This window comes from Lachnoanaerobaculum sp., from assembly GCF_057250505.1.
This window is the reverse complement of record NZ_DBHIEQ010000001.1, coordinates 102,217-156,802: the sequence shown is the minus strand read 5'-3', so window position 1 is coordinate 156,802 and position 54,586 is coordinate 102,217. Positions and strand designations below refer to the sequence as shown.

Annotated in this window: 59 protein-coding genes and 2 pseudogenes; 51 read left to right on the top strand and 10 right to left on the bottom strand. The window is 38.1% G+C overall.

What is annotated here, in order from left to right; genetic code table 11:
- Positions 1 to 157: 157 nt before the first annotated feature.
- From ACO6FI_RS00875 to ACO6FI_RS00865, 3 genes are all read right to left on the bottom strand, one after another.
- Positions 158 to 574 carry a hypothetical protein gene (locus ACO6FI_RS00875; RefSeq protein ID WP_485455689.1) on the bottom strand — a complete coding sequence of 139 codons (417 nt, stop codon included), beginning with the start codon at positions 572 to 574 and terminating at the stop codon, positions 158 to 160.
- Between the two features lie 29 nt (positions 575 to 603).
- Positions 604 to 1,152, bottom strand: coding sequence for a hypothetical protein (locus ACO6FI_RS00870; RefSeq protein ID WP_485455688.1), 549 nt, complete (start codon positions 1,150 to 1,152; stop codon positions 604 to 606).
- A 952-nt stretch (positions 1,153 to 2,104) separates the two neighbouring features.
- Entirely contained in the window at positions 2,105 to 2,716 is a 612-nt protein-coding gene (locus tag ACO6FI_RS00865; protein WP_485455687.1) for a hypothetical protein, read from the bottom strand.
- 321 nt (positions 2,717 to 3,037) lie between these two features.
- Between ACO6FI_RS00865 and ACO6FI_RS00860 the strand changes: the two genes are divergently transcribed.
- From ACO6FI_RS00860 to ACO6FI_RS00830, 7 genes are all read left to right on the top strand, one after another.
- Positions 3,038 to 3,571 (top strand): helix-turn-helix domain-containing protein, encoded by a 534-nt coding sequence (locus tag ACO6FI_RS00860; RefSeq protein ID WP_485455686.1) that lies wholly within the window; start codon positions 3,038 to 3,040, stop codon positions 3,569 to 3,571.
- An 18-nt stretch (positions 3,572 to 3,589) separates the two neighbouring features.
- Positions 3,590 to 4,666: a spermidine/putrescine ABC transporter ATP-binding protein gene (gene potA, locus ACO6FI_RS00855; RefSeq protein ID WP_060932341.1), complete on the top strand. Its 1,077-nt coding sequence runs from the start codon at positions 3,590 to 3,592 to the stop codon at positions 4,664 to 4,666.
- Positions 4,659 to 5,480, top strand: a complete 822-nt coding sequence (locus tag ACO6FI_RS00850) for an ABC transporter permease (protein WP_485455685.1) — start codon at positions 4,659 to 4,661, stop codon at positions 5,478 to 5,480. The genes potA and ACO6FI_RS00850 overlap by 8 nt, the downstream gene beginning before the upstream one ends.
- Complete coding sequence (locus ACO6FI_RS00845) at positions 5,477 to 6,268, top strand: ABC transporter permease (RefSeq protein ID WP_060932343.1); 792 nt, start codon at positions 5,477 to 5,479, stop codon at positions 6,266 to 6,268. Before ACO6FI_RS00850 ends, ACO6FI_RS00845 begins: the two co-directional genes overlap by 4 nt.
- Positions 6,269 to 6,280: 12 nt before the next feature.
- Positions 6,281 to 7,372, top strand: a complete 1,092-nt coding sequence (locus tag ACO6FI_RS00840) for an ABC transporter substrate-binding protein (RefSeq protein WP_485455684.1) — start codon at positions 6,281 to 6,283, stop codon at positions 7,370 to 7,372.
- Positions 7,373 to 7,471: 99 nt separating this feature from the next.
- On the top strand, positions 7,472 to 7,723 hold the full coding sequence (locus ACO6FI_RS00835) for a type II toxin-antitoxin system Phd/YefM family antitoxin (protein ID WP_314767475.1): 252 nt from the start codon (positions 7,472 to 7,474) through the stop codon (positions 7,721 to 7,723).
- Positions 7,713 to 8,036 carry a type II toxin-antitoxin system RelE/ParE family toxin gene (locus ACO6FI_RS00830; RefSeq protein WP_485455683.1) on the top strand — a complete coding sequence of 108 codons (324 nt, stop codon included), beginning with the start codon at positions 7,713 to 7,715 and terminating at the stop codon, positions 8,034 to 8,036. Before ACO6FI_RS00835 ends, ACO6FI_RS00830 begins: the two co-directional genes overlap by 11 nt.
- A 41-nt stretch (positions 8,037 to 8,077) precedes the next feature.
- Here ACO6FI_RS00830 and ACO6FI_RS00825 read toward each other — a convergent pair whose 3' ends face one another.
- Positions 8,078 to 9,175, bottom strand: a complete 1,098-nt coding sequence (locus ACO6FI_RS00825) for a YdcF family protein (protein WP_485455682.1) — start codon at positions 9,173 to 9,175, stop codon at positions 8,078 to 8,080.
- Between the two features lie 165 nt (positions 9,176 to 9,340).
- Between ACO6FI_RS00825 and ACO6FI_RS00820 the strand changes: the two genes are divergently transcribed.
- The 3 genes and pseudogenes from ACO6FI_RS00820 (at position 9,341) to ACO6FI_RS00810 (ending at position 10,324) form a co-directional block, all read left to right on the top strand.
- Positions 9,341 to 9,556 carry a hypothetical protein gene (locus ACO6FI_RS00820; RefSeq protein ID WP_485455681.1) on the top strand — a complete coding sequence of 72 codons (216 nt, stop codon included), beginning with the start codon at positions 9,341 to 9,343 and terminating at the stop codon, positions 9,554 to 9,556.
- 4 nt (positions 9,557 to 9,560) lie between these two features.
- A pseudogene (locus ACO6FI_RS00815) lies at positions 9,561 to 9,833 on the top strand (ORF6N domain-containing protein); the annotation flags it as partial.
- A 137-nt stretch (positions 9,834 to 9,970) separates the two neighbouring features.
- Positions 9,971 to 10,324 carry a DUF3796 domain-containing protein gene (locus ACO6FI_RS00810; RefSeq protein WP_124952458.1) on the top strand — a complete coding sequence of 118 codons (354 nt, stop codon included), beginning with the start codon at positions 9,971 to 9,973 and terminating at the stop codon, positions 10,322 to 10,324.
- 33 nt (positions 10,325 to 10,357) lie between these two features.
- On the opposite strand, the pseudogene ACO6FI_RS00805 reads toward ACO6FI_RS00810, so the two are convergent.
- Positions 10,358 to 10,897, bottom strand: a pseudogene (locus ACO6FI_RS00805) (ZIP family metal transporter); the annotation flags it as partial.
- Between the two features lie 129 nt (positions 10,898 to 11,026).
- Positions 11,027 to 11,767 (bottom strand): GNAT family N-acetyltransferase, encoded by a 741-nt coding sequence (locus tag ACO6FI_RS00800; RefSeq protein ID WP_485455680.1) that lies wholly within the window; start codon positions 11,765 to 11,767, stop codon positions 11,027 to 11,029.
- A 93-nt stretch (positions 11,768 to 11,860) separates the two neighbouring features.
- On the opposite strand from ACO6FI_RS00800, the gene pyrF reads away from it, so the two are divergent.
- From pyrF to ACO6FI_RS00670, 26 genes are all read left to right on the top strand, one after another.
- Positions 11,861 to 12,769, top strand: coding sequence for an orotidine-5'-phosphate decarboxylase (gene pyrF / locus ACO6FI_RS00795; protein ID WP_298054613.1), 909 nt, complete (start codon positions 11,861 to 11,863; stop codon positions 12,767 to 12,769).
- A 10-nt stretch (positions 12,770 to 12,779) separates the two neighbouring features.
- A complete protein-coding gene (locus tag ACO6FI_RS00790; RefSeq protein ID WP_485455679.1) occupies positions 12,780 to 13,544 on the top strand; it encodes a dihydroorotate dehydrogenase electron transfer subunit in 765 nt (254 codons plus the stop codon).
- A complete protein-coding gene (locus ACO6FI_RS00785; RefSeq protein ID WP_485455678.1) occupies positions 13,541 to 14,446 on the top strand; it encodes a dihydroorotate dehydrogenase in 906 nt (301 codons plus the stop codon). Before ACO6FI_RS00790 ends, ACO6FI_RS00785 begins: the two co-directional genes overlap by 4 nt.
- A 15-nt stretch (positions 14,447 to 14,461) precedes the next feature.
- Entirely contained in the window at positions 14,462 to 15,133 is a 672-nt protein-coding gene (gene pyrE, locus ACO6FI_RS00780; RefSeq protein WP_060930159.1) for an orotate phosphoribosyltransferase, read from the top strand.
- Positions 15,134 to 15,147: 14 nt separating this feature from the next.
- Positions 15,148 to 15,297, top strand: coding sequence for a hypothetical protein (locus ACO6FI_RS00775; RefSeq protein WP_009444628.1), 150 nt, complete (start codon positions 15,148 to 15,150; stop codon positions 15,295 to 15,297).
- A 1-nt stretch (position 15,298) separates the two neighbouring features.
- Entirely contained in the window at positions 15,299 to 15,751 is a 453-nt protein-coding gene (locus tag ACO6FI_RS00770) for a VanZ family protein (protein ID WP_274970791.1), read from the top strand.
- The gene (locus ACO6FI_RS00765) at positions 15,748 to 16,173 is read left to right on the top strand and encodes a hypothetical protein (protein WP_060930157.1); all 426 of its coding nucleotides are present in this window, start codon (positions 15,748 to 15,750) and stop codon (positions 16,171 to 16,173) included. Before ACO6FI_RS00770 ends, ACO6FI_RS00765 begins: the two co-directional genes overlap by 4 nt.
- Positions 16,137 to 18,194, top strand: a complete 2,058-nt coding sequence (locus ACO6FI_RS00760) for an aminopeptidase (protein WP_485455677.1) — start codon at positions 16,137 to 16,139, stop codon at positions 18,192 to 18,194. Before ACO6FI_RS00765 ends, ACO6FI_RS00760 begins: the two co-directional genes overlap by 37 nt.
- Positions 18,195 to 18,204: 10 nt before the next feature.
- Positions 18,205 to 18,714, top strand: a complete 510-nt coding sequence (purE, locus tag ACO6FI_RS00755; RefSeq protein ID WP_485455676.1) for a 5-(carboxyamino)imidazole ribonucleotide mutase — start codon at positions 18,205 to 18,207, stop codon at positions 18,712 to 18,714.
- Positions 18,715 to 18,769: 55 nt separating this feature from the next.
- Positions 18,770 to 19,795 carry a phosphoribosylformylglycinamidine cyclo-ligase gene (gene purM, locus ACO6FI_RS00750; protein WP_485455675.1) on the top strand — a complete coding sequence of 342 codons (1,026 nt, stop codon included), beginning with the start codon at positions 18,770 to 18,772 and terminating at the stop codon, positions 19,793 to 19,795.
- Between the two features lie 8 nt (positions 19,796 to 19,803).
- A complete protein-coding gene (gene purN / locus ACO6FI_RS00745) occupies positions 19,804 to 20,400 on the top strand; it encodes a phosphoribosylglycinamide formyltransferase (protein ID WP_485455674.1) in 597 nt (198 codons plus the stop codon).
- On the top strand, positions 20,397 to 21,671 hold the full coding sequence (gene purD, locus ACO6FI_RS00740; protein ID WP_485455673.1) for a phosphoribosylamine--glycine ligase: 1,275 nt from the start codon (positions 20,397 to 20,399) through the stop codon (positions 21,669 to 21,671). The genes purN and purD overlap by 4 nt, the downstream gene beginning before the upstream one ends.
- Before the next feature lie 118 nt (positions 21,672 to 21,789).
- Complete coding sequence (gene guaB, locus ACO6FI_RS00735; protein WP_485455672.1) at positions 21,790 to 23,244, top strand: IMP dehydrogenase; 1,455 nt, start codon at positions 21,790 to 21,792, stop codon at positions 23,242 to 23,244.
- Positions 23,245 to 23,247: 3 nt separating this feature from the next.
- On the top strand, positions 23,248 to 24,165 hold the full coding sequence (locus tag ACO6FI_RS00730) for a nucleotidyltransferase family protein (protein ID WP_485455671.1): 918 nt from the start codon (positions 23,248 to 23,250) through the stop codon (positions 24,163 to 24,165).
- A gap of 9 nt (positions 24,166 to 24,174) precedes the next feature.
- Positions 24,175 to 25,836 (top strand): putative manganese-dependent inorganic diphosphatase, encoded by a 1,662-nt coding sequence (locus tag ACO6FI_RS00725; RefSeq protein ID WP_485455670.1) that lies wholly within the window; start codon positions 24,175 to 24,177, stop codon positions 25,834 to 25,836.
- 7 nt (positions 25,837 to 25,843) lie between these two features.
- Complete coding sequence (locus tag ACO6FI_RS00720; RefSeq protein WP_485455669.1) at positions 25,844 to 26,605, top strand: shikimate kinase; 762 nt, start codon at positions 25,844 to 25,846, stop codon at positions 26,603 to 26,605.
- Positions 26,595 to 27,164, top strand: coding sequence for a flavin reductase family protein (locus tag ACO6FI_RS00715; protein WP_485455668.1), 570 nt, complete (start codon positions 26,595 to 26,597; stop codon positions 27,162 to 27,164). Before ACO6FI_RS00720 ends, ACO6FI_RS00715 begins: the two co-directional genes overlap by 11 nt.
- Positions 27,165 to 27,186: 22 nt before the next feature.
- On the top strand, positions 27,187 to 28,563 hold the full coding sequence (murC, locus tag ACO6FI_RS00710) for a UDP-N-acetylmuramate--L-alanine ligase (protein ID WP_485455667.1): 1,377 nt from the start codon (positions 27,187 to 27,189) through the stop codon (positions 28,561 to 28,563).
- 36 nt (positions 28,564 to 28,599) lie between these two features.
- Positions 28,600 to 29,814, top strand: a complete 1,215-nt coding sequence (locus ACO6FI_RS00705) for a DnaD domain protein (RefSeq protein WP_485455666.1) — start codon at positions 28,600 to 28,602, stop codon at positions 29,812 to 29,814.
- Positions 29,815 to 29,834: 20 nt separating this feature from the next.
- Positions 29,835 to 30,860 (top strand): ATP-binding protein, encoded by a 1,026-nt coding sequence (locus tag ACO6FI_RS00700; RefSeq protein WP_485455665.1) that lies wholly within the window; start codon positions 29,835 to 29,837, stop codon positions 30,858 to 30,860.
- A gap of 10 nt (positions 30,861 to 30,870) precedes the next feature.
- Positions 30,871 to 32,043 carry a ribose-phosphate pyrophosphokinase gene (locus ACO6FI_RS00695; RefSeq protein ID WP_485455664.1) on the top strand — a complete coding sequence of 391 codons (1,173 nt, stop codon included), beginning with the start codon at positions 30,871 to 30,873 and terminating at the stop codon, positions 32,041 to 32,043.
- Positions 32,044 to 32,061: 18 nt separating this feature from the next.
- On the top strand, positions 32,062 to 32,775 hold the full coding sequence (locus ACO6FI_RS00690) for a LytR/AlgR family response regulator transcription factor (protein ID WP_485455663.1): 714 nt from the start codon (positions 32,062 to 32,064) through the stop codon (positions 32,773 to 32,775).
- 4 nt (positions 32,776 to 32,779) lie between these two features.
- Positions 32,780 to 33,802, top strand: coding sequence for a hypothetical protein (locus ACO6FI_RS00685; RefSeq protein ID WP_485455662.1), 1,023 nt, complete (start codon positions 32,780 to 32,782; stop codon positions 33,800 to 33,802).
- Positions 33,780 to 33,935 (top strand): hypothetical protein, encoded by a 156-nt coding sequence (locus tag ACO6FI_RS00680; RefSeq protein WP_167345161.1) that lies wholly within the window; start codon positions 33,780 to 33,782, stop codon positions 33,933 to 33,935. The genes ACO6FI_RS00685 and ACO6FI_RS00680 overlap by 23 nt, the downstream gene beginning before the upstream one ends.
- A gap of 6 nt (positions 33,936 to 33,941) precedes the next feature.
- Complete coding sequence (proS, locus tag ACO6FI_RS00675) at positions 33,942 to 35,381, top strand: proline--tRNA ligase (protein ID WP_485455661.1); 1,440 nt, start codon at positions 33,942 to 33,944, stop codon at positions 35,379 to 35,381.
- Between the two features lie 2 nt (positions 35,382 to 35,383).
- Positions 35,384 to 36,592 carry a CCA tRNA nucleotidyltransferase gene (locus ACO6FI_RS00670; RefSeq protein ID WP_485455660.1) on the top strand — a complete coding sequence of 403 codons (1,209 nt, stop codon included), beginning with the start codon at positions 35,384 to 35,386 and terminating at the stop codon, positions 36,590 to 36,592.
- Positions 36,593 to 36,618: 26 nt separating this feature from the next.
- Here ACO6FI_RS00670 and ACO6FI_RS00665 read toward each other — a convergent pair whose 3' ends face one another.
- Entirely contained in the window at positions 36,619 to 37,566 is a 948-nt protein-coding gene (locus ACO6FI_RS00665) for a putative ABC transporter permease (protein WP_485455659.1), read from the bottom strand.
- Between the two features lie 190 nt (positions 37,567 to 37,756).
- Between ACO6FI_RS00665 and ACO6FI_RS00660 the strand changes: the two genes are divergently transcribed.
- From ACO6FI_RS00660 to ACO6FI_RS00650, 3 genes are read left to right on the top strand one after another with little or no spacing between them, the layout of a single operon-like run.
- Positions 37,757 to 38,719 carry a glycosyltransferase gene (locus ACO6FI_RS00660; protein WP_485455658.1) on the top strand — a complete coding sequence of 321 codons (963 nt, stop codon included), beginning with the start codon at positions 37,757 to 37,759 and terminating at the stop codon, positions 38,717 to 38,719.
- An 11-nt stretch (positions 38,720 to 38,730) separates the two neighbouring features.
- Positions 38,731 to 39,720, top strand: coding sequence for an aromatic acid exporter family protein (locus ACO6FI_RS00655; RefSeq protein ID WP_485455657.1), 990 nt, complete (start codon positions 38,731 to 38,733; stop codon positions 39,718 to 39,720).
- An 8-nt stretch (positions 39,721 to 39,728) separates the two neighbouring features.
- Complete coding sequence (locus ACO6FI_RS00650; protein WP_485455656.1) at positions 39,729 to 40,334, top strand: ribonuclease H1 domain-containing protein; 606 nt, start codon at positions 39,729 to 39,731, stop codon at positions 40,332 to 40,334.
- 23 nt (positions 40,335 to 40,357) lie between these two features.
- Here the strand turns inward: ACO6FI_RS00650 and ACO6FI_RS00645 are convergent, their stop codons facing one another.
- Positions 40,358 to 40,666 (bottom strand): YerC/YecD family TrpR-related protein, encoded by a 309-nt coding sequence (locus tag ACO6FI_RS00645; RefSeq protein WP_485455655.1) that lies wholly within the window; start codon positions 40,664 to 40,666, stop codon positions 40,358 to 40,360.
- Positions 40,667 to 40,824: 158 nt separating this feature from the next.
- On the opposite strand from ACO6FI_RS00645, the gene ACO6FI_RS00640 reads away from it, so the two are divergent.
- The 4 genes from ACO6FI_RS00640 to ACO6FI_RS00625 are packed head-to-tail and all read left to right on the top strand — an operon-like array spanning position 40,825 to position 44,549.
- Positions 40,825 to 41,793 carry an ABC transporter ATP-binding protein gene (locus ACO6FI_RS00640; RefSeq protein ID WP_485455654.1) on the top strand — a complete coding sequence of 323 codons (969 nt, stop codon included), beginning with the start codon at positions 40,825 to 40,827 and terminating at the stop codon, positions 41,791 to 41,793.
- A complete protein-coding gene (locus ACO6FI_RS00635) occupies positions 41,783 to 42,637 on the top strand; it encodes an ABC transporter permease (protein WP_485455653.1) in 855 nt (284 codons plus the stop codon). The genes ACO6FI_RS00640 and ACO6FI_RS00635 overlap by 11 nt, the downstream gene beginning before the upstream one ends.
- On the top strand, positions 42,634 to 43,401 hold the full coding sequence (locus tag ACO6FI_RS00630; protein ID WP_485455652.1) for an ABC transporter permease: 768 nt from the start codon (positions 42,634 to 42,636) through the stop codon (positions 43,399 to 43,401). Before ACO6FI_RS00635 ends, ACO6FI_RS00630 begins: the two co-directional genes overlap by 4 nt.
- 32 nt (positions 43,402 to 43,433) lie before the next feature.
- Positions 43,434 to 44,549, top strand: a complete 1,116-nt coding sequence (locus tag ACO6FI_RS00625; RefSeq protein ID WP_485455651.1) for a polyamine ABC transporter substrate-binding protein — start codon at positions 43,434 to 43,436, stop codon at positions 44,547 to 44,549.
- A 51-nt stretch (positions 44,550 to 44,600) separates the two neighbouring features.
- Here ACO6FI_RS00625 and ACO6FI_RS00620 read toward each other — a convergent pair whose 3' ends face one another.
- Both ACO6FI_RS00620 and ACO6FI_RS00615 read right to left on the bottom strand, forming a co-directional pair.
- Positions 44,601 to 46,058 carry a sodium:solute symporter family protein gene (locus ACO6FI_RS00620; RefSeq protein WP_485455650.1) on the bottom strand — a complete coding sequence of 486 codons (1,458 nt, stop codon included), beginning with the start codon at positions 46,056 to 46,058 and terminating at the stop codon, positions 44,601 to 44,603.
- Between the two features lie 133 nt (positions 46,059 to 46,191).
- On the bottom strand, positions 46,192 to 47,676 hold the full coding sequence (locus ACO6FI_RS00615) for a L,D-transpeptidase family protein (protein WP_485455649.1): 1,485 nt from the start codon (positions 47,674 to 47,676) through the stop codon (positions 46,192 to 46,194).
- A 224-nt stretch (positions 47,677 to 47,900) separates the two neighbouring features.
- On the opposite strand from ACO6FI_RS00615, the gene selD reads away from it, so the two are divergent.
- The 8 genes from selD to ACO6FI_RS00575 all read left to right on the top strand — a co-directional run.
- On the top strand, positions 47,901 to 48,923 hold the full coding sequence (gene selD / locus ACO6FI_RS00610) for a selenide, water dikinase SelD (protein WP_485455648.1): 1,023 nt from the start codon (positions 47,901 to 47,903) through the stop codon (positions 48,921 to 48,923).
- Positions 48,924 to 48,935: 12 nt separating this feature from the next.
- Positions 48,936 to 49,550, top strand: coding sequence for a sulfurtransferase-like selenium metabolism protein YedF (gene yedF, locus ACO6FI_RS00605; RefSeq protein ID WP_485455647.1), 615 nt, complete (start codon positions 48,936 to 48,938; stop codon positions 49,548 to 49,550).
- On the top strand, positions 49,550 to 50,716 hold the full coding sequence (locus tag ACO6FI_RS00600) for an aminotransferase class V-fold PLP-dependent enzyme (protein ID WP_485455646.1): 1,167 nt from the start codon (positions 49,550 to 49,552) through the stop codon (positions 50,714 to 50,716). The genes yedF and ACO6FI_RS00600 overlap by 1 nt, the downstream gene beginning before the upstream one ends.
- Before the next feature lie 15 nt (positions 50,717 to 50,731).
- A complete protein-coding gene (locus tag ACO6FI_RS00595) occupies positions 50,732 to 50,968 on the top strand; it encodes a putative Se/S carrier protein (RefSeq protein ID WP_485455645.1) in 237 nt (78 codons plus the stop codon).
- Positions 50,969 to 51,307: 339 nt separating this feature from the next.
- Positions 51,308 to 52,696, top strand: coding sequence for a uracil-xanthine permease family protein (locus tag ACO6FI_RS00590; RefSeq protein ID WP_485455644.1), 1,389 nt, complete (start codon positions 51,308 to 51,310; stop codon positions 52,694 to 52,696).
- Entirely contained in the window at positions 52,697 to 53,410 is a 714-nt protein-coding gene (gene yqeC, locus ACO6FI_RS00585) for a selenium cofactor biosynthesis protein YqeC (protein ID WP_485455643.1), read from the top strand.
- 1 nt (position 53,411) lies between these two features.
- Positions 53,412 to 54,212 (top strand): selenium-dependent molybdenum cofactor biosynthesis protein YqeB, encoded by an 801-nt coding sequence (yqeB, locus tag ACO6FI_RS00580; protein ID WP_485455642.1) that lies wholly within the window; start codon positions 53,412 to 53,414, stop codon positions 54,210 to 54,212.
- On the top strand, positions 54,212 to 54,586 hold a 375-nt coding region (locus ACO6FI_RS00575), incomplete at its 3' end, for an NTP transferase domain-containing protein (protein WP_485455641.1). The genes yqeB and ACO6FI_RS00575, both read left to right, overlap by 1 nt.

Sequence of the window (54,586 nt, the reverse complement as noted above, 5' to 3'; positions counted from 1 at the left end):
CTATTTCCTTTTCTTCATATAAAAATAGTTTCAATACCTCAACAGGTAAATTTTTATCTTGCAGGTCATCAATTAGCAAGAAATTAACTGTTTTTTCAGCGGTACTATTTGATAAATCATTATTCATATATACACATATCTTTCTTACGATAGCAAATTAGTGAAATTCTACATTATGACGATTCAAGATATCTACAGTCAAATCAAACTTTTCTTTATTATAAACATAATTTTCTCTGGCATAGTGTTCAATGAATATTTCGTCCTTAATAAATAGTGAGAAAAACGGCAACAAATTTTCTTCTTTATCTTCTTCTGTAGTTTGAATAAAACTTTTTAGACTCATAATTTTATTTAAATCGAGCATATCTGTAGTCCCGCTAAGTCTGATTAAGAATTGCTGTATCTCAATTACTCTAAATCCCAAATCAATTGCCAGATTTATAGCATCAATTTCATCATTCCAGCAATTCAGTTCTACCTCTCTTTCTTCATCTAAAAACAGCTTCAATACCTCAATTAGCCAATCGTTGTCCTGCCAGTCATCAAGCTCAAAACTATAGTATTTTAGCAATAGTTTAATCTCCTCTATAAAATTGTCTATTATAAAGCTACAGGAGCAAGATATAACAATATAGTGGTAATTACAGCTGCAACACTTCCCCATACAGCAGAATTAACTATTTTATTTGTATTGTTAGACGTTGAACCTGCTATATTTTTTGCAAAATTTGCTATTGCTTTTGCAGCCTCTTCGAAGTTTAAAAAACATTGATCTATAACAACGGTCTTAGATACAGCATCATATACACGTATGCAATCTTGTCCAGCTAATCTATATTTAACTATATGTAAATTTACTACATCTCGAGTTTTTTTAGTGGTTCTTTTATAAACATGTAAATTTATATGATTAACATTCCCCCAACTGCCAACTGGTCCATTATGAATATTTGTTACTTTGACATACATATCACCTACTTTTACAGGTCCAAATGCTAATCCAGCATTATAAAAAGAACTACCTTGTGTATATCCAGAGAATATACTTGGATTATATATACCTGCAAAACTATCTATTGAAATAATATTTGTAAACATTAATAGTGTTAATATGATTGCCAATATCTTTTTAAATTTTAAATTTAACATAATATACCCCTTTGCTAATATAATTGATATTATCATTTCGCCTATCTAAATATCACTTTCTACCATATCTCAATTCTTCTAAATCTGTGGATTTTATTTCATAGAAACCCTCCTTTACATTAATAATCAATACAAAAACACGTCCAACTAAGTATATTCTATATATACTATATATATTTGATTTTGTCAATATCTGACTTGTATTCCCAAAGATAATAGTGTAAATAAATGATAAATTAATAAATAAATTAATAAATAAATTACGAATAATTCCTTTTTATGGTAGATTTAATAGGTGTTCCCGTCTTCCGTCGAAGTACTATGAAAATTCCGACGTTTTAAATTTTGCTCAAACCATTTAATTTCACACAATTCTTTTAAATCCTTTATTTTAAAGGCTTTTCTTACTAAGAAGAAATATAAATAAATATCCTAGTTTTCTCCATGAAAAACAAAAGAAATTTGAAGGGGAAATACAGAAGAAAACAGTATAAGAAAAAATGCAAAACCAAAAATTCAGTCAATGGGATTTTATGCCCAAAATAGACAGTACTATAGAAAACAAAATATCCTGACAAAGTAATAGAGCAAAAACGCCTTGCATTTGTCAGGATATTTTTATTTAGTTCTGCGGGAAGTAGAAATGCTTATTTCCCAACAGCTCCCCTTTTAAATTCCAATATATTTATAAATACATAATCTATGAAGTTTTTGAAATTTTGTAATAATCCAAAGCTATCAACAATGCATCAAGGATTGATAAAATACTTAGGATGATTTGTACCGATATATATGTTCTCATTCCCTCAAATTCACTAAAGCCTTCGGTATTTAAGGAATAAATAAAATCGGAGATTTTACTTCCGTTAAGTATACATATAATCAGTAATATCAGTATAATAGTTTTTACAGATATACCTGCTATGAGTCTAAAGTTATCGTTCATAATATATTAATAGGAATTTTTCCAAACAGCGAATAAATTTTCAGGCTTTTGTGCAGTTCCTTTTCCAATTAGAACCCAATTCTGTCTACCAATAGGTCTGCGTGAACCAGAGTAAATATTAAAATTAACAACTTTATATTCAGGAACGAGAACAAGATAACCTCTACTAGTAGCAATTTGACTGGCTGAACCAGTAGTTTGATATGTTGTTGAAACATTAAAGCCAACACCAGCAGAAATTATATCGGTACCAACAGATGCACTGCAATTAAAAGATGCAGAAAGACTTTTTGAGTAAGCAACAGTAGCAGTCATTCCTTTGTTTACAATAGGACTTTTTGCAAGTACTTTTGAGTAATCAATACGCCTAGTGGTTGAAGTAACTACTATTTTTTTAGGAACAGAGAAAAAAGTAGCACCATTTGTGGTAGCTGGAACGAATGCATCAGTCGGGTAAAGAGGAAGTATGTCAATCACATCTTCATCTAATGAATTACTTGATTTGTAGATACTAATCGGTGACTCAGTTGAAATGTTATACTCTTCTGATGCAAAAACAGTAATACTACTCAGTAGTAGAGTAAGTAATGTAATAACACCAATAACATATTTCTTCATTTGCTCTCCTTTCTTTACTAAATATATTAGAATTTGTTGTACTAACTATACCATATAAATGTTAAGGGAGCAAGTAAAAAAAAGAAAGAAAGCATATTCATAAATCATATGTGTTGATAGTTATATTATAATTATAAATTTTATATTTTTTGGTGAAATTATATAAAAGTTTAAATAAAATAATTAGCATATATGTGTTATAGCATTATTTAATTAAAAATAAATTGCTTGACAGTTGTTTAAGATAATGTATAATACTCTTTGTTTAATAACACTAAACTTTTTGATTAGAAATAGTGTGCAACACAAAGAAAGGTTTTTATGGATATCGGTTCAAAACTGAAAAGACTCAGAGTGCTTGCAGGACTTACACAAGAAGAGCTTGCCGACAGGGCGGAATTGTCAAAGGGATTTATTTCACAGCTTGAGAATAATATCACATCTCCGTCCATAGCAACTCTTCTTGATATTTTGCAATGCCTCGGAGTACAGATAAAGGATTTTTTTGAGGAAGAGACCGAAACGCAGGTGGTTTTTACGGAAGAAGATTACTTTATCAAAGAGGATAAAGAACTAAACAATACAGTCAAATGGATAATACCGAATGCACAAAAGAATATGATGGAACCTATACTACAGATTATAGAACCGGGAGGGCTTACATATCCTGACAATCCTCATGACGGTGAGGAGTTCGGATATATTCTTTCGGGCAGTGTGGAGATACATAGGGGAAATGATATGTATGTAGCAAAAAAAGGTGAGTCTTTTTATTTTACATCGGATAAAAAGCATTATATCAGCTCAAAGCGTGGTGCAAAGCTTATATGGGTCAGCACACCGCCTAATTTTTAGAATATTTTTGGAGGAAGTATGGGTACATCCCTTATTGATTTGGAACATATCTCAAAGAGTTTTGACGGAGAGATTGTTTTAGATGATTTGAATTTATCAATTAAAGAAAACTCATTTGTAACTTTACTGGGGCCGTCGGGCTGCGGTAAAACCACCACCCTTAGGATAATAGGTGGATTTGAACAGGCTGACAGCGGCAGAGTAATATTTGACGGCAAAGATATATCGAATATTCCGCCCAATAAGAGAAACTTAAATACAGTATTTCAGAAGTACGCATTATTTCCTCATATGAGTATTGCAGAAAATATAGCATTCGGACTGAAGATAAAGAATAAGCCGAAAGCATATATTGATGACAAGATAAAGTATGCACTGAAACTGGTAAACCTTGCCGGCTTTGAGAAAAGAAGTATAAATTCACTCTCAGGAGGACAGCAACAAAGAATAGCTATAGCAAGAGCCATAGTAAATGAACCGAAGGTACTCTTACTGGATGAGCCGCTGGGGGCCTTGGATCTTAAGCTGCGTCAGGATATGCAGTACGAGCTTATCAGACTGAAAAATGAGCTTGGCATCACATTTATCTATGTCACACATGATCAGGAAGAAGCACTTACAATGTCCGATACCATCGTGGTTATGAATCAGGGTTATATTCAGCAGATGGGTACACCTGAGCAGATATATAACGAGCCTGAAAATGCGTTTGTAGCGGATTTTATAGGTGAGTCAAATATAATCGGTGGAACTATGCTTCAGGACAGGCTTGTAGAGATCTTCGGTGCAAAGTTTGCCTGTGTGGATGAGGGCTTCGGAAACAATAAGCCTGTGGATGTGGTTATAAGACCTGAGGATATCGACCTTGTAGAGCCTGAGAAGGGAACCTTGGTAGGCAGAGTTACTCATTTGATATTTAAGGGAGTGCATTATGAGATGGAAGTTACCACGCCGAACGGCTATGAGTGGCTGGTACATTCTACAGATATGTTCCCGGTAGGTAAGGAAGTCGGCATCAGCGTGGACCCTTTTGATATACAGATAATGAATAAGCCTGAGTCTGAGGATGAGGAGGCTGTGGGAGTAAATGAATAAAAACTTCAGAAAAGTGTTGGCATTCCCGTATATTCTGTGGATGATCGGTTTTACAATAATACCTCTCTCACTTATCTTTATATACGGACTGACCGATAAAAGCGGAAGCTTTACACTGTCAAATGTGCTCTCTATATTTGCAAAAGACCACTTTAAGGCACTTTTACTTTCAATTGCACTTTCGGTTATCAGCACTGTGATATGTCTCGTAATGGCATTTCCTTTGGCACTTACACTAAAGGGTAAGAAGCTGAATAAGGGAAGCCTTATAGTATTTATATTTATTTTGCCTATGTGGATGAACTTTTTGCTTAGAACTTTGGCATGGCTTTCACTTCTTGAGAAGAACGGAATTATAAATACAATTTTACATTTCCTGCATTTGCCGGGACTTAATATCATCAATACACCTGCCGCCATTGTGCTTGGTATGGTGTATAATTATCTGCCTTTTATGGTACTGCCGATATACAATGTACTTGAAAAGATTGACGACAATACCATAAATGCTGCCAGAGACCTCGGTGCAAATACAATGCAGACAATTACAAAGGTTATAATACCTCTCAGTATTCCGGGTATTGTCAGCGGTATCACAATGGTATTTGTACCTGCACTTACTACATTTGTTATCAGCAATATCCTTGGAGGAAGCAAGGTGCTTTTGATAGGAAATGTAATAGAGCAGGAGTTTACAAAGGGCAGCAACTGGAATCTGGGTTCCGGACTTTCACTGGTTATGATGATTTTTATACTTATCAGTATGGCGTTTATTGCCAAGTATGATAAAGACGGGGAGGGCATGAGCGTTTGATTTTTTCAAAGATTAGAAGAGTACTTGGTGATATTTACCTTGTATTCGTATTGATATTTTTGTATGCCCCGATAGCTACTTTGGTGATTTTAAGCTTCAACACTTCAAAGTCAAGGAACAGATGGGGCGGATTTACACTTGATTGGTACTCTGAACTTTTTAAGAGTGCCACAATTATGTCTGCTTTCAGAAATACACTTGTAATAGCATTTTTATCGGCACTTATTGCGACAATTATAGGTACTGTAGCCGCTATCGGTATCAACAATATGAGAAAAGTACCTAAAACAGTGGTAATGGCGGTCAACAATATTCCTATGTTGAATGCGGATATTGTAACAGGTATTTCTTTGATGCTCGGATTTATCGCATTCGGCATCAGTCTCGGCTTTAAGACGATTCTTATAAGTCATATAACTTTTAATATTCCGTATGTATTGCTTTCTGTAATGCCGAAACTTAAGCAGACAGAGAGAGTTACATATGAGGCGGCTCTTGACCTTGGAGCTACGCCGCTTGTGGCATTCTTTAAAGTGGTGTTCCCGGATATATTCCCCGGAGTAATCTCGGGATTTTTACTTGCTTTTACAATGTCGCTTGATGATTTTATAATAACACATTTTACAAAGGGTGCAGGTATAAACACTATATCCACTCTGGTATATTCAGAGGTTAGAAGGGGTATAAAGCCGAGTCTTTATGCACTCTCTACCATCATATTCGGTACTGTTTTGATTTTACTTATAGTATCAAATATTGCACAAAATAAAATAAATAAAAGAAGATAAGAGGAAATAAGCGTGAAAAAGAAATTTGTGAGTACAATGACATTGATGAGCCTGCTGTCTGTGGCGGTGTTGTCAGGATGCGGCAAAGGTGATGCCGGTGCCAAGGCAGGCAGTGCAGGAGAATTATATGTATATAACTGGGGTGAGTATATTGACGAGAGTGTTGTAGAAGAGTTTGAAAAAGAAACCGGCATCAAGGTTGTCTATGATATGTTTGAGACCAATGAGGAGATGTATCCTGTAGTTGAAGCCGGTGGAGTTGTCTATGATGTGGTATGTCCTTCAGACTATATGATTGAAAAGATGATAAAGAATGATATGCTAGCAGAAATTGATTTTAACAATGTTCCGAATGTAAAGAATATCGATCCTAAATATATGGAGATGTCAAAGGCTTTCGACCCTGAGAATAAGTACTCGGTACCGTATACATGGGGAACTGTGGGTATACTTTATAACACTTCCATGGTAAAGGACGATATAACAAGCTGGGGAGACCTTTGGAATCCCAAGTATCAGGGAAATATCCTTATGCAGGACTCTGTAAGAGACGCTTTTATGGTGGGTGAGAAGCTGCTCGGATATTCTATGAACACTACAGACAAGTCGGAACTTGAGAAGGTAAAGGATAAACTTATAGAACAAAAGCCTCTTGTTCAGGCTTATGTTGTGGATCAGGTTAGAGATAAGATGATCGGCGGTGAGGCTGCTATAGGAGTTATCTATTCAGGTGAGATGCTCTATGTTCAAAATGAGGTTGCAAAGGCCGGCGGAGACTTTGAACTTAAGTATGTGATACCGAAAGAGGGTACCAATGTATGGATTGATTCATGGGTGATTCCGAAGAATGCAAAGAATAAGGAAAATGCCGAAAAGTGGATAGACTTCTTAAACAGACCTGAGATTGCAAAGAAGAACTTTGAATATATAACATATCCTACACCTAACAAGGCTGCATATGATTTACTTGATAAGGATTTGCAGGACAATACGGCGCTCTTCCCGACAGATGATATGCTTAAAAACAGTGAGGTTTATAAGTATCTTGGAGATGATGGCGACAATCTTTATAATGAGCTTTGGAAAGAAGTGAAGGGTAACTAAAAAAAGTACTGCCGTGGACTTAGTCCGTGGCAGTTTTTTATTGTGTTTACTTATGATTAAATTTAGTATATAATTTAGTCATAATTTGGAGGTGAGATTATGCAGATTGTACCTATGAGAGATTTGAAAGATACTGTGCAGATTGAGAAGAAATGTCAAAACGGTCCGGTTTTTGTGACTAAAAACGGTTATGGAAAGCTGGTAGTTATGAATATGGAATACTATGAGTCTAAGATTGCTAAAATTGCAGAGGCTGATTTTATCAATGAAGGTATTGTAGACTTTGCGGATGGGAAAGTCAGTGAAGGAAAAGAAGTAATAAAAGAGCTGAAGGACAAATATGGAATATAATAATTTTTCATATTATCTTACCAATCGTGCACAAATTGATTTAAATAATATAGTTGAATATATTGATAGAGAGTTATGTAACAAGGATGCTGCAATATCATTTATTCAGCATTTTGAAAAAGAAATGGACAATTTATGTAAATTTCCAAACATAGGTTCAAGATTAAACAATATATATTTGAAGAGAAATGATATATGTAAGGTAACGGTTAAAAATTATATAGTGTATTATTTTGTTGAAAAAAGAAAGAACATGATAGTAGTAGTAAGAATAGGACATTCTTTGCAAAATCAAGATAACTTGTTAAAATGATAGAAAGACATCCCACAGGCTTTTTTGTCTGTGGGATGTTTTTATATGTGTAAAAAATCTTTTAGATTTATTGCACCTGTTTTATTCAGATAATCAAAGAGGGTAAGAAGCAACATTGCTATGGTATAGAATAATACTACAAGCAGGTGGAATTTACGGCTTATTGAAAGATATCCTATATATTCTCTTATAAGTGCATTGAGTGTAAAGTACCACTTTGTCTTTGAGCCGTAGCCTATGCAAGGTATGTTAAGCTTTTTTGCAAATACCAAGGCACGGAATACATGATATGAGGTGGTGACAAGAGCAAGATTAGGATTTTCATTGTCAATAAGCTTTGAAGAAAAGAGGAGGTTTTCATATGTGTTTTTTGACTTATCCTCTATTATAATCTTTTCCTCGGATACTCCCTTTTGCTTAGCATAATCCGCCATAGCAACTCCTTCGGGAATATCTTCGCCGGGTCCCATTCCACCTGACAATATAAGCTTGGCATTCGGATTATACTTTAAAAGTTCTATGCCCCTATCTATTCTGCTTGCAAGAAGCGGTGTTACCCTTGTTCCCTTAATACCTGCACCAAGCACTATAATATAGTCAAGATTTTTGGCTTTACCTATATGAATCAGATTTAAAATAGCTGAAACACAGTACATTGCCATCAAAAACAACAGATATATAAATATAAAGCTGAATATTTTATATATGATATCGGCAAAGAGCAGAAGAGGCTTTTCATAAATATTTGATAAAGATACCGGCATAATCAAAGGCCATACAAATATATAAATAACAAGTGATATTGAAAATGCCAATGACAGTATATTTTTTAATCTGATACCCTCCTTTCTCAGTATAAGGATTCCTTGTACAAAATAGGTAATGATAAGTACAAACGGAAACAGGGCAATTGCTACAATGAATATTATTCCGCTAATCATTACTAAAGGATATAAAAAGCGACTTTTTTGCAAAATTTCCGAGTAATAAAAAAGTGTAAACAGTCCGGTAGCACCTATAGTAATCAAGTAGATTAAAAACAGTACGCCAGTTACCATTCCGCGGGGTTCCTTTTTCATATGAGTAATAAATACAATACTCATAAGTATAAAAGGGATAAAAGCTATAAGTTGAATCATAAAATCTCCAATCTATTCCAATATGGAATGTCTGATTATTATAGTCTATCTTTCAATTATTTTAAAGTAAGATACTTTTAATATATAAAGCCGTGTTTTTATTTTCGGTCTGTGATACAATATAGTTGTTACCATATGTTGTTTGCCGGGAATAAAGGAGGTAGTATGAAGTTTATAAAAAGGCATAAAAGGTTTCTTATAAATACACTTATCTATATCATTTCTTTTGTTGTAATTGTTATTCCCATGAATATGTGGATATATAAGGGATTAAACCTTTATAGTCTGGGAAAAAGTGCAGTTTATGTTTTTGGAATATGGTTTGGCATATCTGCAATAATTGCCGCTATAAATTATTATGAAAATAGGGATAATAAATGAAGGCGAAGATTTTATATTTCAACTGACAACTCAAGAAGTTGAGGAACTTTCAAGGTGCAAAAATTTCACCTTGAACAGAGGCACCGGACGAGGGAGTAATATTAAGTACAATCCTTGTGCCTTTACTGAACAGGGGATTTATATGCTTATGACTGTATTAAAGGGTGACCTTGCAGTAAGGCAAAGTAGAGCTTTAGTTTGTACTTTTAAACAAATAAAAGACTATATCGTAGAAAACCAAGAAATGTATAACAAGCTAACATGCGTAAAATTGACAAGTTCATTTATCTGAACATATAAAGCTTATATTAAATGCTCGGAAATGTAGTTTGTTATGTGGAACAATTTAGATGGGAATATTTTGGTACTATATTAAAGATTAGAAAATATGTAATTTAATGAGGGAGAACTTTGATGGAAAATTTGGAGAATAAAAAAATATACAGATTTAAAAAATTCTTAGGATTCTTGGGATTGTTAGGTTTTTTAGGATTTTTAGGATTTGTATTTGATAATGTAGTATTTTTTCATTTTTTTTGCTTTTATGGTTTTTTTTCATATTTTTTTGTGAATGATACGCAGAGTATTAAGAATAAAGATGACAAAAGACATACTTTATACAGAGGTATTTTGGTCGCTATATTTATAACCAATGTAGTTATAACTAACAGTGGATATATCCATGATAAATACTCGGCTATGACTATTTTAATCAACGTAGCTTTTGCCATAGCCGTCATAGTGGATACTATTATTGGAAAAAGTTGAATGTAGTTGAAGTTGAGTCAGTGTTTATTGTATTTAGCTTAGCGCCACATCCAGTGCCATCATCACTGTAAATCCGAAGGCAAATAATATAACTCCTATATTTGAATGTTCCCCTTCACTCATTTCAGGAATAAGTTCCTCCACTACAACATACATCATAGCGCCTGCCGCAAAACTTAGGAGATAGGGCATAATAGGAATAAAGAATGCGGATGCACCAAGCATTATAAATGCCGCTATAGGCTCTACCGCACCTGAGAGTATGCCGTAGAATAATGCTTTCATCTTACTCTGTCCTTCAGCATGAAGGGGCATGGAGATGATGGCGCCTTCAGGAAAGTTTTGAATGGCGATACCGAGAGAAAGTGCAAGTGCGGCTCCTGCGGATATACCTATCGTTCCGTTTAAAAATCCCGCATATACAATACCTACAGCCATACCCTCAGGTATATTGTGAAGATTCACGGCAAGCAACATCATAGCGGTTCTTGCAAGTTTACTCTTTCGCCCTTCAGCCTTTGCAGCATACATATGCAGATGCGGAATAATGTGGTCAAGCAAGAGTAAAATTAAAATTCTTATCAGTATATATCTTATGTAGTTATGTTGTGCTAACTACATTTTCTATAATAGCATTTATAAAAACAATTTGCAATACAAATAAATAGAAAAAAATTAAATTGCACAAAATACTTTAATCTGTTAATCGATAATCTTTTTATAGTAGCTTATCTCGCTTGTGATAATAAAACCGAGTTCTTTATATATCTTATACGCCGTAGCGTTTTCAAGCAGCAGCTGTAAATGTATTTTTGTTTTTCCAAGACTCTTTAAATAATAAAGTATTGCAGTCATAGACAGTTTACCAAGCCCTTTGTTTCTATATTCTTCATATATATTAAAGCTGTGAAAATATATATCGTCGGTGTTGAATGTAAAGGTATAAAAGCAAAACGATCCTATTTCAATATCTGATTGAAATATATAGTAAATATCATCTTCTTTAATTATATCAATATCAAAAACAGGTTCGGCATTGTATGAAGAGAGGTCAAGTTCCATCATGGTTTCGGTACATTCATATGTAAGTGACAGACTTTTGGCTGTTTTTACGGCAGGAGAGTAATTTCTTTCGCAGATAAATGAGATATCACACTCTCTTTCAAGGTCATTACAAAGATATGTATAAGCGGCCTTAAAATATCCCTTACATCTGTTTGACATATCTGTATATGCTATGGCTTCATATGTATCAATATCTATCTCAAAGAGTGCAATTACAGACATTAACTCTTCATTTTCAAAACAGAGATAGTAAGTACATCTGTCGTCACTAAAGTCAAAGTAGAGCGGAAGATGTTTGACCTTATCCTGTGATTTAACTATATTATTTATCTTTTCTATATAAGATTGTGTAAGTTCCTTTGTTTTTATTATATTCATCTCAAACTCCAAGTGCATTTATTGAAATAATGCGTGTTTATGTGTTATACTTTCATAAATACATTATGCCCGAAAGGGCCTTTAGGAGAAAATATGATTGCAAAACTTATTGAAAAAATCAAGCAAACAAATGCCCCTATATGTGTCGGGTTGGACCCGCTTATTTCACATATACCTGATTATATATTAGATGAGAAAATAAAGAAATACGGAAAAAGCACAAAGGCTGTGGCTGAGGCTTTTTATGACTTTAATATGGCTATAATAGATAAGACATATGACCTTATTCCGGCAGTGAAGCCGCAGATAGCCATGTATGAGGAGTTCGGTATAGACGGAATGATTGCATATAAGAATACAGTCGAGTATGCAAAGAGTAAGGGTCTGATTGTAATAGGTGATGCAAAAAGAGGTGATATAGGTTCAACCTCTCTTGCCTATGCCAAGGCTCATATCGGAGTAAGTGAGATTTTGGGTGAGAAGGTGTCCGGATTTGATACTGATTTTGTTACGGTAAATCCGTACCTTGGAACAGACGGAGTAAAGCCTTTTATAGATGTGTGTAACAGCGAGGACAAGGGTATCTTTGTACTTGTAAAGACATCCAATCCTTCAAGCGGAGAGTTTCAGGACAGGTTGATAGATACTACACCTCTTTATGAGCTTGTTGCAAACAAGACTTGTGAGTGGGGTGCTATGAGTATGGACGGAGAGTACTCAAATGTAGGTGCGGTTGTAGGTGCAACATATCCGAAAATGAGTGCAATACTCAGAGAAAAGATGCCTCATACATTCTTCCTTGTACCGGGATACGGTGCTCAGGGAGGAACCGCAGAGGATCTAAAGCCTTGCTTCAATAAAGACGGACTTGGTGCAATAGTAAACTCTTCAAGAGGAATCATAGCCGCATACAAGCAGGAAAAGTATTCTTCACTTGACTTTGCGGACGCATCAAGAGCGGCTGTAAAAGACATGATAGCAGATATAAACAGAGTATTATAAAGAGAGTAAGATGACAAAGATAATGGACAATGGGAAAGTGATTTCCCAAGATGAATTAAGTAAGGATATTTTTTCCGTTTGGATAAAGACAGATATAGCAAAGGACACTCTTCCGGGACAGTTTGTAAATGTCTATACGAAAAATCCTTCCAAGCTTTTGCCGAGACCTATAAGTATATGTGAGGTCGCTAAGGATTCTATAAGGCTTGTATACAGAGTGACAGGTGAGGATACCGGTACAAAAGAGTTTTCAAAGCTTAAAGCGGGAGATGATATAAAGGTTTTGGGACCGCTTGGAAACGGCTTTCCTACAGATTCAAAGTCAAGCATACTTATAGGCGGAGGTATAGGAATACCGCCTATGCTTGAGCTTGCAAAGAATCTTGAAGGTGAGAAGATAATAGTACTCGGTTTCAGAGACAGTGATACATTCCTTGCAGATGAACTTAAGCAATACGGCAAGGTCTTTATCGCTTCTGAAGACGGAAGTATAGGTACAAAGGGAAATGTTCTTGATGCAATAAGAGAGAACAATATAAAGGCCGACAGAATACTTGCCTGCGGACCTACTCCGATGCTTAGAGCCATAAAAAAATATGCATCTGAAAATAATACGGAGTGCTTTTTGTCATTGGAAGAGAAGATGGCATGTGGTATAGGTGCCTGTCTGGCTTGCACCTGTAAGTCAAGTGAGGTAGATTCTCACTCCAATGTGAAGAATAAAAGAGTCTGCACCGAAGGGCCTGTTTTCAATGCTTTAGAGGTGGAATTATGATAAGTACAAAAGTAAATATTGCAGGTGTGGAGTTTAAAAACCCTGTAACGGTTGCCAGCGGTACCTTCGGACATGGTGAAGAATTTGCAGACCTCGTGGATATAAACAAGCTCGGTGCCATCACCACAAAGGGCGTAGCCAATATACCTTGGGAGGGCAATCCTACACCAAGGATTGCGGAAGTCTATGGCGGAATGTTAAATGCTATCGGACTTCAAAACCCCGGAGTGGATACCTTTATAGAAAGAGATTTGAAATTCCTTAAGCAAAAGGATACGAAGATAATTGTAAATGTTTGCGGCAGAAGTATTGAAGACTATATAGAGACTGTGGAAAGACTCTCAGATGAGTCTGTAGATATGCTTGAAATCAATATTTCCTGTCCGAATGTATCACATGGCGGTATCGCTTTCGGTACAAATGTAGACAGTGTAAGAGATATTACAAGTCAGATAAAGGCACATTCAAAAAAGCCTGTTATAATGAAGCTTTCACCGAATGTTACGGATATTACAGAGATTGCAAAGGCGGCTGAGGATGCAGGAGCGGATGCGCTTTCTCTTATAAACACTATCACAGGAATGAAGATTGATATAAATAAAAGATGTTTTGCCATTGCCAATAAAACAGGAGGTATGTCAGGGCCTGCGATAAAGCCTGTTGCGCTGAGAATGGTATATCAGGTGGCAAATGCGGTGAAAGTGCCTGTTATAGGTATGGGAGGAATAGCTACGGCTGAGGATGCCATAGAGTTTTTGCTTGCAGGTGCAACTATGGTAAGCGTCGGAACGGCAAATTTTTTCAACCCGAATGCAGGTATAGATATTGCAAAAGGTATAGAAAAATATCTTGAAAAAAATAACTTCAGTGATGTAAATGAGATTATAGGTCTTGTAAAGTAAAGAAACGGAGTAGAGATGGAAAATTATAAAAAAGAATTTATTGACTTTATGATAGAGTGTGAAGTACTTAAGTTTGGAGACTTTGTTACAAAGAGCGGAAGAAAGACACCTTTCTTTGTAAATACAGGGTTTTACAGAACGGGTTCACAGCTTAGCAGACTTGGAAAATACTATGCAAAGGCTATAAGAGGTGCTTTCGGAGACGACTTTGATGTTTTATTCGGACCTGCATACAAGGGCATTCCCCTCAGTGTTGCAACATCTATGGCACTCAGTGACGAGGGTGTGGATGTAAAGTATTGTTCAAACAGAAAAGAAGTAAAGGACCATGGAGACACAGGTATTCTGCTCGGTTCTCCTATAAAGGATAAAGACAGAGTGGTCATAATAGAGGATGTTACCACTGCCGGAACTTCTATCGAGGAAACTCTACCTATAATAAAGGCACAGGGAGATGTGAACGTACTCGGACTTGTAGTAAGTGTTGACAGATGTGAAAGAGGCAAGGGTGAGAAGTCCGCACTTGTAGAGATAAGTGAGAAGTACGGACTGAAGACTACAGCCATTGTTACAATGAATGAGGTGGTTGAGTATCTATATAACAGAGAGATAAACGGCAAGGTAATCATTGACGATAAGTTAAAGGCGGCTATTGACGACTACTATAAGATTTACGGTGTAAAGTAAAGACAGGTGAAAAAATGGAAAAGACATACAAACTTATGAAATTTTGTGGCGGAGCGGGTATTGCAATCGGAGTGGTAATGATAGTTGTAGGTGTTGCTACAGGTGTGATGTCCATTGTGAACGGGGCAAGGCTGCTTGTCGGAAAGAATCATATAGAGTTTTGATATGAATAAACTTAAAGCTAAGTTTAGATTTTTGGGTCAGGTGTTATTCACATTGTATATTTTAATTCTATGCTATTTCCTCTTCTTTGCCGAGGGCTTCGGAAGAGGAATGGCGGTGGAAACCCATGGATATAACACCGTACCGTTTCTTGAAATCAAAAGATATATAAATAATTTTTATAAACTTGGTATGATATCGGTGCTGAATTTAGGCGGCAATATACTTGCTTTTATGCCTTTCGGATTTTTCAGGCCGATAATCGGCAAAAGAAAATGCGGTTTCTTTAAAACATTGATAGAAGGCTGTTTACTCTCATGTGCTGTTGAGGTGATACAGCTTTTGACCAATGTTGGCAGCTTTGATGTGGACGATATTATTTTAAATACATTGGGAGTATTTTTGGGATATATCGCGTTTGTGCTGTGTAAGATTATCATATGGAGACGTGAATGAGATTTTTTAAAAGAAAAAGAATAGGAACGCCTTTTAGAAGAGAAGAAAATATCTTAGACTCCGACAGATTTTTGGCGGCTGAGGATAAGGTAAAGTTTGCTACAAGCAGAAGTGATATGGTCGACTATATGAGAAGACCTTTTGCAAAGGATGCGAAGTTCGCACTGTTTATGGATTTGGTTGCGGTAGTGCTTTTGGTATTTGCAATCAGGAAAGTGGTGGAAAATCAGGGGGCACCGAGTACACAGGTGTCGGCCTTTGCACTTTGCTCGTTTTTATTTGCAGGAGCGGGATTTTATTATTCTATGAAATCTTTTAAAGACGGAGTGGCCAGAAAATCACTTTCGGTGATTACAACATTGATTGGAGGAGTTTTATTTTTACTATGGTTTTTGATATTTATTCTTGGGATAAGAGGGTAATAGTTGAGAGAATAAATCTTGCAATGGACAGGATATCTTTGATAAGAGCGGAAGAGGATACCAAGTTTAAGGACTTTTTTGCCGAGCTTGCATCATTTTTGGAAAAAGTGAATGATATCAGGCAAAAAAAAGAAAACGGTGAGTTTGAAGCTTTAAGCTTGGAAGAACTTACATATATGCAGGATGAGCTTTTCTATGACTTGAGAGAGGATATTTATGCAGGCTCTGTATACAATCCGGATGTATTGGAGAAGTTGTTTGATAAGGACTTTGTTTCTCCTTTATTAAGTTTGGGCTTTGAGGTGAGAGCCGCACTTGTCAGTGTGTATGAGGGAGACCTTGAAGGGTTTGTAAATATACTTGAGCTGTTCTTACAAGTCTACGGCATAGCTATGGAAGGTGGAAGTGCAAAAGAGATTGCGGATGCTATATATTGGTACGCTTCAGATTATCTGGATGTAACTGCAAGAAAGAGAATTATTGAAAGTTTTACCACTTCTAACAGGTTCTTTTATAATATCATAATGAATGACGATCTGTCGGATCTTAGATATCTTTTCAAATTCGGAGAATACATAGGCTCAAATGAGATAAATACAGCAAAATATTTGAATTCGCTTGATAATGAGACTGTCAGACTGTGTGCAAAGACTTTTGTGGACGGCTATAGAGACGGTTTTTTTGCAATGCAAAAAGATATATCAAAGAGAAGTGTTGTATCACTGATTTACAATATCGGATTTGAAAGAATAGTAAAAGAGGCCGTTATTTTCTTTGAGGATATGGGCTTTGAAGTGGTGTTACAAAGAAAGCCGTACAGACTTGCGGATATATCACCTGTAAAGAACAGGGGAATATGTAGTGGCGGAGTAAACAGACAGTTTGAGTATGACCACAAGTTTGATATGAATATCTTTACAAAGAAGGCTTACCTTGACAGAAAGCTTGAAGTTAGCAGGCAGACCTTTGAAGAAATAAAGGAAAATATGTCAAAGTACGGCGGTCCGGCTTTGATGGAATCCTTCGGCGAGATGGAGTTTTTGCCTGTAAAGAAAAAATGTGCCAATGCATTCGGTGAAAAGCAGAACAATCTGATGACAAATTACAGAAATGAAATGATGCTTTTACAGGATGAGTATATTGATACTTCAGGTACGGCATTTTGTATAATAGCATGGCCGCTGCCAAGTATTGCAGAAGATGAGAAGATTTATTCAAATATTTTTGATGATATTATAAGAATCAATACATTGGATGCTACAAAGTATAAAGATGCACAGCAAAAGATAATTGATGCGCTGGATAAAGCGGATACGGTAAGTATAGTAGGCGGTGAGGGCAATAAGACATCTATTACCGTAAAGCTGCATGAGCTTAAAGATGCGACTAAGGAGACCAATTTTGAAAACTGCGGGGCGGATGTAAATATTCCGGTGGGTGAAGTGTTCACATCACCTGTGCTTAAGGGTACCAAGGGTACACTTTTTGTAAAGGATGTATTTCTTTCAGGTTATCATCTTAAGAATCTTTGTATAAAAGTCAAGGACGGAATGATTGAGGACTATACCTGTGAAAACTTTGAAAGTGAAGAAGACAACAAAAGAATAATTGATGATGCCGTTCTGAAAGGACATAAGAGTCTTCCTATGGGTGAATTTGCTATAGGTACCAATGTGATTGCCTACAATGTGGCAAAAAAATATGACATATTTGAGAAAATGCCTATTTTGATAGCAGAAAAGATGGGTCCGCATTTTGCTTTCGGTGATACCTGCTATTCACATGAGGAGGACAATATCACATACAATCCTGACGGCAAGGCGATAACGGCAAGAGATAACGAATGTTCCATAATAAGAAAGACCGATATCAAAAAGGCATACTTTAACTGCCACACCGATATAACAATCCCTCTTGCAGAGCTGGGAGATATATATACCAACGAGCCTGACGGTTCTCACACATATATTATAAGAGACGGAAAGTTTGTGCTTGAGGGTAGTGAAATATTGAATGAATAAAGGAGAAACTATGAGCAAAGTAGCAATAGTGATGGGCAGCGATTCCGATTTGTCGACAATGAGAGCGGCAGGAGATTTCCTTACAAAGATGGGGATAGAGTATGAGTACAATATAATATCCGCACACCGTGAGCCCGATATATTCTTTAAATGGGCAAGAGAGCTTAGAAACAGAGGTATCAAGGTGGTGATTGCAGGAGCCGGTAAGGCGGCACATCTTCCGGGAATGTGCGCGGCACTTACACCGCTTCCTGTAATAGGAGTGCCTATAAAGACATCGGACCTTGGCGGAGTGGACTCACTTTACTCAATAGTGCAGATGCCGGGAGGTATACCGGTGGCAACCGTGGCAATCAACGGAGCGAAAAATGCGGGAATACTTGCAACAAAGATGCTTGCTCTTAATGATAGTGAGTTTTTTGATAAGCTTGAAAGATTCAGTGATGAGATGGCAAAAGAAGTTGAGGCTAAGGACGGTAAGTTAAAGAGTGTGGGAGTAGATGCTTTTTTGAAGGGCTAAACTTCATATAGCAGTTGTCTCTTTGTAAGTTTTTGTTTTGTATATTGGAGGTAATATGGATTACAAGAGTGCCGGTGTGGATATCGAAGCAGGTTATAAGGCTGTAGAGTTGATGAAGGAGCATGTAAAGTCGACGATGAGAGCCGAGGTCCTTGGAGGGCTTGGAGGTTTCTCAGGTGCATTTTCACTTAGTAAGATTAAGAATATGGAAGAACCTGTTCTTCTTTCAGGAACCGACGGGGTAGGTACCAAGCTTAAGCTGGCTTTTCTTATGGACAAGCATGACACTATAGGTATTGACTGTGTGGCTATGTGTGTGAATGATGTGGCCTGTGCAGGCGGTGAGCCTCTATTCTTCCTTGACTATATAGCCTGCGGTAAGAATGAACCGCAAAAGATAGCCACCATTGTAAAAGGAGTGGCAGACGGATGTGTACAGTCAGGTGCCGCATTGATCGGCGGAGAGACTGCCGAAATGCCGGGATTTTATCCTATGGATGAATATGACCTTGCAGGTTTTTGCGTAGGATTGGCCGACAAATGTGACCTTATAGACGGCAAAGATTTGAGGGAAGGCGATGTACTTATCGGTATTGCCTCAAGCGGAGTACATTCAAACGGCTTTTCATTGGTAAGAAAGGTCTTTGATATGACAAAGGAATCACTTGATACCTACTACAAGGAACTTGATAAGACTTTGGGAGAGGCACTTTTGGCTCCTACAAAAATATATGTGAAGGCATTAAAGAGTGTAAGAGAATCGGGTGTAAAGATAAAGGCCTGCTCACATATCACAGGCGGCGGATTCTATGAGAATATTCCAAGAATGTTGACGGAAGAAAAAAGAGCGGTAGTAAAAAAAGATTCTTATGAAGTGCCGGCCATATTCAAGCTTATGGCAAAAAGGGGAAATATAAGTGAAGAGATGATGTATAACACCTTCAATATGGGCCTTGGTATGGTAATAGCGGTAGATAAAGACGACGTTGAAAAAACTTTAAAAGCAATAGATAAGGCGGGAGAGAAAGCCTTTGAAATAGGATATATTGATAGAGGAACAAAGGGTGTAGAGCTTATATAGGAGAGTCTATGTTTGATATCGTATGTTTAGTTTCAGGTGGCGGCACCAATCTTGCCGCAATCATAAAGGCAATAGAAGACGGCAGTATAAAAAATGTAAGAATAAAGTCGGTTATCTCAAACAATGCCGATGCCTATGCGCTTGAAAGAGCAAAAAATGCAGGGATAGAGAGTAAATGTATATCGCCGAAGAACTTTAAAAACAGAGATGATTTTAATAAGGCACTGCTTGATGAACTCAAGAGTCTGAATCCCGACCTTATAGTACTGGCAGGATTTTTGGTAAATATCTCAAAGGATATAGTGGACGCATTTGAAAATAAGATAATCAATATTCATCCTTCACTGATACCGAGTTTTTGCGGTAAGGGCTATTACGGACTTAAGGTACATGAGGCGGCATTACAAAGGGGTGTCAAGGTAACAGGCGCCACAGTGCATTTTGTAGATGCCGGAATAGACACGGGTAAGATAATAATTCAAAAGGCTGTAAATGTATTGCCGGGTGATGATGCAAAGACCTTACAAAGACGAGTGATGGAAGAGGCGGAATGGATTATTTTACCGAAAGCTGTTGAAATGATTGCAAATGGAGAAGTTTTATGAAGATATTGGTTGTAGGCGGAGGCGGCAGAGAGCATGCCATTGTAAAGAAATTGGCACAGAGTAAGAAAAATCCCAAAATCTGTGTAGCACCGGGAAATGCAGGCACGGAAGAAATTGCAACAAATGTCGCAATATCCGTTATGGACTTTGACAAACTTGCCGACTTTGCAAAGAAAGAAAAGATTGATTTGACTGTAATAGGTATGGACGATCCGCTTGTAGGCGGTATAGTCGACAGGTTTGAAGCTGAGGGACTTAGGGTATTCGGTCCTAGAAAGAATGCCGCCATATTGGAGGGTTCAAAGGCGTTTTCAAAGGACCTTATGAAAAAGTACGGCATACCTACAGCGGCATATGAAAACTATTGCGATCCGCAAAAAGCAATTAAATATTTGGAAACGGCAAATTATCCTATAGTCTTAAAGGCTGACGGACTTGCTCTCGGAAAGGGAGTACTGATTTGTAAAACTTTTGAAGAAGCAAAATCGGGTATCGAAGAGCTTATGATTGATAAGAGTTTCGGCGATGCCGGAAATACTATAGTTATAGAAGAGTTCTTGGAGGGCAGAGAGGTGAGTGTACTCTCATTTGTAGACGGTACTCACTATGCCCTTATGACTTCGGCACAGGACCACAAGAGAGCAAAGGACGGCGACGAGGGACTCAATACAGGCGGAATGGGAACCTTCAGCCCAAGTCCTTTCTATACCGAGGACATAGACAGATACTGTAAGGAACATATCTATCAAAAGACAGTGGATGCTATGAGAGCCGAGGGCAGAGAGTTTAAAGGAATTATCTTCTACGGACTGATGCTTACAAAGAGCGGTGTAAAGGTGCTTGAGTACAATGCCAGATTCGGTGACCCTGAGACTCAGGTAGTGCTTCCTAGGATGGAAAACGACATTATAGATGTATTTGAGGCATGTATTGACGGATGTCTGGATAAGATTGATCTTAAGTTTGAGAATAATGCGGCAGTCTGTGTAGTACTTGCAAGTGACGGTTATCCGCTTGAGTATGAAAAGGGTAAGAAAATAAAAGGACTTGAAAACTTTGAAGGAAAAACGGATATATTTGCATTTCATGCAGGTACAAAAAAAGTAAACGGCGATGTACTTACAAACGGAGGCAGAGTTCTAGGTATCACGGCAAAGGCACCTACTTTAAAAGAGGCAAGAGATAAGGCCTATGAGGCAACAAAGTTGATAGGCTTTGAGAACAAATATATGAGAAATGATATCGGAATGAGTATAGACTCTAAAGATTGACAGTATAGTTTGTATTTGTTAGACTAGTGAGAAAAATAATTATTGTTTATTAGTACCTTCGGTTTTTAAAATATCACTGAAGACCGGTACTATTGTATCCGAAAAAGGAGAAAAAGCAGTGGCAAGAATCATAGGGGAAGGCATCACATTTGATGATGTATTATTGCAACCGGCATATTCGGAGGTTATAGGAAATCAGATCGATATTTCTACATATTTAACAAAGAATATTAAATTAAATATTCCTTTGATGAGTGCAGGAATGGATACAGTTACAGAACATAGAATGGCAATAGCCATGGCCAGACAGGGCGGTATCGGAATAATCCATAAAAATATGAGTATTGAGGAACAGGCAGGCGAGGTGGATAAAGTAAAGCGTTCGGAAAACGGCGTTATTACAGACCCTTTCTATCTCTCACCTGAGCATACTCTTTTAGATGCCAATGAACTTATGGCCAGATACAGAATTTCAGGAGTTCCGATAACTAAAGGGAAGAAATTGGTAGGTATCATTACCAACAGAGACCTAAAGTTTGAGGAAGATTATACAAAGAAGATATCGGAGTGTATGACTAAAGATCATTTGGTTACGGCACTTGAGGGCACTACTTTGGAGGAAGCCAAGAAAATATTGGCAAAGGCCAGAGTGGAAAAGCTCCCGATAGTTGATAAAGACGGCAACCTTAAGGGACTTATTACAATAAAGGATATTGAAAAGCAGATAAAGTATCCGAATTCCGCAAAGGATTCGCAAGGCCGACTGCTTTGCGGTGCGGCACTTGGAATCACCGCAAATGTGCTTGAGCGGTGTGATGCGCTTGTAGCGGCAAAGGTGGATGTTGTGGTACTTGATTCGGCACACGGACATTCAAAGAATGTAATAGATTGTATAAAGAAAATCAAAGAAAAATATCCTGCTCTTCAGGTCATAGCGGGAAATGTTGCTACAGGTGAAGCTACAAAGGCGCTTATAGAGGCAGGTGCAGATTGTGTCAAGGTCGGTATAGGACCGGGTTCAATATGTACCACCAGAGTTGTGGCAGGTATTGGTGTGCCGCAGATAAGTGCGATAATGAGCTGCTACACCGTAGCCAAGGAATACGGTGTTCCTATTATTGCAGACGGCGGAATCAAGTTTTCGGGAGATATTACAAAGGCACTTGCAGCAGGCGGAAATGTATGTATGATGGGTTCACTGTTTGCAGGATGTGATGAGTCTCCGGGAGATTTTGAACTTTACCAGGGCAGAAAGTATAAGGTTTATCGCGGTATGGGCTCACTTGCAGCTATGGAAAAGGGCAGCAAGGACAGATATTTCCAAACAGATGCAAAGAAGCTTGTGCCTGAGGGTGTAGAAGGCAGAGTTGCATATAAAGGTCTTGTAGAAGATACCGTATTCCAGCTTCTGGGCGGTCTTCGTTCAGGTATGGGCTACTGCGGTGCAAAGGATATCGTTACATTACAAGAGAGTGCACAGTTTATAAAGATAAGTGCGGCATCTTTAAGAGAGAGTCACCCGCATGATATACATATAACAAAAGAGGCACCTAACTATTCATCAGAGGAGTAAAACATGGACGCAACATTAGTGGTTATGGCGGCAGGTATCGGTTCAAGATTCGGCGGCGGAATAAAGCAGCTGGCACCTGTAGGACCGGGCGGTGAGATTATAATGGACTATTCGATATATGACGCAAAAGAAGCGGGATTTAACAAGGTAGTTTTCATTATACGCCATGACCTTGAAAAAGATTTTAAAGAGATTATCGGAGACAGAATAAAAAAATATATAGATGTGGACTACGCTTTTCAAGAGCTTGACGACTTGCCGGAAGGATTCACCTGTCCGAAAGACAGGACTAAGCCGTGGGGTACAGGACAGGCACTTTTGTCTGTAAAGGGACTTGTAAACGAGCCTTTTATAGTAATAAATGCGGATGATTACTACGGTAAAGAGGGCTTTAAGGTAGTGTATGACTATATGAAGAATCATATGAAGGAAAATAGTGAGAAACTTGACCTTTGTATGGCCGGCTTTGTTTTAAAGAACACACTCTCGGACAACGGAGGAGTTACAAGAGGAGTTTGTAAGGCGGATGCGGACAACAAGCTTGTAGATGTGACCGAGACCTTTGATATAGAGTTAAAGGACGGAGTTTTGAGTGCTGTGGATGAAAACAAGCAAAAAAGAGATATAGATTTGGACGATATTGTTTCAATGAATATGTGGGGGCTTACACCGAAATTCTTGAATATTCTTGAGGAAGGCTTTCCGAAGTTTTTAAAGAATATGACAAATGAGTTAAAAAGCGAATACCTCTTACCTTCAGTGATAGATGAGGCAATCAAATCCGGAAAGGCAAGTGTAGAGGTGTTGAAGAGCCACGATAAGTGGTTCGGAGTAACCTATAAAGAAGATAAGGAGCTTGTTGTAAATTCAATAAGAGCCTTAGTGGATAAGGGAGTATACCCTGAAAAAATATTTAGTTAAGAGGAAATTATGTCAAAGCTTAGAACATTGATAGTGGGTCATAAAAACCCGGACACAGATTCAATTTGTGCGGCTATAAGTTATGCCGATCTAAAGTCAAAAACTGAAGAGGGGGAATTTTCACCAAGGCGTGCCGGAGAAATCAATGAGGAAACCAAATTTGTATTGAATTATTTCAAGGTTAAACCGCCTAAGCTTACTGAAAGTGTCAAGACCCAGATAAAGGATATCGATATAAAGCATATAAGGGGTGTTGATAAGAATATTTCATTTAAAAAGGCATGGTCACTTATGCAGGAACTTGATGTTGTGACCTTGCCTACAGTAAATGAAGACGGCGGTCTTGAGGGAATAATATCTGTAAGTGATATTGCAAACTCATATATGAATATCTATGACAGCAGAATACTTGCAAAAGCAAATACCAGATATTCAAATATTATCGAGACTTTGGAAGGTACTTTGGTGGTAGGAGATGAAGAAGCATACTTTAATGAAGGTAAGGTGGTAGTTGCCGCAGCAAATCCCGATATGATGGAGTTTTATATCGAAAAGGACGACCTTGTAATACTGGGCAACAGATATGAGATGCAGCTTTGTGCTATTGAGATGGGTGCTGCCTGTATAATAGTATGTGAGGGTGCAGGTGCTTCAAAGACTATTCAAAAGATTGCAAAAGACCACGGTACCACAGTTATTACAACAGCATATGACAGTTTTACCGTTGCAAGACTTATCAATCAGTCCATGCCGATAAACTACTTTATGAAGACTGAAAATCTTATTACATTTGAAAATGAGGATTATCTGGATGATGTAAGGGATGTGATGGCAAATGTAAGACACAGAGACTTCCCTGTTCTTGACAAGCACGGCAAGTATCTGGGTATGTTCTCAAGAAGAAACTTACTTGGTGCCAAGGGTAAGAGAGTTATAATGGTTGACCACAATGAAAGAAGTCAGGCGGTGGACGGAATCGAGCATGCAAATGTACTTGAGATTATCGATCACCACAGACTGGGCACCATAGAGACTATAGGACCTGTTTATTTCAGAAATCAGCCGCTTGGATGTACATCTACAATTATCTATCAGATGTATCAGGAAAAGGGAGTGGAGATACCGCCGAATATAGCGGGACTTATGTGCTCCGCAATCATTTCGGATACTTTGCTTTTCAGATCGCCTACCTGTACTGCAGTTGACAAGGCGGCAGGACTTGCACTTGCAAAGATTGCAGGTATAGATATAGAAAAGTATGCAAATCAGATGTTTGCATCTGCAAGCAACTTAAAGGGAAAGACCGACGAACAGATATTCCATCAGGACTATAAGACATTTGCACTTGGAAAGAGTACTATAGGAATAGGTCAGATAAGCTCACTCAATGAAGAAGAGTTAAGTGAGATAGAAAGCAGACTGATGCCTTTCCTTATAAAGCTTCACGAAAACAGCGAAGAAGATATGATGTTCTTTATGTTGACAAATATATTGGAGCAGTCTACAAGACTTATATGTGTAGGTCAGGGAGCTATGTCACTTGTAATGAAGGCGTTCAGACTGGATGAGGGAAGTTATGATGTAAGTGATGCCGGGGTTATAGAACTTGCATCGGTAGTGTCAAGAAAGAAACAGCTTGTACCGAGTCTTGTAGTGGGAATACAGATGTAGGAGAGATATGGGAAGAAAGACTAATATTACATTGATCGGTATGCCTGCATCAGGTAAATCTTCTGTCGGAGTGGTTTTAGCTAAGAGACTTGGGAAAAAGTTTGTAGATACCGATATAGTGATTCAGGAAAAGTACGGTAAACTTTTAAAGGAGCTTATCGAGGAGCATGGTGATGACGGCTTCAGAGAGATAGAGGATGAGGTCAATGCTTCACTTGATGTGACGGACAGTATCATATCTCCGGGAGGCAGCGTGGTATACGGCGAAAAGGCTATGGAACATCTGAAAGAAATCAGTGTTGTGATATACCTGGAGCTTTCATATACCGCTATAAAGTCAAGACTCGGAGATTTGAGAGAAAGAGGAATCACTTTAAAAGAAGGTCAGACTTTAAAAGACCTCTACCTTGAGAGAACACCGCTCTATGAAAAGTATGCGGATATCACGGTCAACGAGATGAAAAAGACTTTGGCAAAGACCATTGACGAAATCTGTGAGATTTTGGGTGAAAAGCCGAAGAAAAAAAGAAACTTTAAGAGTAGAAGGTTTCCAAAAAACAAGAACGGTAAGGAAAAGAATGTAAGAGAAAAGAGCGGCAGGTCAAGTAAAGATAAACCTAAGGAAAAGACTCAAAAAGAGAAAATTTCAAAGGATGTATCAAAAAAGGAAAGATTTGTAAAGAGCTCTACCTTGCAAAAAACTGACAGAAAAGCTGATAATAATCAGAGAAAAAATAAAAAGAGATATTTTAAGAAGAATGAGAATTGATTTTAAACCGGGGAATATGTTGTATCCGGTGCCGGTGGTAATGGTAAGTTGCAGCGACGGTGAAAGAAGTGATATTGTCACCGTGGCTTGGACAGGTACCATATGCACAAATCCGCCTATGGTGTATATTTCTCTTAGACCAAGCAGATATTCATATGATATAATAAAAAAGTCACGTGAGTTTGTTATCAATCTCACAAATGAAAAGTTGGCAAAAACGGCAGATGAATGTGGCGTAAAATCAGGTAGAGATATCGATAAATGGAAGGTTATGAAGATAGAGCAGTTGCCATCAAAAGTGGTAGCTGCTCCGTCTGTTAAGGAAAGTCCCGTATGTATCGAGTGTAAGGTGGAAAACATCTTGGAACTCGGTTCACATCATATGTTTATAGCAAAAGTTGTTGCTGTGAATGTGGACGGAAAATATATGGATGAAAAAAACAAATTTGACCTGACAAAAGCCGACATGGTAGTATATAATCATGGAGAGTACATAGGGCTGTCAAAGGTAATCGGTACCTTCGGTTACAGTGTGAAAAAGAAGAAAACAAGAAAATAAGATAAACCCGGGAGGCACGGTTTTGAAAGAAATTAGATTTGACGAAATAAAGCACATATATTTTTGCGGTATCGGCGGTATAAGTATGAGCGGACTTGCAAGAGTACTCTTGGAAAAGGGCTTTGAAGTGAGCGGATCCGATACAAAGGCAAATAACAGGACAAAGGATCTTGAAGAAAGAGGCGTAAAAATATTTGTAGGTCAAAAAAGAGAGAATATCGGCGATGATATAGACTTGTTTGTATATACGGCTGCCATACATAAGGACAACCCTGAGTTTATTGCGGCTAAAGAAAAGAATATAAAGATGATGACCAGAGCAGAGCTTCTCGGCTATGTAATGTCAAAGTTTAAAGAGAGCATAGCAATAAGCGGTACACATGGAAAGACCACCACAACCTCTATGTTGTCATATATATTACTTGATACAAAGCTTGACCCTACCATTTCTGTAGGAGGTATCGTAAAGAAGATAAAGGGAAATATTTATATAGGTAGCGGTGACACATTTGTTACGGAAGCCTGTGAATATACAAACAGTTTCCTTGAGTTATATCCTACAGTAGGTGTTATATTAAATATCGAAGAGGATCACCTTGACTTCTTTAAGGATTTGGACGATATCAGGAACTCTTTTAAGAATTTCGTAAAAAATACAAGTCCTGAGGGTTGTATAATAATAAATGACAAGATTAAAAACAACAGAGAAATCACACAAGGTTATGAAGGAAATGTGGTAAGATACGGAACCGAAAACAGTGACTGCTATGCCGCAAATATAAGATACGACGCTTTGGGATATCCTACATTTGACCTTGTACATAAAGAAGAGACATATGAGGATGTAAAGCTTTGTGTAGGAGGAAACCACAATATATACAATGCCCTGGCGGCTATTTGTGTTGCCTTTGAACTTGGAGTAAGTATCGAAGATATAAGAAAAGGACTTTTGGAGTTTAAGGGTGTGGACAGAAGATTTGAGGTCAAGGGAAAGCTTGACGGAATCACAATAGTTGACGACTATGCACATCACCCAAGTGAAATTTCTGCCACATTGAATATTGCAAAGAGATATCCTCATGACAGACTTGTTGTGGTATTCCAGCCGCATACATATACCAGAACAAAGGCATTCTTTGACGACTTTGCAAATGTGCTTAAGAATGTGGATGAGGTAATAATCGCAAAGATTTATCCTGCCAGAGAGACGGACAATCTTGGAATGAGTTCAAATCTTCTCTCAAAGAGGATAAATGAACTTGGCGGAAATTCTACAAGTTTTGAGACTTTCGATGAGATAGAAAATTATCTTTTGGAGGAGCTTAAAAAGGGTGATTTACTTATCACCATGGGCGCCGGAGATATCTTAAGAGTGGGCGAGTTTTTACTTGGAAAATAATTTATAAAGTTATAGATTTAAAACAAAGGGAGAGCTATGAAGTACGATTTTTTAAAGGCGGACATAACAAGTATTGTAAGTTTGCCGTCAGAATTTATAGATAAATATATGCTAAAGGCAAACGGCGATTATATAAAAGTGTATCTTTTTATGCTGAGAAATGCTGACAGATTGATAAATCCCGAGATCATAGCGGACGCCCTTGAACTTACCATAAAAGATGTTGAGAGAGCGATAGCGTACTGGTGTAAAATCGGTATACTGATTGAGAGGGAAGAAAATATCGCAAAGCTCGGCAAGGAAGACGACTTTGAAGAGATTCTTCTTACAAAGAACCTTCCTTCTAAAGAAGAACTTGAAGAGGCAAGGCGTATCTTAAATGCCGCAAATGAAATCTATAAAAGAAGACAGATAAATAAGGATGCGGATGAAAATACGCAAGAAGCAAAAAACGAGCCAGATATAACAAGGGATGAGCCTACAGATGCTTTAGAGGAGGCAAATTTAGAGGAAAAGGTTGAAGAAAAAGAAGAACCTGTAATTGAACCTTGTAAGCCTGATCCTCCTAAGCTTCCTGACAGAAGCCTCGTGGATTTGACAAAGTTAAGATCGGATGAGGACTTCCAAGAACTGGTTTTTTGTGTACAGACATATACGGAAAAGATTTTTACGCCTACAGATACCGAGAAACTTGCTTATCTTTATGATGTTATAGGAATGTCAAAGGATCTTTTGGAGTATATAGCAGAGATTTCGGTACAAAAGGGAAAGAAGAATATCAGCTATATTGAAAAGATAGCACTTTCTTTACATGAAAAAGGTGTTACTACAGTGGAGGAAGCCAAAGAGGACAATGTAAAATTCTACAATGAGAACAGAGCGGTGCTTAAGGCATTCGGAATTTATGACAGAGTTTTGGCACCTGTAGAGTCAAGATTTGTAAAGAAGTGGTTTGATGAGTACTGCTTCAGCCCTGAAATAGTGGTGGAAGCCATCAGCAGAACGGTACTCAATACTTCTTCACAGAGTTTTACCTATGCGGACGGCATACTTACCAGATGGTATAAGGAGAATGTTCGTACACTTGACGATATAAAGGCACTTGATGAGAAGCATGGCGAGAAGGCAAAGACTGCAAACAGACCGGCAGGAGGAGCTTCCACATCCAAGTTCAATAACTTTGAACAAAGAAATGACAATATAGACTCCGATATGCAGGATAAGTTTATGAATGAGCTGAACAAGATGTAGTGCAGGCGTAAAGGAGATATATGGCTATAGATAATTCCTCATATAATGCAATAATGAGAGAATATGAAAACATAAGAGCAAACAACAGGGCTGCACAGGTCAGAAGAATAGAGGAGGTATATGAAAAGATACCCAAGATGAGAGAACTCAATTCTTCAACCGGTAGCCTTGCGGTATCAAGGTATAAGGAAAGCTTAAGGTCGGGAGATTTTTCAAGTCTCAATCTTAAAAAAGATATTGATGGTATTAAAAAAAGAAAAGAGATACTTTTAAAAGAAGCAGGTTTTCCCACAGACTATATGGAGATGGAGTACGACTGCAACGACTGTAAGGATACGGGCTACATAGAAGGTAGGAAATGTCACTGCCTGCAGGCAAAGATAAGAAAGCTTTTATATGCGCAGTCAAACTTGGAACATATAGTGAGTAAAGAAAATTTCGATAACTTTTCATTTAAGTACTACGATGATAAATATCTTTTACCTTCACAAAATATTACAAACGCCAAGTACATGGACGGAGTGAAAAGATTTTGTGAAGCGTTTACAGATAAGTATTTTAACATGGGCAGAAAAAGAAATGAAGTGTCTACAAACAAACAGGGAGAAAGTGACAGAAGAAGTATTGTATTCAGCGGCAGTACGGGAGTCGGAAAGACTTATCTCAGTAACTGTATAGCAAAAGTGCTGCTTGACAGATACTATTCAGTTATTTATCTGAGTGCGAAAGAGCTGTTTGAGACCTTGGTAAAGGTTAATATCGAAAAAAGTGAAGAACAGAAATATTTGCTGCTTGTAAATGAAGTTTATGAATGTGATATGCTTATAATTGACGATTTGGGTTCGGAACTTTTCAATCACTTTACAACCAGTGAATTTTTCCATATAATAAATCGTAGGATTAACACCGAAAAATCTACTATAATATCGACGAACTTAAGTCTTGACAAGATGAGAGACACCTATAGTGAGAGAGTTACATCCCGTATAAGGAAAAGTTTCATCTATATCAGGTTGTACGGAAATGATATTAGAGCAAGGTTATGATGGAGGGAAAATGCTATACGAAGATAAAAAAATAGACACTGTTCCTGTAGGGCCGCTTGGGCTTATACCGCTTAAGGGTATGGAGGAGTTCACAAAAAAAGTAAATAACTACCTGGTTGGATGGCGTAAGGAGAGAGAAAGTGAGCATAAGGGTACACTTTTATTTTCAGAGTACGAAAAGGACAACTATATTATAAAGTCAAGCATATCAAGGTTCGGCTCGGGTGAGGCAAAGGGAACTATTGAGGAGTCTGTAAGAGGTGATGATTTATATTTGCTTGTAGATGTATGTAATTATTCTATGACATACTCACTTTCGGGAAAAATAAATCATATGTCACCTGACGACCACTTTCAGGATTTGAAGAGGATCATTGCGGCAATAGCCGGAAAGGCAAGAAGAATAAATGTAATAATGCCTTTCTTATATGAGAGTCGTCAGCATAAAAAGACAGGCAGAGAATCACTTGATTGTGCATTGGCACTGCAGGAGCTGACAAATATGGGCGTGGAAAATATCATAACATTTGATGCACACGACCCGAGAGTACAAAATGCAATTCCGCTTAAGGGATTTGAGACTGTTCAGCCTATATATCAGTATACTAAGGGACTTTTAAAAAATTTCCCGGACCTTCAGGTAGATTCCGATCATATGATGATCATTTCACCTGATGAGGGCGGTATGAGAAGAGCCATCTACTTTGCAAATATGCTTAAGCTTGATGTGGGTATGTTCTATAAGAGAAGAGACTACACCAAGGTTGTGGACGGCAGAAATCCGATTATCGCACATGAGTTTTTGGGTGCGGATGTAGAGGGCAAGGACCTTGTAATCATTGATGATATGATATCCTCAGGAGAGAGCGTACAGGAGGTGGCAAAGGAACTCAAGAAGAGAAAAGCAAGAAGAGTTTTTGTATGTGCCACATTCGGACTGTTTACAAACGGATTTGCAAGATTCGACCAGTACTATGAGGACGGTATTATAGACGGTATATTCACAACCAACTTGGTATATCAGTCACCGGATCTTTTGAGCAGACCTTATTATCACAGTATTGAGATGAGCAAGTATGTAGCGCTTATTATCGACAATCTGAACCATGATTCCACTATAAGCGGTCTGTTGACACCTACAAACAGAATCAACAACTTCTTGGATAAGGTAAAAAATAAATAAGATATAAGGTTTTGGGTTATGAGAGTAGTGATATGTGATGATAATCCAATAGAACGAAACAATTTATTGGAAGTCGCCACACATATATCAAAGTCTGAAGGCTATGATGCGGAGTTTGAGGTTTTTGAAACCGCCAAGCAGATGCTTTTTGAACTGGAAGATAAGTTAGAACTTATTGATGTGATGTTTTTAGATATAAATATGCCGGGACCTGACGGTATGGAGGCAGCATCAAAACTTCGTTCTAAGGGATATATCGGTGAAATAGTGTTTACTACAGTCTCTAAGGAACATATATTAAAAGCATTTGATGTAAGAGCTTTTAATTATATTGTAAAAGGTGAGACTGACAGCGCCAAGACTGTAAAGATTATAAAGGATGTTTTTGAGACGGCGTCTGAAAAGTCAAAAGAGTATATGCTCTTTACAGGTATAGGTGAGTATAGGAATATTGCAATCAACGATATAAAATATTTTGAAGTTAGAGGAAAAATAATAACCGTGTACTATGCAAGCAAAAGTTTTGAGTTTATTTCCACTATAGGAAAGCTTGATAACTTATTGTTTACAAAAGGTTTTATAAGAGTGCACAGATCATTTTTAGTAGCATTGCAGTATATAAAGACATTCGCTTATGACGGTCTTACCTTGATTGATCACACTGAGATTCCGGTAGGCAGAAAGTATTACAGCGGATTGAAAGAGGCAATGAAAGAAAATGCAGTAGGGTGATAGAATGAAAAAACAATATAAAGCGATGGGAGCGTTGGCTCTTGCAACGGTGTTTATAGCGATAAACGGTGCGGTTGCCGATGCTTCGCAGCTTGGGACAGGTAACTATTATGTCGGAGCGAATGTACATACCGGTAGCAACTCCACACATAATAATACAACGGGCGGAAATGAAATACCCAGGACGGCAGATGATACACATGGCGAGTGGGTGATTATAAAGGAGCCTACATATACTGAAGACGGAATGAGAAAAAGAGGATACACATCTGATGACGGAGCTTTTCATGTAGAGTTTGAGAGTATTCCGAGACTGATTCCGAAACAGGTTTTACCGCCACAGCCTGAGCCGACGGTACCACAGGAATCACAGCCTTCAGTAACACCGGAGTCGTCAAAGCCTACAGACAATTCCAAAAAGTTTGATAGAGCTAAGCATCATGGCAGTTCAAAGAAAAAAAGAAATGCTGAACCGGTAAATAATACCGGTGAGTCTAAAATTTTGAGCGATAAAACTCTGCCGTCAAAGAGTGAGAGTTTACCTGAACAGTCTGTACCTGATACTAAGAATACTGTCAGTGAAACCGACAATAAAAAGACGGAAAAGAAGTCTAAAGGCGGTACAAACCGTAAGGTAAGTGAAAGAAAAACGGAAAATACAGTTTCAAAAAAAGACAGTGTCGGGACAGATACAAAAACTAACGATTCAAAAGATACCGTATCGGAAAAAACAGATGAATCAAATGTGATTGAGAGTGCTGCCGCTGATAAGACAAAAGCTGTACAAAAACAAGGTGAGAATAATACAAAGGCAGTGGGTAAAAAGGTTGAAGCTACACCGGTTCAGAATGAAAGTGCGAAAGTTTCAAGAAGCTTTAACGGATATGACGGTGTTACAATCTTGGCTGCAGGTGCATATACATGGTGGATTGCTATTGTGCTTCTGCCGATGATAGATGCATTCAAATGGGTAAATAAGAAGAGAAGAGAAAAATCGAGGGGCAATGTTAATAAGAAACATAATTGAGATTGCATTGATTGTTATATTATTCATTGTAGGCATCATTATTTACTTTTATTTAAAGAGAAGGATTGATGACGCCGAATCTGATCTTGTAATCAGAAAGAAAAAAGAAATTAAGGAAGATATTGAGGATTAAATAAAAATGGCTAAGGAAAAGAAGCTTGTAGAAGAGATTACTTCCATGGACACCGATTTTGCCCAGTGGTATACGGATATTGTACTTAAGGCGGAGTTGGTGGACTATACCAGTGTAAAGGGTTGCCTTGTAATAAGACCTGCCGGATATGCTATATGGGAGAATATGAAAAATGAGATAGACAGAAGATTTAAAGAGACAGGTATTGAAAACTGCTATCTGCCTATGTTCATCCCTGAGAGTTTATTACAAAAAGAGGCTGACCATGTAGAAGGATTTGCACCTGAGGTGGCTTGGGTAACATATGGCGGAATGGAGAAGCTTGATGAAAGACTCTGTGTCAGACCTACTTCAGAGACTTTGTTTTGTGATTACTACTCCAGAGTTGTAAAAAGTTACAGAGATCTTCCGCAGCTTTTGAACCAGTGGTGTTCTGTAGTAAGATGGGAAAAGACTACAAGACCGTTCCTTCGTTCCAGAGAGTTCTTATGGCAGGAAGGACATACTGTTCACGCTACCGCAAAAGAAGCACATGACAGAACTGTACAGATGCTTGAAGTGTATGCAGACTTTTTTGAAAAGGACCTTGCAATACCTGTTATAAGAGGTATAAAGACAGATAAGGAAAAGTTTGCAGGTGCCGAGGCTACTTATACAATAGAAGCACTGATGCATGACGGTAAGGCATTGCAGTCAGGTACAAGCCACTATTTCGGTGACGGCTTTGCAAAGGCTTTCAATGTAACATTTACAGACAAGGACAATAAGATTAAGCCTGTATTTGAGACATCATTCGGTATGACCACCAGAATTATAGGTGCCGTAATCATGGTACATGGTGACAACTCGGGACTTAAGTTGCCGCCTCATATTGCACCGGTACAGGTAAATATCATACCTGTAGCGGCACATAAAGAAGGTGTACTTGATGCTGCAAATGCTCTTTATGACAGATTAAAGGCAGCAGGTATCAGAGTAAAGCTTGATGACAGCGAGAAGAGTCCGGGATTTAAGTTTGCGGAGTCCGAGATGAGAGGTATTCCGTTAAGAATTGAAATCGGACCTAAGGATATCGAGAATAACCAATGTGTATTTGTCAGAAGAGATACCGGAGAGAAGAGCTTTGTTTCAATTGACAATGTGGAAAGTGACACTAAGGAATGTCTTGAAAATATTCAGACAAATATGTATGAGACCGCACTTGCACATAGAGATGCACATACTTATGAAGCGAGAACTATGGACGAGTTCAAGGACATTGCAGACAATAAGCCGGGATTTATAAAGGCTATGTGGTGCGGTGACAGAGCCTGTGAGGATAAGATTAAGGAAGTGGCAGGCGCCACCTCAAGATGTATGCCTGAGGCACAGGAGCAGATAAGTGATGTATGCGTTTGCTGCGGCAAGAAGGCAAAGAAGATGGTATATTGGGGAAAAGCATATTAAGGATGATAATTGATTTACCTAAGAATGTTAAAAATATCATAGAGAGCCTAAAAGAGCACGGCTTTGAGGGCTTTGCAGTGGGAGGTTGTGTAAGAGACAGCCTCCTAAAAAAGACCCCTACAGATTGGGATATCACTACAGATGCGCTTCCTGAAGATATGAAGAAAATCTTTAAAAAGACATTTGATACGGGTATTGCACACGGCACCATAACGGTGCTTATGGACGGTGTGGGATATGAGCTTACCACATACAGAATAGACGGTAATTATTCCGACGGCAGGCATCCTGACAGCGTATCGTTCAGTAAAAACCTTTCAGAGGATTTGTGCAGGCGAGACTTTACCATAAATGCGATGGCGTATTCGCCTAATAAAGGTATTGTAGACTTATTTGGCGGTAGAAGAGATTTGCAAAACGGTATCATAAGGGCTGTAGGTGATGCCGGAAAGAGATTTGATGAAGACGCACTGAGAATGCTTCGTGCAGTCAGATTTGCAGCACAGCTGGGGTTTAAGATATATGATGATACATTTGAGGCGATAAGAGAAAGAGCGAAGCTTTTATCAAAGGTCAGCAAGGAGAGAATCTTTGTGGAGCTCAACAAGTCGCTTTGCGGAGATTTTGCACAAAATATCAAGATGGTTTATACAAGCGGACTCTACAGATATATCGGAAAAGAGTTTTCAAAGCTTGATGAAAATATATATGATTTTTATCCGAGAAAGTTTCCCAATAAGAAACATATGTACTGGGCTGCATTTTTGGAGAACATTGAAAATGTTGAAGCTGTAAAGAAGATACTCTTTGAACTTAAATCGGACAATGCCACAAAAAATAATACATATTTGCTTGTAAAAGAGTTGAAAAATCCGTTGCCAAGTTCGGATGAAGATATAAGATGGTCGTTGCACAGAATCGGTGTAGATCTTTTTTGTGACTATATTGAAATTTTAAGGACTGATAAAAAGAATAAAGATATTCTTGATAAGATAGATGATATAGATAACAGGTACAGTCTGATAATGAAGGAAAAACAAGCATATGAAATCAGTATGCTTGATATTACAGGCAAGGATTTGATGGATCTCGGTATCTCAAAAGGCCCTAAAATCGGTGAGGTCTTGGAATTTCTTTTAAAGAAAGTGATAGAAAATCCGATGAACAATGAAAAGTCAAGTTTATTAAGATTGGCAAAAGAATTCAAATAAAAAACTGCGATTTGACTCGCAGTTTTTTATTTATTATTCTTTCTGCTTTCAACCAGTTCCTTCATCTGATCCAAATACTTCTTATTCAGTCCCGGGTTGCCCTTAATCATATTTCTGATAAAGAATGACATCACTTTACCTATTTTCGGGAAGTTTAAGTTGTACTTTTCTCTTGCTAATTCATATCTGCGTTTTAAGTCAAGATATGCAGGTGATTTTGAAGCCACCGAGTTTGAAAGTGAGGAGAGTTTCCCTTCGATATCGGCCTTTAACGCCGACAGGCTTACTTTGCCGCCTGAGATATATTCATTTGCTCTGTTTACCTGATTGGATACACTGTCTCTGATACTTGTCAGCTTACTTTGAGTTTCGCTGACAAAGCCCTCAGCCATACCTGTGAGTTTCGCTCCGACTTCGCCAAATTCAGCTTTAGCTTTCATAAGAGTTGCATATGCTCTTGCAAGGCTGAATGCCGCCTTGACAGATAGAAGCAAATCTGAAAAAAATATGATACTTATAATAATTACAGATGTTTTCAGTGTGGTTTTAGCCAATGAGGAGACAAATTTGTATACATTTACTTGCAAAAAATCTGTAAGTGCAACAGATAAAAAGCCCCAGGCTATAGAGGTGGAAAGTGATATATAGCCGTTTAAATTAAATTTATGGTCACTGTAGTCCCAATATTTTACTTTAAAAAGTTTTTCCATCACATAGCCTGTGATATATTCAAGTACTGTTGCAGCAATCATTCCTGAAAAGTATACACCTAGGATATTTCCCTGAAACGAGTCTGTAATTATAAGTACAAATATGGCACCGAATGCATATATGGGTATATAAGGCCCCCTTAAAAATCCTCTGTTTTCAAGTCTTTTGTTTTTGATACTTGCATAGCTACTTTCAAAGCACCAGCCGAAAAAACAGTATATGTAAAAAAATGCAATCCATTGCAGTAAAGTATATCTTGTCATGTACGCCTCCAATGTAGTAATAATATCATAGAGGGGATATATCTACAAGTTATTAAAATTCATAAAATATTTTAAAAATTAACTATTAGACTTTATTTTATGCTATAGTATGATGTCGGGGTCAAGAGCTTTGAAAGTGAGTGAATATTACAATATATGGCATGATTGCCTTTAAAGAGAAAGTGAATATATGAAAGTAAGTATATGCTGTATTACCTACAATCACGGTAAGTATATAAAAAAGGCTATAGATTCATTTCTGGCACAGAAAAGGGATTTTGATATAGAGATTTTGATAAATGACGATGCATCCACAGACGATACTGCGGATATTATACGGGAGTATGAAAAAAAATATCCTGATATTATAAAGCCGATTTATCACGATGAGAATATGTACTCAAAAGGGGTGACCAATCCCAGCGGAGTATATAATTTCCCAAGGGCAAGCGGTGAGTATATAGCCATGTGTGAGGGGGATGACTACTGGTGTGATGATGAGAAGCTTAGGATGCAGGTGGAAATCCTTGATAAGAATAAGGATATAAGTTTTTGTTTTCATGCGGCCAAGGTTGAAAATCTGGACAACACTTTTTCACCGAATCTTATAAGGCCGTATGGAGAAAGTATGCGAATCGGTGCAAAGGAAGTGATAAATAAAAGAACGCACTATCCTACAGCATCGCTGCTGCTTAGAACCGAGTATATGAAGAGCCTACCTCAGTACTATTTTGACTGTAAGGTAGGGGATATTCCTATGCAGATAATCTCTGCAAAATATGGTGATGCTTACTACATTGACAGAGTGATGAGTGTATACAGGATGGGAGTGCCTACATCTTGGACGGCTTCACAGTTTAGCGGAGATTATAAGAAAAAGCAGGAAGATTACTATCAAAATATGAAACAGATGTATGAGGCATATGATAAGGACTCCGACTACCGTTTTCACAGTGAAGTGGAAGCTGCTAAAAAGAGACTCCGTTTCCTTACCTATGTAAATATAAGAGATTTTAAAAATATTCTTTCAAAGCGGTACAAAAATGAGTATAAGGAGCTTGATTTCAGAGAGAGATTTTTTATAAAGTTTGAGTATTTTTTACCGGGTGTATACAATCTGGTAAGAAAGACGGCATTAAGTTTAAAAAAATAATTTGGAGGTATATGGATTTTTTTAAAAAGATAAATTTTATAAAAGTATTAAAGATTGCAATCGGTACCGGTATTGCCATAATAATTGCCGAATTTTTGGGATTAAAATATGTAAGTTCAGCCGGAATCATAACACTGCTCAGTATACAGGATACAAAGAAATCCACTATCAAGATTGCTCTAAAGAGAATAGCGGGATTTGTAGTATCAATGTTTATAGCCTTTGTTATATTCAATCTAATAGGCTATAATGTGCCTGCATTTATCTGTTATCTTTTGGTATTTGTATCTATATGTATAGCTTTCGGAATGTATGAGAGCCTTTCGCCATGTGCGGTGTTGGTAACACATATAATGTCCGAAAAATATATGAATGTCGCAGTTGTAAGAAATGAAGCACTGCTGATGCTTATAGGAGCTTCAGTAGGTATAATCTTAAATATGTATATGCCGAGAAATCTTACACATATAAGAGAGTATCAGGCAAGGATAGAAGATGAAATAAAGATTATACTTGATAAGCTTGTAGTATTCTTAAAGGATGAGAAGGAGAAGCTTGAGTACGATTTTGATGCATTGGAAAAGATAATAGATGACGCTGTTGCAAAGTCATATACCGATAAAGACAATATACTCAGCTATGACTTGAAGTATTTTATCGACTATATGGAGATGAGAAAATCACAGATAATGGTTCTAAAATATATCTTCATGCAGGGAAGTACAATGAACTCAAGACCTGCACAGGCAAGAGATATAGCTGATTTTTTGCAAAACCTTATACCTAAGCTGCATGAGTCAAACAATGCCGTGAATGCATTGCTTGACTTATACTTTGTTAAAGAAAAGCACAGATCAAGTGAATTACCGAAAACAGGTACGGAGTTTGAAGACAGAGCCACATTGCGTTCTGTATTGGTAAATATCGAGCAGTTTTTGGAGATAAAAAGAGAGTTTGTAGAGAATATAAGCGAAGAAGAAAAGAAAATGTTTTGGAAGTAGGAGATACTATGGCAAAAAAATATTATGCGGTGAGAGCGGGAAGAAAGACGGGAGTATTTACAACCTGGGATGAGTGTAAAAGTGCCGTAAGCGGATTTTCAGGTGCCGCATATAAAAGCTTTACAAATAAAGATGATGCGCTTGACTTTGTAAACGGTGGCGTAAAGAAAGCCGATGATAAAGAAGATGAAAAACAGTCAGAGGCTTTTGCATATGTAGACGGAAGCTATGACGATACCACAAAGTCATATTCCTACGGAATGGTGATGATGCACGGAGAAGAAGAACTTCACTTTTTTAAAAAGTTTGAAAAAGATGATATGAGCGATATGAGGAATGTTGCAGGGGAGATAGAAGGCTCTATGGCGGCTATGAAGTATTGCATGGATCATAATATAAAGAGTATCAGTATTTTCTATGACTATGAGGGTATAGAAAAGTGGTGTAACGGTGACTGGAAAGCAAAAAAAGAAGGCACAAAGAGGTATGTAAAGTTTTATGAAGATGCAAGCAGGCATGTAGATGTTGACTTTATAAAGGTAAAGGGGCATTCGGGAGATAAGTACAACGATTTGGCGGATGAGCTCGCAAAGAGAGCACTTGGACTGATATAAAAAATCGGAGAAAAAACTCCGATTTATTTTGCAGTATTCTTTTCAAACAGACCGAGTCTTTTAAAGACGAGGTCATAACCGTCATTGCCGTAATTTAAAGAACGATTGACTCTGGAGATAGTTGCTGTAGAAGCACCTGTTTCTTCGGCAATCTCAAGATAAGTCTTCTTCTCACGCAACATCTTGGCTACTTCGTATCTTTGAGAGAGTGAGAGCAACTCATTTACGGTGCAAACATCCTCAAAGAAGGTATATAATTCTTCTTTATCGTTTAATGTAAGGATGGCGTCAAATAGATGGTCTACCGCGTCTGTCCTAATCTTGTTATTCATAACTAATGCTCCAATCAAATAATACTTATATTTTAGCATTGTAACTTGTAAAAGTAAAGTTTGGACAAAATAATATTTTTAGTGATTTACGGTTGAAAAAATGGTATCATAATATAATATTGTTTAAAATCGAATAACCCTGGAGGGAATTTATAAAAATGACAGATACTATATTAAGTTTGGAAAATATCGAAAAAAGTTTTGACGGAGAAAAGGTTTTAAAAAACATCTCTTTTGATATAGGTAGGGGAGAGTTCGTCACTCTTTTGGGCTCAAGCGGATGCGGAAAGACCACCACAATAAGAATAGTTGCAGGTCTTTTGACACCTGATGGCGGCAAGGTGGTATTAAACGGCAAAGATATTACAATGCTTGCACCTGAAAAAAGAGATGTAAACACGGTATTTCAAAACTATGCTCTCTTTCCTCATATGAATGTGGAAAAGAACATCGGATACGGATTGAAATTAAAGAAGCTGCCTGCAAATGAGATAAAGGCTGAAGTGGAAAAAGCACTTTCACTTGTACAACTTGAAGGATTTGAAAAGAGAAATCCGTCACAGCTTTCAGGCGGACAAAAACAAAGAGTAGCAATAGCCAGAGCTATTGTAAATAAGCCGAGTGTACTTTTACTTGATGAGCCTTTAGGAGCGCTTGATCTTATGCTCAGAAGACAGATGCAGACGGAACTTAAGAAGCTTCAAAAGGCACTTGGAATAACATTTATATATATCACACATGATCAGGAAGAAGCTCTTAATATGTCGTCAAGGATAGTTGTGATGAGAAACGGCAATATTGAACAGATCGGTACTCCGAGTGAAGTATATGACACCCCGAAGACCGCATTTGTAGCCGAGTTTGTAGGTGGAGCGAATCTGTATAATGACGGTAAAAGACTGTTTGCAATAAGGTCGGAGCATGTAAGACTCGGAGTGGGAGACTATGACGGAGTGGTTATGGAAAACAGTTTTACGGCAGGACTTTCCAAAGTAAAGGTAAGATTAAAAGACGGACAGGAAATCACCTCATCACATATGGGCATGAATATAAATCTGAAAGTAGGAGATGAGATAAGTATCGGCTGGGATAAGAATGATATGGTGGAGGTACAAGGTGAAAAATAAAAAGATAAAAGAATATCTACTTAGAATACCTATATATGCTTTTACACTACTTTTTGTGGTGTTACCGCTTGTATATATGGTAGTAATCAGCTTTTTGACTAAAGCGAGTACATGGGGATTTGACCTTACACCTACACTTGACAATTATAAGAAGGTATTTGAACCTTTTTATTTGAATATATTTTTGGAGTCCTTAAAACTTGCACTGGCTTCTACACTACTGGTTATACTGATAGGTTATCCTTTCGGATACTTTATGGGCAGACTTGATATGAAGTGGAAGAGAAGGATGATGATGCTTCTGATGATACCGTTTTGGACAAGCGGACTGATAAGGCTGAACGGATGGATTATTATATTCAGAAGCAACGGCGTACTTGACAAACTTTTGATGTTTCTGGGAATAACCAAGTCACCTCTAAAGCTCCTATATACATATCCGGCCGTACTTGTAGGTATGGTATACTTTTTGCTGCCTTTTATGATACTGTCGGTGTACTCAAGTGTGGAAAAGATGGACTGGAGTTTGATAGATGCGTCCAGAGATTTGGGTGCAAGCAAAACGGAGGCATTCCTTACAGTTACGCTAAGACTTACAATGCCGGGATTATTAAGCGGAGTGGTGCTTACATTTGTGCCGAGTATGGGACTTTTCTATATTTCGGATATTCTCGGAGGAAACAAGACAGTGCTTATAGGCAGTGTGATTGTGGAGCAGCTGACAAAGCTTAGAAATATTCCATTTGCGGGCGCACTCAGTGTAATACTGATGTTGCTTACAACATTATTTCTTAGGATATACAAAAGAATTTCAGACACAGGAGAATTGGAGGGATTATTTTGAAAAAGGTATCAAAAGCTGCCGTTATATTTTTGGCGGTAATAACTGTTTTAAATTATCTCCCAATTATTTTGACTGTTGTATATTCTTTTAACAAGTCAAAGCTTTCAAGTGTTTGGGAAGGATTCTCACTTGATTGGTATAAGATGCTTTTAAGAGACGGAGATATAAAGAAAGCACTTTTAAACAGTATAATACTTGCGTTTCTTGCATGTGTACTTGCACTTATAATAGGTGTGAGTGCGGCACTTGCAATGCGAGGAAAGAAACTGTTTTTTGACGATTTTATCAGTAATTTTGCATCTCTGCCTATAATGATTCCTGAGATTATACTCGGAATGGTTTTTATGGCTATATTTTCATATATGAACCTGCCTTTCGGTTTTGTGACAATGACTATTGCACACGCCTCATTCTGTGTGCCTTATGTATTCTTTATTGTAAGAGCCAGACTTATGGGAATGGATTTATCGCTTGAGGAGGCGGCAAGAGACCTTGGTGCAAGTGAATTTGAAACTTTCAGAGATGTGACATTACCATATATATTGCCGGGAATTGCATCGGGATTGTTATTATCGTTTGCAATGTCGTTTGATGATGTGGTAATATCTATATTTACTACCGGTCCTTCTGTGAATACTCTTGCAATCAAGATATACACAAAGATGAAAACCGGTATTACCCCTGAAATAAATGCTCTTGCTACTGTTATCTTAGTGATTACCGTGCTGATCATATTTATTTCAGAAAAAACAAGGAAAGAATAACTTTTCAACAACATTTATTTGGAGGTAATTAAATGAAATCTAAGGTATTAGGTTTGTTAGGCTTAGGTGCGATACTTGCACTTACAGGTTGCGGAAAGGGCGGTAACAGTGCCGGGGTTTCTTCACAGGCTCAAAGCAGCGAAGCAGGTAAGGCTGATGAGAGTCTTAAGGGAACAACACTTAATCTGTATACTTGGGACGGTATGTTCCCACAGGAAGTGTTGGACGGCTTCACAAAAAAGACAGGTGTAAAGATAAATTATACCAACTTCGACTTGGATGAGACAATGCTTGCAAAGCTTGAAGAGACAAAGGGCGGTGACTATGATGTAGTTGTGGCAGATGACTATATAGTACAGCTTGCTGTAAAGGACGGCCTTGTAACCGAGCTTGACAAGTCGAAGATTTCCACATACGGCAATATCAATCCGCTGTTCCAAAGCAAGTTCTATGACCCTGACAACAAGTATACTCTGCCTTACGGTGCAGGAATTCCGTTGATTGTATACAATCCTGAGACTGTAAAGACGGAGATTACAGGTTATGAGGATCTTTGGAAGCCTGAGTTGGCAGGAAATGTAGGTATTGTAGGAAATTATCGTGTAATAGACGGTATTGCACTGAAGACTTTAGGATATTCTTTTAATACAAATGATTTGACACAGATACAGCAGGCAGGAGATAAGCTTATGAATCTTGCTCCTAACATTCGTCTCATCAATGACAACAATCTTCAGGACTATTTGCTAAGCGGTGAGGTAGGAACCGCATTTATGTATACTTCACAGGTAAGTCAGGCACTTAAGGCAAACCCTGAGCTTAAAGCGGTTTACCCGAAAGAGGGACTGGGATTCGGTGTAATGGCAAGCTTTATACCTTCAAAGGCACCGAACTCGGCAGCGGCTTATGCGTTCCTTGACTATATCAATGAGCCTGAAGTTGCAGCAAAGTGCTTTGAGTATATCGGCTATTTTGTTACAAACAAGGCTGCAGAGCAGTATGTATCCGATGATTGGAAGAATCTTATAGTATTCCCTGAGGATAAGGTTTCACTTATTGAAAACGGTGAACTTATTGAAAATATTAGTGATGATGCAAATGAGCTTCACAACAAGATTTGGGAAGAGTTCAGACAAAAAACAAACTAAATTCAGACAATTAGGCATAGCCCGCTAACGGGCTATGCCTTTTAAATTATATCAATCGTCATCTTCATGTATAAGTTCTGTAGTAGGATTTTTAGGTGGGAAGATTATAGAAAATACTATAAATCCGATAAACGCAAATACCAGCCCCGGGATAATTGCCTGACTGAAGTGAAACCCGAACAGATAACCCTTTGAAATATGCTCAAGGTATATGACAACAATCGTTCCGCAAAGCAAAGAAGCGATGGTACCGGCCTTAGATGCTTTCGACCAGTAATGTCCAAGTACATATGGAAAGAAGGAACCTGCCGCACGGAGTGTGAAGCAGAACATCAATATGGATACAATACTCTGTGTATTAAAGAGTGCAATAAACATTGAAAGTATTCCTACTATAATCATAGTAATCTTGGTGACATTCATAACTTCAGTGCTACTTGCCTTAGGTCTGATATATATTTTGTAAATATCATTGGCAAATATTGAACCTGCTCCCAGAAGGTCCGAGTCGGAACTTGACATTGTGGCTGAAATTACACCTGAGAAGAGCAGACCGCAGATAATTGCAGGCATTGTACGAATTGCCAAGATTGGAAGAGCATATCTTGCACCTACAGCTGCAAATTCACTGTCTGAGAATTTGCCCATATTTATAAGAGCCAGAACAATAATACCGAGTACTGTAGGAATAAAAGCGTAAATAAAGTTAATCAGAGCCGCAAGCCAAGCACCCTGTTTTGCGGCGGTTTCATTCTTGGCCGCATAGAAACGTGATACCGCTTCCTGTCCTACGGAAAAGGTTCCGACATACATGATAACCAGTGAAATGATTCCGAACAAATCATATTTGGCAAAGATATTCATAGTCTCCTTAGGAACATTTGAAACAACCGCATTCCATCCGCCTGCATATCCCAGTGCAAAAGGTACTGCGGCAAGCATACCCAAGATAATCAAAAATACCTGTACAAAGTCTGTTAAAGTTACACTCCAAAGACCTCCCATAATAGAATAGACAGTCACAACTACAGCCACTATAATAACCGAGACTTTGTAGCTTAGCCCTAACATGGTGGATAGAATAACCGAAGAAGCGATAAACTGACCTGCAGTAAGTCCTACCAGCGGAAGCAGCATAATAACTGCGGTAACAAGTCCCGACTCCTTACCATATCGCCTGCGAAAATACTCGGGAACGGTTTTTACAGTTGCCGCACGGAATTTCGGAGCGACAAATGAGAGGATTACAAAGGCAAGTCCCATAGTGATAATATACCAAGCAGCGCTTAAACCGTAGCCGGACATACCGTTTTGTACTACGCCCAGAGAGCTGCCTCCTCCTATCTCGGTTGCCGCCAGAGTTCCCGCCATAAGCAGCGGACCGAGTCGCCTTCCTGCAACCATGAAATCCGTATTGCTGTTAATCTTGGTGGATGAGTACCATCCTATAAAGAGCATGGCAATCAAATAAACTACTACAACAGCTGTTACAATCCAATTTGCACCCATAAAATAACTCCTTTCTATATTTAATTGTAGATACAACTTCCTTTACTTAGTATTCTAATAGAGAAATGACTGAAATACAAGCAAAAAAGACCATGCAAAAGTTAAACTTTTACATGGCCTTTATTAGGTTTGATTATTTTCCCTGCATTATCGGGTCTGTCGGGTCAAAGTGCTGTGAAGCAGGTATCGGCTGCTCGATAGCGTCTTTTTCTACAGGTCCCTTTGTAGAGTAGTCTGTGTATACGGTTACAGGTGTTCCCATAGGTGTGTTGTAGTAAACCCAAGCCGCGTCACCTGCACGAAGTCTCAAACATCCGTCGGATCTTGCATCGTCCATATAGTTGTAAGTAGCAGGATCAAGTCTGTTTGAATCTCCCTTATCATAGTAGATAAGTGAGTGAATGATATAGCCGTCCTTAAATCTTGAAAGGAACTGGCAATATATATTGTCATGCATTATTTTCCATCTGTATTTTACATATGTCTTGAAGGTACCTTCAGGTGTGGCAGGTCCGTTGGTTGACATAAATGTCTTGAACGGGATGATATAACCGTTGTCGCCGTCTTTAGCCATTATATACATTGTCATTGTAGCCTTATTGAACTTAATCTGATAAGAGCTCTGAAGACCCATAACAGGCTCAAGGTCCTTTACAACGGCACCTGTATTCTCGTCAAGGTAGTACTTGTATCCGTCAATATACTGCCATCCCTTTTGCTTTGCACCGTCTTTGAAATAGTACTGGTCATTGTTGTAGAATGCCCATCCGGTATATGCGTTTGCTGATGAGTACTGAACCTGTCCGTCTGCATCAATGTATGTACCCTCATATACAGGAGCCTCCATAAGTACCTTTTTAGGCTCGGTGAACTCTGTCTGCTTATCCCAAAGAGTAAGCTTAAGAGCTACGATATATCTGTCTGTGCCGATAGTACCGAGAGTCTGACCGTTCTTTGCCCAGTCAAGTACTGTACCGTCATTTAAAACTGCCTTATAGTAAAGGTCGCTTCTTACACCTGTATAGCCCTTTACTCTTATTTGAACCGCCTGAACTTTATTCTCAGGATCTGTATTGTTTTCATTCTCCTTTGAGTTCATCCAGTTTGACCAACCGGTCTTTATATTATAAGTTCTGAAATAATATCTACCGATACCTGAGTGGTCTAAGAACAGATTGTTGAAGCCGTCCTTAGAGTAAGCGTGAGCGCTTGTATTTGATTCTGCAGCAGATATATCCTGACCTGCAGCATTTCTTAAAACATAGTGAACCATCTGAGTCTCACCAAGTACAGGTTCAGGGTTTGTATTTCCGTTACCTACATTGCCAAACCCCGCATTGGCAACCACACTGTCAAGATCCAAGTTTTCCGGAACTGTAACATTGTTTACGGTAGACGGTATATGCTCATTAGGTGATGATACCTCACCTGTGCCGACGTTAGTTGAAGTAGTATTTGATGTATCTGCACTTGTGCTCTCGGCAGCGGCAGTTGTTTCAGCCGATACGGAAGCTGTGACATTTCTTCTTATTGTTGTTTCCGCAAATGCACTTGTTGCAAGTGATGAAGATATCATCAGCACAGACGCAAATGCAAGTGAAATTCTTTTTAAATGCATATTTCCTCCTAAAAAAGAACAAATTAGTAAAAATCACTACGAATGTGAATTATAACATATAAAAAGATTTTGTTCAATCGACTTTAATATTACAGAAATCTTTCATTGATTGACAAGTGTAATAAATAGGAGCATGAATTATAGTTTATTTCTATAGTAGATTGCGGAATTTGGTTAAAATGAGTTATAATACTTTAGAAATTGCTTATGGTTTAGGAGGAAATATGGATAAACTTTATTGCAAAGGGGGAGGTTGTACCGCCAAGCTTGGTGCGGGGATACTAAGTCATATACTTGAGAGATTGCCGGCACAAAATTTTGATAAAAATCTTATAGTGGGGTTTGATTCAAAGGACGATGCGGCGGTATATAAGCTAAGCGATGATATAGCCTTTGTACAGACCTTGGATTTTTTTCCGCCGATGGTTGAAGACCCATATACCTTTGGACAGATAGCTGCTACAAATGCACTGAGTGATGTGTATGCTATGGGAGGTGAGGTAAAGACTGCACTTAATATAGTATGTTTTCCGCAAAGCAGTGATTTGAATATACTTGGTGAGATAATGCGCGGTGGACTTGAAAAGGTAAAAGAGGCGGGGGGTGTGTTGGCAGGCGGTCATTCCATAGATGACACCGATGTGAAATACGGACTCAGTGTTACAGGAGTGGTAAATCCTAAGAAGATATATTCAAACAATACCGGTAAGGTGGGAGATAAGCTGATTTTTACAAAGAAGCTCGGAGTGGGAATCATTTGCACCGCGGCAAGGATAGGTGAGTGTGACGAAAAGACATTGAATGAGGCCATAGAGTCTATGACCACCTTGAATAAGTATGCCTGTGAAGTCTCAAAAAATTATGATGTCCATGCCTGCACAGACGTTACGGGATTCGGATTTCTAGGGCACCTTTTAGAGATGATGGATAATGATAAATCCTGTGTGATATATTCAGATAAAGTGCCTGTATTTGAAGAAGCGAAGGCACTTGCAGACGAGTTTTTGATAACGGCGGGAGGTCAAAGAAACAGAAACCATGTAGGTGAAAAAGTAATTTTTGACAATATCCCTTTTTCAACGGAAGAGATTTTATTCGATCCTCAGACCTCGGGAGGTCTTATGTTTGCGGTAAGTGCGGATGAAGCGGACTCTTTATTGGAAGAACTTAAAAAGATAAATCTGCCGGCTGCAATAGTCGGAGAGATAATAGAAAAAACAGATGTAGCTATAAAAGTAGTGAAGTAGAAAAGAGGTAATATGATAAAAGTAAATGCATTAGGTGACGCTTGTCCTATACCTGTAGTAAAGACAAAGAATGCAATCAGAGAGCTTGGCGGCAGCGGAGTGGTTGAGGTAAGTGTAGACAATGAGATTGCCGTACAAAACTTAAACAAGATGGCAAAGCAAAAAAATTATGAATTCAGCTATGAAAAAAAGTCAGACAACGAGTACATTGTTACTATGGGCGTGAACTCCGAGAGCAAAGCGGATACAAATATAAATGTATCAACTACACAAAATGATGAAATAAGTCTGAGAGAGACAATAGTTGTGATTGACTCCGATAAGATGGGAGACGGAGATGAGGAGTTCAGTAAGACTCTTTTAAATGGCTTTATATATGCGCTAAGCTCACAGGACATTCCTCCTGCAAAGATAATATTCTACAATACAGGCGTAAGAATGACTACAGAGGGCTCACAGAGTATTGAAGATTTGAAGGTACTTGCAAATGCCGGAGCAAAGATTTATTCATGCGGCGCATGCCTGAATAACTACGGTTTAACTGAAAAGCTTTGTGTGGGAGAGGTCTCAAATATGTATGATATCGTAGGTTATCTGCTTAATGCCGACCTTGTAGTGAGACCGTAATGATTTATTTTGACAATGCGGCTACCACGTTCAAAAAACCGAAAGAAGTGATAGATGCTATAAACTATGCTTTGCTCAACTATACCAACAGCGGAAGAGGAGCATATAGGGCGGCACTTGACTCGGGCAGAATGATATATGAAACCAGAGTCAAGCTGGCTGCTTTTTTTGGAAGCAACGACCCGTCAAAGGTTATATTTACATCCAATGCTACGGAAGCGCTCAATATAACATTGTTCGGACTGCTTCATAAAGGAGATCATGTGATAAGCACCGTGACCGAGCACAACAGTGTACTGAGACCTCTTTATAAGCTTGAGAGTACCAAGGGTGTAAGCATTGACTTTGTAGGTATAGATGAATGCGGTAGATTAAAATATGATGAGTTTGAAAAGTATATACGCCCTAATACAAAGGCGATAGTTATCAATCACATATCAAATGTATCGGGTGAGATTGCGGATATAGAATATGTAGGTAAGTTGGCAAAAAAGCATAATCTGTATCTTATAGTTGACGCCTCACAGAGTGCCGGAAGTATAAATATAGATATGACCGAGCTTGGCATAGATATACTTTGCTTCACAGGCCATAAGTCACTTTTTGGCCCGGGAGGTACCGGAGGCATTGTGATAAACGGTGATATTTTGCTTGATACCTTCAAGGTTGGAGGAAGCGGAGTGCAGTCGTTTAATAAATGTCAGCCAAGCGAGTATCCTACCAGACTTGAAGCGGGTACATTAAATATTATGGGGATTGCAGGTCTTTTAGCAGGAATTGAATTTATCAATAATGTCGGCAAAGAAAATATTCATAAAAAAGAGATGCAGCTTATAAAAAGATTCTATGAAGGAATAAAAGATATTGAAGGAATCAAGTTTTACTTTGATACACAGTCTTTAGAATGTGAGCCTGAAAATATAAGGCATGGAAGTATTGTATCCTTTAATCTGGGTAAAATACCTTCAGCAGACCTTGCAGATTGTCTGGGAGAAGACTATGACATTGCAATAAGAGCAGGTGCGCACTGTGCTCCTTTGATACATGAAGCCTTTCATACTAAAAAGGACGGTATAGCCAGATTTTCGTTCTCATATTTCAATACCGAGGCTGAAGTGGATGAGACGATAAAAGCGATAAAGGAGATATCTTCAAGCAACAGTTGATAGTGAAAGGATAAAATGAGAGAGAAAAGTTGGAAATATATAGTAACATTTCAGACGACTACCGCCGCAATGGCGTTTGAGAGTCTTTGCTTACAAAAAAAAATTCCCGGCAGGCTTATACCTGTTCCTAAGGAGCTTTCATCAGGTTGCGGACTTGCATGGTGTGTGTCTTTTGAAGAGGCGAGCATTGTGGATGAACTTATAAAGAATGAAAAGCCTCAGTATGAAAAGGCAAGCAAAGTATGGCATTAACCTAAAAAATATTGTGATTTTTAACAAACAGAAAATCTAAAAAATATTTAGGCACATATATAGTTAATAATATTTGTGTTGATTTTAACACTCAAAAATGATATTATATAAAAAAGAAATAAACAAGAGCGAAGTTTTTTATACGAAATTATGTAAAGAAAGTTTTTCATTAGACAATCAAATCAAGATTAGTCTAAAATATAATAAGCACTTCACATTTGCGAGGTGCTTATATACTTTTTATCATAGTTTATTTTAGGGGAATTTATTACAGATCCTTAGTATATTATCTCTGCGGAGGTATAAGATAAATAATATCTTTTTAAGGAGGATTATGAAATGAGTGTAAAGTCAAGTAGTCCGGATGTAAGTATGGACAATATTTACAAGTTGGACGGTAGGGTTCCTGTTGCAAAGGCGATTCCTTTCGGTTTGCAGCATGTTATGGCGATGTTTGTATCAAACTTGGCGCCGATAGCGATGGTGTGCGGAGTTGCAAAGCTGCTTGGAAGCGATCAGACGGGAATCGGCGGAGTGGAGCTTGCAAGACTTTTACAAAGTGCAATGTTTATTGCAGGTCTTGGAACACTGATACAGCTGTATCCGGTGTGGAGAGTGGGAGCGAAACTTCCTGTAGTTATGGGTGTGAGTTTTACATTTGTGGCGACTCTTACCTATATAGCCACGAATTTTAATTATCAGACGATGATAGGTGCGATAATAGTCGGCGGATGTGTAGAAGGTTGTCTGGGACTTACGTACAAGTACTGGAAGAGAATAGTATCTCCTATAGTTTCAGCCTGTGTAGTTACCACTATCGGTTTTTCACTTCTCTCTGTAGGCGCAAGGAGCTTCGGAGGAGGATATGTGGATGACTTCGGAGCACCGAAGTATATGATAGTGGGTCTTATAACATTGCTTTCATGTATCATATTCAGTGCCTTGGCAAAGGGATTTTTAAAGCAGCTTAATGTAATGTTCGGTCTTGTAGTAGGGTATATTACATCTTTTATAGTTGGAATAATTACTATTAAGCAACTGTTTGAACAGTTTTCTACGACTATAAACGAAGTAGGATTTATAGCATTGCCCAGGATACTGCCGTATAAGCCGGTATTCAATATAAGCGCTATCTTATCAATAGTAGTTGTGTTCTTTGTATCTGCAGCCGAGACAATCGGTGATACTACAGCTGTAGTGGCAGGAGGACTTGACAGAGATATTACAGAAAAAGAGATTTCAGGTTCACTTGCATGTGACGGATTTTTAAGCTCGGTATCCGGACTTCTGGGTTGTACACCTATAACATCATTCTCACAGAATGTAGGTCTTATAGTTATGACAAAGGTTGTAAACAGATTTACCATAATGTTCGGTGCATTGACACTTATATTGGCAGGACTTTTCCCGCCTATAGGTGCGTTCTTCTCAACATTGCCGCAGCCTGTACTGGGCGGTTGTACAATAATGATGTTCGGTACAATAGTGGTAAGCGGTATGAATATGATCGGAAAATGCGGATTCAATCAGAGAAATACAATCATTGCCGCACTTTCTATAAGTATAGGTATCGGATTCACACAGACACCTGATATATTTAACTATTTCCCTAAGATAATAGCTGATATATTTGCAGGAAACTCAGTTGCAGGAGTATTTGTACTTTCAATGGTTATGAACTTTATTTTACCTAAGGATATGGATGTAAAGAAATTGGCAGGAATGTAAATGATGATTTCATTAGTTGGTGGTGGTGGAAAGACCACCACCATGTTTTATATAGGTAACTATTTTGCAAATATGGGTAAGAAGGTGATTATCACCACTTCCACCCATATAGTAAAACCTGAAAAATTTGTAGAGATAAAATCGACAAAGGAACTTTGCAATATCTCATTTGGCAAAGAGCCTGTAGTGGTGGGTATAGATGAGGGAAAAAAACTTTTTTCACTGCCTGTGTCGGAACTTGAGAAATTTAAAGATTATGCCGATATCGTCCTTGTCGAAGCTGACGGAGCCAAAAGACTTCCGATAAAGATACCCAGAGAAGAAAACGAGCCTGTTATACCTGAAGGCAGCGATGTATGCATAGTATGTATGGGTGTTGACGCTGTAGGTAAAACTTTAAAAGAAAAGTGTTTCAGATATGAGAGAGCATATGATATATTCGGATGGAGTGGGGAGCATATATTAAGCTGTGAGGATGTGGCAAGGATTTTGACAAGTAAATATGCAGGATTAAAGGGAGTTGATGATGTAAGAACCGTCTTTGTTATAAATAAGGCGGACAGTGATACTGACCTTGAAAAAGCTTTGAAAGTAAAAAAGTATATTGGATTTTATTGTAAAGAAAGCGGTCTGAAAAATTTCAGAGTTGCTATAACATCATATGAAAGTAACAGAGAGTTTTGTGACTTTGATTTTTTGACTGAGGGAAAGTAAGATGGATAAGAAAGTTTGGATAAGAGGCGCAGGAGATCTGGCTACAGGTATAGGTGCAAAGTTTTTCAGAGCGGGATTTGATGTGATAATGTCAGATATTGCCGTTCCTACTACGGTTAGAAGAACTGTAGCATTCTCACCTGCCATATACGAGGGTGAGCAGATTGTTGAGGGTATAAAGGCAAAACTTTGTAAAGATATATCTGAAGTTGATACCGTACTTAAGTCAAACTGTGTGGCTGTAATTGTGGATGAGAGCGGAGATATTATGAGGGAGTATAAGCCGGGTATAATAATAGACGCCATTATAGCTAAGACAAATATCGGAACAAAGAAAAGTGACGCTTCCATAGTGATTGGAGTAGGGCCGGGATTTGAAGCCGGTTTGGACTGCCATGCGGTAGTGGAAACCAAGCGCGGACATAATCTCGGAAGAGTTTTGTGGAAAGGAAGCGCTTATCCGAATACAGGAGTTCCGGGAAATATAGGAGGCTACACTGTAGAAAGAATAATAAGAGCAACTGCGGACGGTACTTTTAAGGCTGCAGTACATATAGGTGATATGGTGAAGGCCGGTGATTTGCTTGCTTACTGTGATGAAACTCCTATATATGCAAATATTGACGGAATAGTCAGAGGTCTCTTACAAGACGGTGTAAGAGTAAAGAAAGGAATGAAGTCGGGGGATGTCGATCCAAGAGCCGAAAGAGAGTACTGCTTTACAATTTCAGATAAGGCAAGTGCAGTAGGCGGCGGAGTATTGGAAGCGGTTTTAAGTTTGTTAAATCCAAGGGTGAACTGATGGACTTGGTGATTTTAGCTGCAGGTGAAGGTAAGAGATTCGGCGGAGATAAGCTTCTGGCGGATATATACGGATTAAAGCTTTATGAGCATATGGAAAAGATATATGAAAAGGCCTATAACTTTGAAAATAAGGTTATAGTAAGCAGAGATTCGGATATCCTTGAATACTATAAATCAAAAGGATTTATTGGTATTGTCAATAATAAGCCGGAGCTCGGTAAGTCAAGATCTATAAAACTGGCGGTTAAAGCATTAAAAGAAATCAATCATTCAGACAGCGTGATGTTCGGAGTGTGTGACCAGCCGTTTTTAAATCCTGAAACTGTTAATAAGATGATAAATGAGTTTCAAAGTTCAAATAAAAGCATATGC

Coding starts and splice junctions, on each gene's coding strand:
- yedF (WP_485455647.1), top strand. CDS start 48,936: ATGATAAAAGTAAATGCATTAGGTGACGCTTGTCCTATACCTGTAGTA.
- ACO6FI_RS00600 (WP_485455646.1), top strand. CDS start 49,550: ATGATTTATTTTGACAATGCGGCTACCACGTTCAAAAAACCGAAAGAA.
- ACO6FI_RS00645 (WP_485455655.1), bottom strand. CDS start 40,666: ATGAATAACAAGATTAGGACAGACGCGGTAGACCATCTATTTGACGCC.
- ACO6FI_RS00760 (WP_485455677.1), top strand. CDS start 16,137: ATGGTTTTTGATATTTATTCTTGGGATAAGAGGGTAATAGTTGAGAGA.
- ACO6FI_RS00825 (WP_485455682.1), bottom strand. CDS start 9,175: ATGATTCAACTTATAGCTTTTATCCCTTTTATACTTATGAGTATTGTA.
- ACO6FI_RS00670 (WP_485455660.1), top strand. CDS start 35,384: ATGATAATTGATTTACCTAAGAATGTTAAAAATATCATAGAGAGCCTA.
- ACO6FI_RS00725 (WP_485455670.1), top strand. CDS start 24,175: ATGTCAAAGCTTAGAACATTGATAGTGGGTCATAAAAACCCGGACACA.
- purM (WP_485455675.1), top strand. CDS start 18,770: ATGGATTACAAGAGTGCCGGTGTGGATATCGAAGCAGGTTATAAGGCT.
- ACO6FI_RS00860 (WP_485455686.1), top strand. CDS start 3,038: ATGGATATCGGTTCAAAACTGAAAAGACTCAGAGTGCTTGCAGGACTT.
- ACO6FI_RS00775 (WP_009444628.1), top strand. CDS start 15,148: ATGGAAAAGACATACAAACTTATGAAATTTTGTGGCGGAGCGGGTATT.
- yqeB (WP_485455642.1), top strand. CDS start 53,412: ATGGATAAGAAAGTTTGGATAAGAGGCGCAGGAGATCTGGCTACAGGT.
- purD (WP_485455673.1), top strand. CDS start 20,397: ATGAAGATATTGGTTGTAGGCGGAGGCGGCAGAGAGCATGCCATTGTA.
- ACO6FI_RS00700 (WP_485455665.1), top strand. CDS start 29,835: ATGGCTATAGATAATTCCTCATATAATGCAATAATGAGAGAATATGAA.
- ACO6FI_RS00665 (WP_485455659.1), bottom strand. CDS start 37,566: ATGACAAGATATACTTTACTGCAATGGATTGCATTTTTTTACATATAC.
- ACO6FI_RS00680 (WP_167345161.1), top strand. CDS start 33,780: ATGTTAATAAGAAACATAATTGAGATTGCATTGATTGTTATATTATTC.
- ACO6FI_RS00770 (WP_274970791.1), top strand. CDS start 15,299: ATGAATAAACTTAAAGCTAAGTTTAGATTTTTGGGTCAGGTGTTATTC.
- ACO6FI_RS00590 (WP_485455644.1), top strand. CDS start 51,308: ATGAGTGTAAAGTCAAGTAGTCCGGATGTAAGTATGGACAATATTTAC.
- ACO6FI_RS00620 (WP_485455650.1), bottom strand. CDS start 46,058: ATGGGTGCAAATTGGATTGTAACAGCTGTTGTAGTAGTTTATTTGATT.
- ACO6FI_RS00690 (WP_485455663.1), top strand. CDS start 32,062: ATGAGAGTAGTGATATGTGATGATAATCCAATAGAACGAAACAATTTA.
- ACO6FI_RS00685 (WP_485455662.1), top strand. CDS start 32,780: ATGAAAAAACAATATAAAGCGATGGGAGCGTTGGCTCTTGCAACGGTG.
- ACO6FI_RS00830 (WP_485455683.1), top strand. CDS start 7,713: ATGGAATATAATAATTTTTCATATTATCTTACCAATCGTGCACAAATT.
- purE (WP_485455676.1), top strand. CDS start 18,205: ATGAGCAAAGTAGCAATAGTGATGGGCAGCGATTCCGATTTGTCGACA.
- ACO6FI_RS00865 (WP_485455687.1), bottom strand. CDS start 2,716: ATGAAGAAATATGTTATTGGTGTTATTACATTACTTACTCTACTACTG.
- ACO6FI_RS00720 (WP_485455669.1), top strand. CDS start 25,844: ATGGGAAGAAAGACTAATATTACATTGATCGGTATGCCTGCATCAGGT.
- potA (WP_060932341.1), top strand. CDS start 3,590: ATGGGTACATCCCTTATTGATTTGGAACATATCTCAAAGAGTTTTGAC.
- ACO6FI_RS00870 (WP_485455688.1), bottom strand. CDS start 1,152: ATGTTAAATTTAAAATTTAAAAAGATATTGGCAATCATATTAACACTA.
- ACO6FI_RS00800 (WP_485455680.1), bottom strand. CDS start 11,767: ATGAATATAATAAAAACAAAGGAACTTACACAATCTTATATAGAAAAG.
- ACO6FI_RS00765 (WP_060930157.1), top strand. CDS start 15,748: ATGAGATTTTTTAAAAGAAAAAGAATAGGAACGCCTTTTAGAAGAGAA.
- ACO6FI_RS00695 (WP_485455664.1), top strand. CDS start 30,871: ATGCTATACGAAGATAAAAAAATAGACACTGTTCCTGTAGGGCCGCTT.
- ACO6FI_RS00655 (WP_485455657.1), top strand. CDS start 38,731: ATGGATTTTTTTAAAAAGATAAATTTTATAAAAGTATTAAAGATTGCA.
- pyrE (WP_060930159.1), top strand. CDS start 14,462: ATGGAAAATTATAAAAAAGAATTTATTGACTTTATGATAGAGTGTGAA.
- ACO6FI_RS00595 (WP_485455645.1), top strand. CDS start 50,732: ATGAGAGAGAAAAGTTGGAAATATATAGTAACATTTCAGACGACTACC.
- proS (WP_485455661.1), top strand. CDS start 33,942: ATGGCTAAGGAAAAGAAGCTTGTAGAAGAGATTACTTCCATGGACACC.
- ACO6FI_RS00715 (WP_485455668.1), top strand. CDS start 26,595: ATGAGAATTGATTTTAAACCGGGGAATATGTTGTATCCGGTGCCGGTG.
- ACO6FI_RS00820 (WP_485455681.1), top strand. CDS start 9,341: ATGAAGTTTATAAAAAGGCATAAAAGGTTTCTTATAAATACACTTATC.
- yqeC (WP_485455643.1), top strand. CDS start 52,697: ATGATGATTTCATTAGTTGGTGGTGGTGGAAAGACCACCACCATGTTT.
- ACO6FI_RS00615 (WP_485455649.1), bottom strand. CDS start 47,676: ATGCATTTAAAAAGAATTTCACTTGCATTTGCGTCTGTGCTGATGATA.
- pyrF (WP_298054613.1), top strand. CDS start 11,861: ATGATTGCAAAACTTATTGAAAAAATCAAGCAAACAAATGCCCCTATA.
- ACO6FI_RS00705 (WP_485455666.1), top strand. CDS start 28,600: ATGAAGTACGATTTTTTAAAGGCGGACATAACAAGTATTGTAAGTTTG.
- ACO6FI_RS00810 (WP_124952458.1), top strand. CDS start 9,971: ATGGAAAATTTGGAGAATAAAAAAATATACAGATTTAAAAAATTCTTA.
- ACO6FI_RS00730 (WP_485455671.1), top strand. CDS start 23,248: ATGGACGCAACATTAGTGGTTATGGCGGCAGGTATCGGTTCAAGATTC.
- ACO6FI_RS00850 (WP_485455685.1), top strand. CDS start 4,659: ATGAATAAAAACTTCAGAAAAGTGTTGGCATTCCCGTATATTCTGTGG.
- ACO6FI_RS00640 (WP_485455654.1), top strand. CDS start 40,825: ATGACAGATACTATATTAAGTTTGGAAAATATCGAAAAAAGTTTTGAC.
- selD (WP_485455648.1), top strand. CDS start 47,901: ATGGATAAACTTTATTGCAAAGGGGGAGGTTGTACCGCCAAGCTTGGT.
- purN (WP_485455674.1), top strand. CDS start 19,804: ATGTTTGATATCGTATGTTTAGTTTCAGGTGGCGGCACCAATCTTGCC.
- ACO6FI_RS00650 (WP_485455656.1), top strand. CDS start 39,729: ATGGCAAAAAAATATTATGCGGTGAGAGCGGGAAGAAAGACGGGAGTA.
- ACO6FI_RS00785 (WP_485455678.1), top strand. CDS start 13,541: ATGATAAGTACAAAAGTAAATATTGCAGGTGTGGAGTTTAAAAACCCT.
- ACO6FI_RS00625 (WP_485455651.1), top strand. CDS start 43,434: ATGAAATCTAAGGTATTAGGTTTGTTAGGCTTAGGTGCGATACTTGCA.
- ACO6FI_RS00835 (WP_314767475.1), top strand. CDS start 7,472: ATGCAGATTGTACCTATGAGAGATTTGAAAGATACTGTGCAGATTGAG.
- ACO6FI_RS00790 (WP_485455679.1), top strand. CDS start 12,780: ATGACAAAGATAATGGACAATGGGAAAGTGATTTCCCAAGATGAATTA.
- ACO6FI_RS00660 (WP_485455658.1), top strand. CDS start 37,757: ATGAAAGTAAGTATATGCTGTATTACCTACAATCACGGTAAGTATATA.